We start from the raw sequence: 55,393 nt of genomic DNA on the forward strand, positions 1-55,393 counted from the left end.
GCCTACGTGTTACTCACCCGTCCGCCGCTAAGCTTACCCCGAAGGATAAGCTCCGCTCGACTTGCATGTATTAGGCACGCCGCCAGCGTTCGTCCTGAGCCAGGATCAAACTCTCCAAATTGGTATTTAGAAAGAGCGATTTCTCATTTTGAAACATCTGACGAGAATAAAATATTCTCTATTTTTGGATCTCACTTGCGTGAAATCCCACTCACTCGTTGTTCAGTTTTCAAAGATCAATGTCTCGTTTTTCTTCATCGTTGCTTGTCAGCAGCGACCTTTATAATATATCACAGCACTTAAGTATTTGGCAAGCTTTTTTTTTGAAAAAATGTTTTTTTCATTTTTCCTTGCCTTCGGCTACTCTTCAACAAATTGAAAAGGAGCGCAAGATATAATGTATCACAGCGGCTCCCTTTTAGTCAACCTATTTAATTAAAATCAGTTTTCTAATGTTTAGACTGGGAATAACGTCCTCCCCAAGCATACTTGGATAGCTCCTTCTGCGGGGCAAAACGCGCATACATCCGGAATACAGTTTTATATCGATTGGCTATGGCATGTCTGATATTTTGGTCCAAGCGTTGATCACTTAAATCAAGGAGCATTTCATCAAGCTCTTTACGCAGAACATAATCCAGCTCCTTGCACTCTTTTTCATTGAACAACATTCCCAACATATGCTTGGCCTCCTTCATCAAATTAAATACAACAAATCCTGAGATGCTGCTACTTGTGCTAAAGAAGATAGTCCGCGGGTTGGGGAAAGCTGCGTTAGATATCCACTTACACTAGATTAACCGGAGCATCGCATCTATAACCATAATTATTAAAAATCTCCTGTATGGCCATCTTCCAAGCCCGAGCATATAGCTTTACCTTTCTATCCCTGCAATGAAAGGCTTTAATGTTATGCTCAATTCTCTGAATTTTTATGATAATAAGGAAAATGTAATTGTGCTTTCAATGATTGCGGCTATAAACAGCAGAATAACAATCCATATGGATGCCCTTAGAGTTTGGCGCATAAAGGCTGGCCACGCACCGCTCCTCTGTTCTCTCGCGGTAGCTGAACTAAACAAATCGGAGATTACGTTCCAGCCAAACTGCAAGCCAAACGCGCAGGCGATAATGATTGCCGGGATTTCAATAATCCCATGCGGCAGTAGTCCCTTAACAATAAGATCAAACAAATCTAATCCCTGCATGGCCGACAAATGGATCAGATATCCGATCACCCCACCATTAATCAATAAAAATAGTGCAGGCAATATTCCGAATACAGCGCCTAAGAAGATAATAAGCACGCTTTTAATGCTGTTGTTCAGAAAAATAAATTGAAAAAAACTCCATTGGGGATGAGAAGACTCCTTGAGGCTGCCGCTGATTTTACTTAAACCCTCCAACTGTCCGGATAGAAGCCTTTGCAGACTGCCAGTACCCATCCAACCTATAATCCCTCCCGCCACAAATAATAAGAGCGCGAGTAATACTGCTTTGCGAATTGCGGATACATCTCTGGTGAAAGCGGGGAAAGACAGCATAATTACCTCCTGAAGATATGTTGGACAGATATAAGGTCATAAGCGCTCTGTACGAGCATACATTTAGAACAAACAAGCATTTCGCATGGGAGAGGAGCGCTAACAATATGAATTCATTTTATGTATTCAGCGGCAAAAAGATAAAACGATTCATCTATATCTTTGCCGCTGCGCTTCTTGCTGCCGGTGTCGTTTATGTCGAGAGAGGCAATATTACCGTTTTTTCGGAAACAGCCCCTTCCGCCATTTACAGCGTACCGACAGAGAAGAAGCTCATCGCTTTAACGTTTGACATCAGCTGGGGAGAGAAACGGCCTGAACCTATTCTGAAGGTGCTAGAAGATAAAAAGGTAGATAAAGCTACCTTTTTCCTCTCTTCTCCCTGGAGCAAAACGCATCCGGAAATTGTTACAAGCATTAAAGATGCCGGTTACGAAATCGGCAGCCATGGCCACAAACACGTAAATTACAGCACTTTAAGCAATGAAGAAATAAAAAACCAGATTACTACTGCCCATACCGTACTGACTGAGTTGACCGGCAAAGAGCCCAATTTGATACGGATGCCGAATGGTGATTTTGACAAAAGGGTACTTCAGGTTGCAAGCGACCTGGGATATAAGGTGATACAGTGGGATACAGACTCGCTCGATTGGAAAAACATTGGTGTGGATAATATCGTGAAACGTGTGACCAGCAAGGCACACCCTGGTGATATTGTGCTTTTACATGCCAGTGATTCCTGCAAGCAGACCCATGAAGCCCTTCCGCAGATTATTGATAACCTCCGTAGTCAAGGCTATGAATTTGTAACTGTATCTGAACTAATCAGCCAAAGCAGTGCTGAGGGTAAGGAAGTCCGTGATTCCGCCATGCTCAATGAGGGTTTGGAAGATGCTGCCGGCATGTAATACCCTTTCGTTGTCCTTCTGCTGCCCAGTTGAATCCCCCTAGTGTCGTGGAGAGATTAGTTCTGAAATATCAGGTGTCGGAGTATCCAGCTTTGGATAGCTCAGATCCAGACTCTCCAGAGTCTTGACAACAATGGCTAAAGCCAAATAATTACGGTACCAACGGTGATTGGCCGGAATCCAGTACCATGGTGCACTATCATTACTTGTCTCCTTAAAGGCATCTTCATATGCTTCCTGATAATCATCCCAGTACTCCCGCTCCTGCAGATCACTCGCATCAAACTTCCAATGTTTGGCCGGGTCCTGCAGCCGTTCCTGGATCTTTTCCAGCTGTTTATCCTTGGAGATGTGCAAAAAAAGTTTGATTATCGTTGTGCCCTCTTCCGCCAGCATGGCCTCAAATTCGCGAATGTAGCGGAAACGGCGTTTCATTTCTTCTTTTTTGAGATTACCGTGGACCCGGGGTACCAGAACATCCTCATAATGAGAACGGTTGAATGCGGCGATGTAACCTTTGGGCGGTGTCTTCATGTGTACTCTCCACAGGAAATCGTGAGCCTCTTCTTCCAAGGAAGGTTTTTTGAAGCTGGTGACCATAAATCCTTGTGGATTAATGCCGGAGAAAATATGTTTGACCGTTCCATCTTTCCCGCTGGAGTCCATTCCTTGAAGAATGACTAGCAGTGAATGCTTTTTCTGGGCGAAAAGAATATCCTGCAGTTCGGCGAGACGCTCCTTGAGCTTTGCCATTTTCACCTCTGCCTCTTCCTTTGATTTAAAGTCCCCGCTCTCTTCGGGATCGAGTTTTTTCAGGACAGATTCATTTGTGTCTTTTATCATATAGCGCTTGATGTTCATATATTCCCTCCTAGTCGTTTCAATCGATTTTTTGTTATGTACGCTGTTCTTAAAGATTAACCTGCTGCTTCTGTTTTTAATCTTATCAAGTAGAAACAGCTACGCCATGCTATTCAGGCTGGTATCCTTTTTTTACAAAACCCCGACTTCTCATAACCGAGGAGCGGGGTTGTTTACTGCATATTTTATCATTGTTTTGGCTTAAGGATCCGGTGGAGCATCAAGATTTGGAATGCATTACAGGCAATGAGCGGGACCACAATAAAAACAGTGGCACTGTCTACTCCTATGCGGAGTACTCCAATGATCTCCACTATGGTAATGGCTGTCAAAAAGAAAAATGTCGGAATCCAGGCTGATCTGTTCGTGTTCCGTACTTTAAAGTAGGCTACGATAATTGCGGTAAGCAGAATCCCGATGCCCAAAAGCAAATCAGAGACTACATTTCTGCCTCCGCCTACAAAAGTACGCAAAAAAATCAGTTCGAGTAGGGCAAGCAGAGACAAAATGATCTGGATATATTGCCAGACCTTTCGCGGGAACACCCCGATTCCCATGTAATTCAGAATCAGATATGCAAAAAAACCCAGTTGAGCGTAAACGCTCACAAGCATACCGTAGCCAAGTAGTATCAGCGGATAGATTAATGAATCGGCTGTGCTTTTGAAATCAATTCCACCGTTAGCAACTTGCAGCAAAAGTCCGGCAATGACAGCCCCTCCCGCCCCGATCAGTAGCGTGGTCCAGAATAAAAAAAACCATTTCCTTATACTCAGCCTTTTCACCTCCCACATGTCAGATTTATTTTACCAAGCTTACCGGCAAAAAACCATTCCGAGCCAACATAAAAGCTTACCTCTGCGGCATACTACATGCAGGAATCCCATAAAGGAGGGCAGCGCCAATGAAGTGGAGGACTTTGTGGACTGGGAGCTTGTTGCTCAGCATGGTTATCACCCTAACGGCTTGTGGCAGCGAACAGAGCAGTTCCTCTTCCGGACAGGTCAGTTACAAGGAAATGAAGACAATGGTTGTAGATATATTGAAAAGCGAAGAGGGAAAGAAAGCAGTGCAGGAGGCATTGTCTGCTCCAAGCTCTGGCTCTGAGGGAAGCAGCTCCAGCGGCCTGAGTATGAAGATGATGCCAATGCAAACCAACGAGCAAATCAGAGTTGCGGTAAAGGATACCATCACAGCACCGGAGTATCAGAAGGAAATTGAAAAAATCATGACAGATCCACAGTTCGCAGGAGATTTCGCAAAAGCAATTAATTCACAAAACAAAGAGCTCCACCTTCAGTTGATTAAAGATCCAACATACCAGAAGTCAGTTGCTGAAATCATGAAATCACCTGAAATGATGAAGATGTTCCTTGATCTTACCAAAACCTCTGATTACCGCAAACAATCCATGACCATCATGCAGGAAGCCATGCAAAATCCATTGTTCCGAATGGAGGTACTCGATCTCCTTAAGACTGTAGTTCAAGACGAATTGCAGCCTAAGGTTGAAAAGAAGGATTCGGGTAAAGAGAAGGGAAGCAGTGGAGACAAAGGCAGTGATGATTCAGGATCCTGATTCAAAAAAAGAGGCCTTCCTATTACTGGAACCGGCCTCTTTTTGGTATTTACACACTATTCGTATTTGGCAATCAGCTTGTCAGCCATCTCAGCGAATAGCTGTGCGGTTGCTGTCCCTGCCTTATACACAGAAGGCGAGAAGTCCGGCTCAGAAATATGATTATCCGGTGCGCCCAGAGGAATCTGGGCAAGCAGTTCCGTATGAAGGGTTTCAGCCAATCTCGCTCCGCCTCCGCGGCCAAAGATATAATCTTTCCTCCCGCAGGAAGAACACTCATAATAAGCCATGTTCTCGATGACTCCAAGAACCTCATGGTCTGTTTGCAGGGCCATAGATCCCGCTCTTGCGGCTACAAATGCCGCTGTTGCATGCGGGGTAGTAACAATGATCTCCTTGCTGTGCGGCAGCATCTGATGGACATCAAGTGCTACGTCACCCGTTCCAGGCGGCAGATCGAGCAGCATATAATCAAGCTCTCCCCAGCCGACATCGCTGAAGAACTGGCGCAGCATTTTACCAAGCATTGGTCCCCTCCAGATAACAGGACTATTCTCACGGATAAAAAAGCCCATAGACATGACTTTTACTCCGAAACGTTCGACAGGAATAATAGTTCCTTCTTCTACAATCGGGCCTTCTTCAATCCCCATCATATCAGGAATGCTGAAACCATAGATGTCAGCGTCAATCAGTCCGACCTTCTTGCCTTTTCTGGCCAATGCCACAGCCAAATTAACGGTGACTGTCGATTTGCCTACCCCACCCTTGCCGCTGGCAATCGCGATGAAGTTCACACCTGAGTGCTCATTGATCAGCTCATGCCCCTCAAGACCCGCTGCGTGTCCTTTTAACGGCTCACCTTGCTTTGGTTGGGCTTGGCCCTCCGAGCTCTCTCCGCGAAGAATAGCGCGCTCATAATCAGTGGCATCACGCAAACGGATATGAACATTGCCCGCACCTCCCTCATCCAATAAAACACGAACACTCTGTTCAAGCTCCATACGGCTTTTCTCATCGGTATCGAGACAGACGAGTGATAGTGAGATTCGGTCCTCTTTGACCATGATATCGCGAATCAGCTGTAAATCGATAAGGCTTTTTCCGGATTCCGGGTCAGTGAGCGGTTGCAATAATTCCTGAATTTGTTCCCTGGTCAGCATGGAAAGCACCTCAATTTCCTCTCCGGACGGGTAAGGTACCGGTATTTTTGATTTATTATACCATTACCCTTCCGCAAAAGCGTAGTAACTACTCAAGAGTGTTCAGAAGCGTATCTTAGAATCCCCCGGTAGATGCTGGTAGCAACCTTTCGCTGGTAAACATCATCCCCAAGTAAAGCTGATTCCTGTGGATGGGAGAGAAAGCCTACCTCAACAAGTGCAGCAGGCATTTTTAATGCTTTCAGCAAATACACGGTATTCACAGTCTTCGCCACCCGGTCCGTGTTCTCAAGTGTCGTTCTGAGCTCATCCTGTACAAATCCCGCCAAAGCTTTATTCCCTTCGTTGTTCGGGTAATAGAAGGTCTGCGCTCCGCTCCAGCGGCCTGAAGGTACACTATTCATATGCACACTTATAAACAAGTCTGCCCCCTTCTCCTCAATACTTCTTACACGCTGCTTCAGGTCTTCTGTCTTGCGTTTAGAGTAGCCTTTGGTATCTTGTTGGGCTAAGTCATAATCACCTTCCCGGGTCATGATCACTATCGCTCCTGCCTGCTGTAAATAATCCCGCAGATATAAAGAAACAGAAAGATTGATGTCCTTTTCAATCAAGCCCTCCCGGCTGACTGCCCCCCCATCAGGACCTCCATGCCCTGCATCAATAGCAATTACTTTTCCTGACAACGGCAGGCTCCAGTAATTCAGTGTTCTGGCAGTTGGCATATCATAAGCAATAATACCGATCATTATTACCAGCAAAACAGCACCTACCATGCTTTTTTTGATGCTGCTCCATGAGATCCAGACCGAGACTTTCGCTTGCTTTCGGCCAGACATAACAAAGACCCCCTCGTCCCGATAGATTCTACTCATCTATATGGGACAAGAGGGCCAAATAGTACTGGCTATTAGGATTGGGCAGTGACTTCTGTGGACATTCCCTCAATAAGAATTTCTGCTACCTCTGGACGCGTAAATTCCGGAGGCGGGCACTTCCCATCTCTTAGCAATGCGCGCACTTTCGTCCCTGACAGTGTCAAATGCTGGTCACTTGGATGTGGGCAGGTCTTACTCGAAGCCATGTTACCGCATTTCACACAGAAGAAACTGTGTTCAAAGAACAATGGAGTAATTCCCAGCTCATCTGCCGTGAAATTCGAAAAAATTTCTTGGGCTTCATAAGTGCCGTAATAATCACCTACACCTGCATGATCCCGGCCGACTATAAAGTGGGTACAACCGTAATTTTTACGAACCATCGCATGAAAAATCGCTTCCCGCGGTCCGGCATAACGCATTGCAGCAGGGAATACACCCAAAAAAGTGCGGTCTTCCGGGTAATAGTTCTCCAGCAGTGCAAGATAACTTTTCATACGAACATTGGCCGGCACATCATCAGACTTCGTTTCACCTACCAGAGGGTTAAGAAACAGCGCATCCACAACCTCCATTGCACACTTCTGAATGTACTCATGTGCACGGTGTACCGGGTTACGCGTTTGAAAACCTACAACAGTTCTCCAACCCTTGTCCGCAAAAATTTGACGTGTCTCAGCTGGATCAAAGTAAAATTCTCCGAACTTCTCCGGTTGAGGACGGTTTAGAACTGTAATGGGTCCACCAACATAAGTTGTCGGCCTAGCCAACAGCTTGCTCACACCTGGGTGTGCAGGATCCGTTGTTTTGAACACATTCTGCGCTTCAAGCTGCTGATCGACACTATAAATACTTTCAATATCAAGTAATCCATAAATAACTCCGTCTTCCTCACCAATCAGCGAGACTCTGTCACCTACCGCAAGACCTGAAACCACTTTATCTTCCACAGACAAAGTAACAGGTATACTCCATACCGTGCCATTTGCAAGACGCATGCTTTTGACCACAGAGTGGTAATCTTCTTCATTCAGAAAGCCTGTGAGCGGAGAAAATGCACCTACCCCGATCAGATCCAGATCTGACAAAGTCCAAGTGTTTAAGGTAATCGATTTGTGACCGGAAGCCTGCTGAAGCAGTTCTTCTCTCTGTGTCCCTTCAGCTACACGCTGGATCAGTGTTCCTCCATGAGGAAGTATTGAAGTCATCTATGCTCTCTCTCCTTCTGTGCAATTCGAATTACGTTCTTATTTATGCAATCCGCATTCAGTCTTGTCCGATCCGGACCATCTTCCCGCACGTGGATCTTCACCCGGCATAACTGCCCGCGTGCATTGCTCACAGCCGATACTCGGAAAATTACGGTCATGTAAAGGGTTATACACTACATCATTCTCACGGATATAGTTCCATACATCCTCTGTGGTCCAGTTGGCGATCGGATTAAATTTAACAAGGCCAAACTTGTTATCGTATTCGACCTTTTTAGCATTAGCTCGAGTTGGAGCCTGATCACGGCGTATTCCTGTTATCCAGGCATCATACTGCGAAAGAATCCGGGTTAGAGGCTCTACCTTGCGGATCGCGCAGCATTGATTGGGGTCTGTATTCCATAAAGCCTCACCGTATTGTTCCGCTTGTTCCTCGGTGGTAATCTGCGGCGACACACGGACAAATTCCATGCCATATTTATCTGCCATTATATCTCTTGTCTCATACGTTTCCTTAAAGTGATAATCCGTATCCAGATAAAAAACGTCTGTTGAGGGACTAACTTTCTGAATCATATCGACTAGTACAACATCTTCAGCACCAAAGCTGCAGGCAAAGGTTATATTAGGAAAAGTATCTACGGCCCAGCGTATAATATCCTCAGGTGCTGCATTCTCCAGCTCCTCAGCCTTCACTCTGATTAAATCTTCCTTCTCCATTAAGTTCATTATTACACTCCTCCATCCTGGTATCTCAATAAATACTTAATATCCGTTAATTCCAACTAATCTTATATGGAATAGTATAAGGCATTCAGGGCCGAAGTCAATGGTTTTATCCATTTTGGGTGAAAGTTTTGAATGCATTTAAAAACCCGCTGCCTCTCAATATTTTTCGCACAAAAAAAGCGGCCCTACCGAATTCGGCAGAGCCAAGAGAGGCATGAAATATTACATACTAACTCGGGATATCTATAGTGTAACGGGGAAATGTCATTGGAGTATTTTGGATGAGGGGGAATTGAATTAAAAGAAGAAAAAAGCCCCTGACCCAAAGGGCCAGAGGCTTGAATTCTTTGTAATATTAACGTTTCGAGAACTGTGGAGCACGACGAGCGGCTTTGAGGCCGTATTTCTTACGTTCCTTCATACGTGGGTCACGAGTCAGGAAGCCGGCTTTCTTCAAAGCTCCACGATACTCAGGGTCAACTTTGAGCAATGCACGGGAAATCCCGTGACGAATTGCGCCAGCTTGACCGGAAATGCCGCCACCATGTGCAAGAACGATTACATCGTAGTTACCCAGAGTTTCAGTCAGGTTCAAAGGTTGTCTTACGATCATCTTCAGTGTTTCCACACCGAAATATTCGTCCATCTCGCGTTTGTTAATGACAATGCGTCCTTCACCCGGTACAAGGCGAACACGTGCTACCGAATGTTTACGACGACCTGTCCCATAGTATTGTACTTGTGCCATGAAACTGTCCTCCTCTATTCTTATCCGCGAAGTTCGTAAACTTCAGGTTTTTGTGCTGCATGTGGATGTTCAGCGCCAGCATATACTTTGAGTCTCAGTTTCATGTGATCCCCTTGACGAGTCTTAGGAATCATGCCGTGAACTGCGAATTCAATCATACGCTCAGGTCTGGTCTTGATCAGGTCTTCTGCAACAGTAACCTTCAGACCGCCTGGGTGCATCGAGTGACGGTAGTATTTCTTGTTTTGCATTTTCTTGCCGGTCAGGTGAATCTTCTCAGCGTTGATAACAATTACGAAATCTCCAGTATCAACATGTGGAGTGAATTGTGGTTTGTGTTTGCCACGGATCAGAGCAGCGGCTTCGCTTGCCAAACGACCAAGTGTTTTGCCTTCGGCATCAATGATGTGCCAATTGCGTTCAACTTCGTTCGGCTTCGCCATATAGGTGGTACGCATGAATGTTTCCTCCTTGTTCTCGTACGAAAATCATCTGTTTCGTATATCTTGTTTCTCATTGGATTACAATTATGTGAGTTAAGAAAAACTTGTTTGTTGGCATTCTCTTGATCGGGGCTGTGGGATAGCCATCAAGAAAACACAACTTTTATATTACAGCATAAACATAACTAGCGCAAGTGATTTCTTATATTCAACGCATAATATTTTATAAATATAAATGCACTGAACATCTAGCTACCCGCTTCGTCATATTCCACACTCCACAGTGCTAATCCCTTAGCTACAGCCGTAGGCCCCGCTTCTGCACGGTCGCAGGCAGAAAGAATATCGGCAACCGCCTCTGCACGAATCTTTCCTTCCCCTACATGAATCAGCGTTCCCATAATAATGCGAACCATATGCTGTAGAAAGCCACTGCCCGTAATATAGGTGTGAATTACTCCCTGGTCTGCAGATCCGTCCCGGCACATACTGAGGTCAAGCTCCATATGCGCCTCAAAAATCGTCCGGACATGTGAACTCTTCGTAGATTTCCTTGATGCAAACGACGTAAAATCATGGGTACCTACAATTTGAGTTAGACCTTGCTGCATTGCAAAGATATCAAGCTTTACCGGATGATGATGCTGCCATCGCCGCTGGAAAGGATCCGGGAACCGGTTGCCGTTAATTGTATACCGATAGGTCTTGCGCTTAGCTCCTCTGCGGGAGTGAAACTCCAGCGGTACCTCCTGTGCCTCAGTGACTACAATATCCTGGGGCAGCCGAGCATTCAGGGCCAAGCACCAACGCTCTAACGGGATCTTGGAAGAGGTAAGAAAGTTAAACGGCTGGCCATATGCATGAACACCTGCATCAGTCCGTCCTGAGCCCGTTATTTTGAGTTTCTCGCCGGTCAGATGCAGTATGGCATGTTCAATATGGTCCTGTATCGTATTGCCCTGAGGCTGGGTCTGAAAGCCATCATAGCGGGTACCGTCATAATTGACCTTCATCAATAGATTGCGCATTTCCGTTCTTCCTTTCAGCGGTTCCAAACTACATCACCATTCGTTTTCAAAAAAAAAGAGCCCCGGCGGGAGCTCCTTCTACTCTATACAAGGTGATTCCCGCGGATATTGTACGGCAGGGCTTAAATGCCCCTGCTGCACAATAACGTTAAATACTTCTCTGCCCATACTACATAAGAGCATGTGCGATAAGGGGTACATCCGGAAATCATAACTTGTGATCCTACGCGCGGTCTACCAGTTCAAGATAAACCATAGGCGCAGCATCGCCACGACGAGGTCCCAGCTTCAGGATACGAGTGTATCCGCCTGGACGCTCTGTGTAACGAGGAGCAATGTCAGAGAACAATTTTTGGATTGCATCCTGTTCACCGTCTACAGTCTCACGGCGGACAAATGCTGCTACTTGACGACGAGCATGAAGATCGCCCTTTTTCGCCTTAGTGATCAGCTTTTCAGCGATAGAACGAACTTCTTTCGCTTTAGCTTCTGTTGTTTGGATACGCTCATAAAGAAACAGATCCGTTACCATGTCCCGGAACAATGCTTTACGCGCACTGGAATCACGGCCCAACTTTTGGTATGCCATTTGTTTTCCCTCCTTTACTCAAGCAATCTGCCAGCTATTCTTCTGTACGGAGTCCCAAACCAAGTTCCTCAAGCTTCTCTTGAACTTCCTCCAAAGATTTGCGGCCCAGGTTACGAACCTTCATCATATCTTCTTCAGTTTTCGTAGTCAGCTCTTGCACGGTATTAATACCGGCACGTTTGAGGCAGTTGTAAGAACGCACAGAAAGATCAAGCTCTTCGATTGTCATCTCAAGCACTTTTTCTTTTTTGTCTTCTTCTTTTTCCACCATAATTTCGGCGTCTTTCGCCTCGTCCGTAAGACCTACGAACAAAACGAGGTGCTCGTTCAAAATTTTGGCTCCCAGGCTAACAGCTTCTTCCGGTCTGATACTGCCATCCGTCCAAATTTCCATCGTCAATTTGTCGTAGTTGGTCACTTGACCTACACGAGTGTTGTCGATGCCATAATTCACACGAGAGATAGGCGTATAGATGGAATCCACCGGGATAACTCCGATGGGCTGATCGTCGCGCTTGTTACGGTCCGCTTGGACGTAACCGCGGCCACGGCCTGCAAAAATTCGCATGTGAAGTCTCGCGCCAGGTCCCAGCGTTGCAATATGAAGATCCGGGTTCAGGATCTCAACATCGCTGTCCGCACGGATATCACCTGCGGTAACGATGCCTTCACCTTCAGCATCAATCTCGAACACTTTCTCTTCGTCTGAATGGATTTTCAGGGAAAGAGCTTTAAGGTTCAGAATGATTTCCGTCACATCTTCCATTACGCCAGGAACGGTCGAGAACTCATGCAGAACGCCGTCAATTTGGACCGAAGTCACTGCGGCTCCCGGAAGGGAGGAAAGCAAGATCCGGCGAAGCGAGTTCCCCAGAGTCGTGCCATATCCACGTTCCAGCGGTTCAACTACGAATTTCCCATAGGTTCCTTCATCATTGGCTTCTACGGTCTCAATCTTCGGCTTTTCGATTTCTATCACGAGTGTACCCCTCCTTCAAACGTCGCTCCTATATGAAACTGTCACCCCATCAGGTGTATCATGTAGTATGCCTAAACACCTATTATTAGCAGATGCGTCAGAATTATACCACAATCACAATTCTGATTTCACTATACGCGGCGACGCTTCGGCGGACGGCATCCATTGTGAGGAACCGGAGTTACGTCTTTAATGAGGTTTACTTCAAGGCCAGCGGCCTGAAGGGAACGGATGGCTGCTTCGCGGCCCGCGCCCGGTCCTTTAACCATAACTTCAACGGACTTCATGCCGTGTTCCATAGCTGCTTTTGCAGCAGTTTCGGCTGCCATTTGCGCTGCAAATGGAGTCGATTTACGGGAACCTTTAAATCCTTGACCGCCGGAGCTTGCCCAGGAAATTGCATTTCCGTGAGGGTCCGTGATCGTAACGATAGTGTTGTTGAACGTGGAACGGATGTGTGCCACGCCAGACTCGATATTTTTCCGGTCGCGACGTTTAGTACGTACGACTTTTTTCGGTTTAGCCATTGTCTCTTATCACCTCTTCTTATTTCTTTTTGTTTGCTACCGTACGACGCGGGCCTTTCCGGGTACGGGCATTCGTTTTAGTACGTTGACCGCGAACAGGCAATCCACGACGGTGGCGAACACCGCGGTAACAGCCGATCTCAGTAAGACGTTTAATATTCAAGGAAATTTCACGACGAAGGTCACCTTCAACCTTAACCTCTTTGTCGATCGTTTCACGCAGTTTGCTGACTTCATCTTCCGTCAAATCACGGACACGTGTGTTAACGTCAATGCCTGTTTCATTAAGAATTTTCTGGGAAGTCGTTTTACCGATTCCGAAAATATAAGTCAAGGCGATCTCAACGCGTTTATCACGTGGCAAATCCACTCCAGCTATACGAGCCATTTTACGCTACACCCCCTTCTTAACCTTGTTTTTGTTTGTGTTTCGGATTTTCGCAAATTACCATAACAGTCCCTTTGCGGCGGATGACTTTGCATTTTTCGCAAATGGGCTTTACAGAAGGTCTTACCTTCATGTTAATTACCTCCTCAAAGTTTTGCGAAGCAAAACTTTTGTTGTAGTTCCCATCTATTTACGGTAAGTTATACGTCCTTTTGATAAATCATAAGGCGATAACTGCACGACCACTTTGTCTCCGGTTAGGATACGGATAAAGTGCATCCGCAATTTCCCGGACACATGGGCAAGTATTTGATGACCGTTCTCAAGCTCAACCTTAAATGTTGCATTCGGCAACGGTTCAATGACCGTACCTTCCACCTCAATGACATCTTCCTTAGCCACAGTTAGTCTCCTTTCTCATAAGCACTTATTCCAGCTGGTGTAGCATACTTCAAGACTGCATAACGCAGCTTTCCGTTCGTTACCCGGCCGGTTTCTTCCAAACTGTTCACAATCTCACTGCTGATGAAGGGTATGAGCTCCAAATGCTGAATATTCTTCTTCTTTGGTGCATCAAACTTACGTTTGCCTCCATCGGCAATATATACAAATCTGCTATCAACAACTGCGATAACAACGGCAGCCTCTCCGGCATCTTTGCCTTTGAGAATTCTCACGATTTGACCAATCTGCGGGCTGCTCCCAGTATTCACGTGAAGATCACCTACGCATTCAGTTTTGTGAAAATTTCCATGCCGTCCGGTGTAACTGCTACTGTATGCTCAAAGTGAGCACAAAGTGAACCATCTACCGTAACGACCGTCCAGTTATCTTCCAGCGTTCTGACATATCTGTCCCCTGCGTTAACCATCGGCTCAATCGCGAGCACCATACCCGGTTTCAGACGTGGTCCGCGGTCCGCTATGCCATAATTCGGAATTTGCGGTTCTTCATGCAGTTCTGCCCCAATGCCATGGCCAACATACTCACGTACGACGGAGAAGCCGGCGTCCTCGATGTATTGTTGAATTGCATGGGAGATTGTAAACAAGCGCACATCCGGTTTGACTAACGCCAGTCCCGCGTACAAGGAGCCTTCCGTTACGTCCAGCAGACGCTGAGCCTGTTCGGAAATGCTGCCCACCCCGTAAGTCCAGGCGGAATCACCGTGATAACCGCGGTACTCTGCACCAATGTCCAGCGTAACAATATCGCCTTCGACCAGTTTTCGCTTACCCGGAAATCCATGCACCAATTGTTCGTTGACTGAAGCGCAAATGCTGGCAGGAAAACCGTTGTAACCTTTGAAAGACGGCACAGCACCTTGACTGCGAATGTATTGATCGGCGATTCTGTCGAGTTCTCCAGTCGTAATACCAGGCTGAATGGCCTCAGCGATCAGACGGTGACTCTCGGCAACAATTCGACCAGCTTCCCTCATGAAGGCAAGTTCCTGTTCGGATTTACAAATGATCATTACATTAACCTCGCAGCAAAGATACGATTTCGGAAGAAACGACATTGATTTCGTTTTCCCCGTTTACCTGACGCAAAAGACCTTTATTATCATAAAACGCAAGCAGTGGCGCTGTCTTATTGTCATACTCATCCAGACGCTTGCCTACACTTTCTTCATTGTCATCCGGACGTTGATACAATGCACCGCCATCAATGTCGCAAATGCCTTCTTGCTTCGGCGGGTTGAAAATCAAATGGTAGGATGTTCCGCAAACAGTACAGATTCGGCGTCCGGTAAGACGCGCCATCAGCAGTCCACGGTCCACATTCAAGTTGATTACATGATCCAACGATCGATTCAAGCGGCTCAAGATATCTTCCAGCGCTTCCGCTTGCGAAAGGGTTCTTGGAAAGCCATCCAATAAGAAACCTTTTTCGCAATCGGACTGCTGCAGCCGTTCTTCAACAATTCCAATGGTCACATCATCAGGTACAAGCAAACCTTGATCGATATAAGATTTGGCCTTAAGTCCAACCGGAGTGCCTTGCTTGATAGCCAAGCGGAAAGCATCACCTGTCGAAATATGAGGAATATCCAACTCTTTTACAACTACAGCAGCCTGTGTCCCCTTGCCTGCCCCAGGAGGGCCCATGAATAAAATGTTCACGATTTCTCTTCTCCCCCCAAAAGTTCGCCACCAAGCAAGAAACAGCACAATAGGTGCCGGGAAGTCTGTGAGTCTATGCTTCGCCGGAACCTATCGACTATTTATTGATGAAGCCTTTGTAATGGCGTTTGATCAATTGGCTCTCGATCTGCTTCATCGTGTCCAGAGCTACACCAATTACGATCAGCAGTGAGGTACCACCAATCTTGACTGAACGGGGTAGACCAGACAAGTTACCAAAGAACACCGGAAGGACAGAGATCAAAGCCAGGAAAATCGCCCCTGACATAGTCAGACGTGACATTACCCGGGTCAAATATTTCTCAGTCGCTTTACCTGGACGAATACCTGGGATATAGCCACCATTTTTCTTCATATTGTCAGCCATTTGCTGCGGATTCATCTGAACAAACGTATAGAAGAACGTAAATCCGATGATCATGACCACGTAAAGTAGCATGCCTAGCGGCTTATCATAATAAAGATTTGCAGTAACCCATTTAGCCCATTCATGACTTGCCCAGAAGCTCGATATTACAATTGGAAATTGAAGCAGTGATACGGCGAAGATAACCGGAATTACACCTGCCGCATTGATTTTAAGCGGAATGTGTGTATTCTGTCCACCGTACATTTTGTTACCGACCACTCGTTTAGCATATTGTACAGGAATTTTCCGGATACCTTGTTGTACAAAGATAACCCCTGTAATAATCGCTACAATCACGATCAGAACAATAACGACTTTAAGAATATTCAGGAACACCTGATCCGGCTGAATAAAGCTTGATTGTGCCGTAGTGGTAATATATCCCGGGATGGCGGCGACGATGCCCGCAAAAATCAGGATCGAAATCCCGTTTCCTATTCCCTTTTCTGTAATCTGCTCACCTAGCCACATCAGGAATGATGTACCAGCCGTCAATATGATCGCGATAAGCAGGTAATCCGCAAAGGTTGCATTTGGAATCATCTCAGTGCCATATATCCGGTTAAACCCGATTGATGTAGCAAAAGCTTGAATCAAACCGAGTACTACGGTGCCGTAACGGGTAATTTGCGCCAGTTGCTTTTTCCCGTGCTCCCCTTGTTTAGCCCATTCGGCGAACTTGGGAATTACATCCATCGAGAGCAATTGCACAATGATAGATGCAGTAATGTACGGGTAAATACTGATCGCAAAGATAGAGAAGTTTTTGAGCGCTCCGCCCGAGAAGGTGTTTAAAAGACCCATCAAAGCGTCCCCGCTCTGATTTGTTGATTCCAGTACATCTTTGTTCACACCGGGAACCGGTACAAACGAACCGATGCGGTATATGATCAGAACGAACAGGGTAAACAGGATCTTTTTGCGCAAATCTTCAACATGCCATATATTCTTAAGCGTCTTGAACATTAGATCACCTCGGTTTTACCGCCGGCAGCCTCGATTTTCTCTACCGCAGATTGAGAGAACTTATTTGCTTGTACAGTCAATTTAACGGCTAGTTCGCCATTACCGAGAATCTTAATGCCGCTTTTGGAATTCTTGACAACACCAGTTTCAATAAGCAACTGTGGAGTCACTTCGGTTCCTTCAGCAAAGCTGTTCAGATCTTCCAGGTTCACAATCGCATACTCTTTACGGGTAGGATTAATGAAACCACGTTTAGGCAGACGACGATAGAGTGGGTTTTGTCCACCTTCGAAGCCCGGACGAACACCGCCGCCGGAACGGGAGTTTTGCCCTTTATGACCGCGGCCGGAAGTTTTACCGTTCCCACTACTAGGACCACGACCAACGCGGTTGCGTTCTTTGCGTGAACCAGGAGCTGGAGCAAGTTCATGTAACTTCATCGTTTGCACCTCCTTATATTTGTTAATTTATGAGAGGCGTTTAGCCTTCAATTTCAGTAACGGATAACAAGTGGCTCACTTTATTGATCATTCCGCGAATCGCAGGAGTGTCATTATGGACCACGGACGAGTTGGTTTTACGCAGGCCGAGCGTCTTAACAGTAACACGTTGTGTTTCTGGACGTCCGATTACGCTGCGTACGAGGGTGATTTGCAATTTTGCCATTGACGTTCCCCTCCTTAACCGCGCAATTCTTCGACAGATTTGCCGCGAAGTTTCGCGACCTCTTCAATGCGCTTCAGACGGGAAAGTCCCTCCAAAGTTGCATTGACCATGTTCATGGAATTCGAAGAACCCAAAGATTTTGTCAAGATGTCGCCAACGCCTGCCAATTCCAATACCGCACGAACAGGACCACCGGCAATAACGCCAGTACCTTCTGATGCTGGTTTCAGCAGCACACGTCCTGCGCCGAAATGTCCAGTAACCAGATGGGGAATCGAAGTTCCTACGATTGGAATGTGAATCAGGTTTTTCTTGGCGTCTTCAATGCCTTTACGGATGGCATCCGGAACTTCGCCGGCTTTACCGATACCAGCACCGACGTAGCCGTTGCCGTCGCCCACAACAACAAGTGCGCTAAAGCTGAAACGGCGTCCGCCTTTTACAACTTTTGCAACACGGTTAATGTGTACAACTCTTTCTGTCAGTTCTAAACTGTTCGGATCTACACGCAAGTCGTTAACCTCCTTTTAGAAATATTCTAGAATTCAAGACCAGCTTCGCGAGCTGCGTTAGCCAAAGCTTGAATCCGTCCATGGTACAAGTATCCTCCGCGGTCAAATACAACCACAGCATATCCTTTTTCTTTGGCACGCTCAGCGATCAATTGACCAACTTTGCTCGCAGCTTCAACGCTGCCGCCATTTCCGATGTTAGCGCTCAGATCTTTATCGAGTGTCGAGGCAGATACGATAGTAACGCCTGACACGTCATCGATCAGTTGAGCGTAGATGTGTTTCGACGAACGGAACACATTCAAACGTGGACGCTCAGCAGTCCCCTGAATTTTCTTACGAACACGCAGGTGTCTTTTGAGACGAGCCTTGTTTTTATCCTCTTTTGTAATCATGACTTCCCTTTCACTCCCTTCAGTTTGCCGTAAACAGCTTCACTTTAAGATGCACGGGGTATCTTACAATTAAGATCAAACCGGTTATTTCTTTTTACCGGCTTTACCTTCCTTGCGGATGATACGCTCGCCTTCATATTTGATACCTTTACCTTTGTACGGTTCAGGTTCGCGTACGGAACGGATTTTGGCAGCATAAGCGCCAACGCGTTCTTTATCGATGCCCTTAACGATGATCTTCGTGTTCGCAGGAACTTCGAACTCGATACCCGCTTCCGGTGAGATTTCAACCGGGTGGGAGTAACCAACGTTCAGTACGATTTTATCTCCGGATTTGCTTGCACGATATCCGACCCCAACCAGCTCCAGAGATTTCGAGAAACCTTCAGTCACACCACTAACCATGTTGTTGACAACGGAGCGGGTTGTGCCGTGAAGTGAACGATGCAATTTGTTGTCCGACGGGCGAACAACGGTGATTTCGTTATTTTCAACTGTAACCTTCATGTCTTTATGAAGCTCACGAGTCAAAGTGCCTTTAGGACCTTTTACTGTAATAACGGTGTTGTCCAAAGTGACATCTACACCGCTAGGTACTGCGATTGGTTTGCGACCAATACGAGACATGTGTTGCACCTCCTTATCTTGTGACGTTTATTACCAAATGTAGCAGACAACTTCTCCGCCCGATTTAGATTGACGAGCTTCTTTGTCGGTCATAACTCCCTTAGATGTGGAGATAATCGCGATTCCAAGGCCGCCGAGTACACGAGGCACTTCATTGCTCTTCGTGTAAACGCGAAGGCCTGGTTTACTGATTCTTTTTAGACCGGAGATAACGCGCTCCTGGTTCGGGCCGTATTTCAAGAAGATACGGATAATCCCTTGTTTGCTGTCTTCAACGAATTCAGCGTCACGGATGAAACCTTCACGCTTCAGAATGTCCGCAATTTGTTTTTTCATTGTCGAAGCAGGCATTTCTACTGTCTCGTGACGCACAGTGTTGGCGTTACGAATACGAGTAAGCATATCTGCGATAGGATCAGACATAGTCATGTGTGTAAACCTCCTTCCCGTTTATAAACTTCTTACCAACTTGCTTTTTTCACGCCAGGAATCTGGCCTTTATAAGCTAACTCACGGAAACAAATTCTGCAAATTTTGAACTTTTGCAGTACCGAATGTGGACGACCGCAACGCTCGCAACGTGTGTATGCACGTACTTTGAACTTGGGCTCGCGTTGTTGTTTAACTTTCATTGAAGTTTTTGCCACTTAGCCTGACACCTCCTAAACATTTTCGGAGAAATGGATGAAACGTCCTTATTTTGTGAAAGGCATTCCCAGCTGAGTCAGAAGCTCACGGGATTCCTCATCCGTCTTAGCAGTCGTTACAATAACGATGTCCATACCGCGTGCTTTATCTACTTTATCATATTCGATTTCGGGGAAAATCAATTGGTCCTTAAGACCAAGTGTATAGTTACCGCGACCGTCAAATGATTTAGTCGAAACCCCACGGAAGTCACGTACGCGTGGAAGTGTTACGTTAAGCAATTTGTCCAGGAAGTAATACATGCGATCTCCGCGCAGTGTTACTTTAACCCCGATCGGCATGTTTTCGCGCAGTTTGAAACCGGCGATAGATTTCTTTGCTTTGGTGATTACCGGTTTTTGACCAGCGATCAGTTGCATATCGTTAACTGCAGCATCAAGTACTTTGGAGTTTTGAACAGCGTCACCCACACCCATGTTGATGACGATCTTCTCGATCTTAGGCACTTGCATTACAGTCGTATAGTTGAACTTCTGCATCAAAGCAGGTGTAATTTCATTTAGAAAACGTTCTTTCATTCTTGCCGCCATGAAGATTTACCTCCTTTCTTTAGGACTGTATTAGTCGATAATCTCTCCGGATCTTTTAGCTACCCGAACCTTCTTACCGTTATCGAGCACTTTGTAACCAATACGGGTAACTTTACCGCTCTTCGGATCAATGTGCATTACGTTGGACACATGAATCGAAGCTTCTTGCTCAATGATTCCACCTTGTGGATTCAACTGGTTCGGCTTCTGGTGTTTTTTCACCATGTTTACGCCTTCTACCAGAACGCGGTTTTCACGAGGATAAGCAGCGATGACACGGCCTTTTTTACCTTTGTCTTTCCCGCTAATCACAAGTACCACATCATCTTTTTTCACGTGCAGTTTATTGTTATGGGATTCCAGAACTTTTTTCACTCTAGGCATTTATTACACCTCCTATGACACTTTTTGGGACATTTCCTTTAGATTACTTCCGGTGCCAAGGAAACGATCTTCATGTAGTCTTTATCGCGAAGTTCGCGAGCAACTGGTCCGAAGATACGTGTTCCGCGCGGGCTTCTGTCGTCTTTTACAACAACAGCTGCATTTTCGTCGAATGCGATGTAAGATCCATCTTTACGGCGAACGGAACGTTTGGTACGTACAACTACCGCTTTAACAACATCACCCTTTTTGACAACGCCGCCTGGTGTTGCTTGTTTAACGGAACAAACGATCAAATCACCGATTGCTGCTGTACGGCGTCCAGTACCACCCAGTACGCGGATACACATCAGTTCCTTCGCACCAGAGTTATCAGCCACATGCAAACGTGTAAATGGTTGAATCATTATTAATTTCCTCCTTCCGATCAAGCTTCATAGGTCGTCTTAAATGATAACCGCTGCTTCTACCACTTCAACAAGTCTCCAGCGTTTGTCCTTAGACAACGGACGAGTTTCCATGACTTTCACGATATCACCGATTTTTGCAACATTCTCTTCATCATGTGCCTTGAATTTCTTCGTGGACTTGATGCGTTTGTGATACAGATTGTGCTTTTTATAGGTTTCAACAGCAATTACGATGGTTTTATCCATTTTGTCGCTGACTACTTTACCGATCAGCACTTTACGTGCATTACGTTCTTCGCTCATAGTTAGCCTCCTTCCTGATTACGGATTAAGCATCCGCCGTCACTTAACTGATCCCAAGTACTCTTTGATGGATAACGGTTTTAGCACGAGCTATTTCCTTGCGCACGTCACGAATCCGAGTCGGGTTATCCAGTTGGCCAGTTGCCAATTGAAAACGGAGATTGAAGAGTTCCTCTTTGAAACCGGCGATCTTCTGTTCAATCTCGGCAGTGGTTAAGTTGCGAAGTTCATTAGCTTTCATTTGCTTCACCACCCAATTCTTCACGTTTCACAAACTTAGTCTTTACAGGCAGCTTGTGAGCGGCAAGACGCATCGCTTCACGAGCGATTTCTTCCGACACGCCTCCGAGTTCGAACATAATCTTGCCCGGTTTAACTACGGCTACCCATTTCTCAACATTACCTTTACCACTACCCATACGAACCTCGAGAGGCTTCTGAGTAATAGGCTTATCTGGGAAAATCTTAATCCAAACCTGACCACCACGTTTGATATAACGAGTCATTGCAATACGGGCAGCTTCGATCTGACGGTTAGTGATCCAAGATGGTTCCAAAGCTTGCAGGCCATATTCGCCGAAGTTCAGCTCAGTACCGCCTTTTGCCATACCCTTCATGTGACCGCGTTGTTGCTTACGGTGTTTTACGCGTTTTGGTACCAACATGATTAGTTGCCTCCTTCCTGAGCAGCTTGTTTCTTAGCTGGGGGAAGAACTTCTCCACGGTAGATCCATACTTTCACGCCGATACGGCCGTAAGTTGTATGTGCTTCAGCCGTTCCGTAGTCGATATCGGCACGAAGCGTATGAAGTGGAACTGTTCCTTCGCTATAACCTTCTGAACGGGCAATCTCAGCGCCGCCAAGACGTCCGCCTACTTGAGTTTTAATTCCCTTTGCGCCGGAACGCATAGTTCTTTGAATTGCTTGTTTCAGTGCACGACGGAACGATACGCGACGTTCCAATTGTTGTGCAATGCTCTCAGCAACCAGAATTGCATCCAGTTCAGGGTGTTTGATTTCATTGATGTTGATGTGCACTTTTTTGCCACCAGCGATAGCTGTAACTGCACTGCGAAGTACTTCTACTTCTGCTCCGCCTTTACCAATTACCATACCTGGTTTAGCAGTGTGAATTGTAACGTTCACTCGGCTTGCCGCTCTTTCAATCTCGATGCGGGAAACAGAGGAATCCTTCAACTTGCCTTTAAGGTATTCCCGGATTTTGACGTCTTCCATTAAAAGAGTACCGAAATCTTTGCCTGCATACCATTTAGATTCCCAATCGCGAATAATACCGATTCGGAGTCCGACTGGATTTACCTTTTGACCCACGTGTTATCCCTCCTTATTTCTCAGATACCACCAAAGTAATGTGGCTGGTACGTTTATTGATCCGGCTTGCGCGGCCCATGGCGCGCGGACGGAAACGTTTCATAGTAGGACCCTGGTTAACGAAAACTTCGCTAACGAACAAACTGTTCACGTCCATTGAGTAGTTGTGCTCAGCATTGGCGATCGCCGAGTTAAGCAATTTCTCAACTACCGGAGAAGCGGATTTTGGAGTGTGGCGAAGAATTGCAATTGCTTCCCCCACTTGCTTGCCGCGAATCAAGTCAACAACCAGTTTCGCTTTGCGAGCGGAAATCCGCACCGATCTAGCATGTGCTTTTGCTTCCATTGTTTTCCCTCCTCTCAAACGAAGACGTTAATTATCTTCTGGTTTTCTTATCGTCACCCGCGTGGCCTTTGTAAGTACGTGTTGGCGCGAACTCGCCCAACTTGTGACCTACCATATCTTCTGTTACGTATACAGGCACGTGTTTGCGGCCGTCATATACACCAAACGTATGTCCGATAAACTGAGGGAAAATGGTTGAGCGACGGGACCAAGTTTTAACTACAACTTTTTTATCAGCCTCGTTCAAATCCTCAACTTTTTTCAGCAGGTAGCCATCAATAAATGGCCCCTTCTTTAAACTGCGACCCATGTGTGAATCCTCCCTTCATCCGGTTCTTCAAACCGCGAATCGACGCTTCGCGTTAAGCTAACTTATCAGAAGCGTCTTATTTTGTGCGGCGGCGAACGATATATTTATCAGATGCCTTGTTTTTCTTACGCGTTTTGTAGCCGAGGGTTGGTTTGCCCCAAGGAGACATTGGCGATTTACGTCCGATAGGAGCACGGCCTTCACCACCACCGTGTGGGTGATCGTTCGGGTTCATTACAACACCGCGTACTTCTGGACGTTGGCCAAGCCAGCGACTGCGTCCGGCTTTACCGATTTTGATCAATTCGTGATCTTCGTTACCCACGGAACCAATAGTCGCGCGGCATACGCTGAGGATTCTGCGTACTTCACCGGAGTTCAAACGAACGGATACGTATTTTTCTTCCTTACCCAGCAGCTGAGCTTCAGTACCAGCAGCACGAACCAATTGTCCGCCTTTGCCTGGTTTCAACTCAATGTTGTGGATAACTGTACCTACAGGAATATTCTCCAGAGGAAGGCTGTTACCAACTTTGATGTCGGCTGTAGGGCCGGACTCAACTTTATCCCCAACTTTTAGACCTTTAGGAGCGATAATGTAACGTTTCTCTCCATCTGCATAGTGGATCAAAGCAATGTTGGAAGTACGGTTCGGGTCATACTCGATCGTAGCAACGCTACCTGGTATGCCGTCTTTAGTCCGTTTGAAATCGATGATACGATATTTACGTTTGTGTCCGCCGCCATGGTGACGAACCGTAATTTTACCTTGGTTGTTACGTCCCGCTTTTTTGCTCAGCGGCGCAAGCAACGATTTCTCTGGCTGGTTTGTTGTGATTTCTTCAAACGTAGACACGGACATGCCGCGTCTTGCCGGAGAGGTCGGTTTGTACTTTTTGATTGGCACTATAGTTCCCTCCTTACTTCACAGAGTTTTATTCTACCGCTTCAAAGAATTCCAGCGGTTTGCTGTCCGGGCTAAGTTTAACGATGGCTTTTTTCCACTCTGGAGTGTAACCAGAATATTTACCATAACGTTTCAATTTACCAGGTACGCGCATTGTGTTCACACTAACTACTTTCACTTTAAAAATAGCCTCGACAGCTTTTTTGATTTCGGTCTTGTTAGCACGGATATCCACTTCAAAAGCGTATTTCAATTCGCTCATGTATTCGGATGTGCGTTCCGTAATCACCGGACGTTTGATAATATCACGAGGATCTTTCATTACGCGAACACCTCCTCTACCTTCAGAACTGCTTCTTTAGTGATGATCAGTTTGTCGTACGTCAGTACGTCAAGAACATTGATGCCGTCAGCCGCTACGAATTTCACCCCAGGGATGTTACGAGCGGAAAGTGCTACATTGTCGTCATAGCTAGGAGCTACGATCAATGCTTTAGTGCCAACCTTCAGGTTGTTCAGAATAGCTGCGAATTCTTTCGTTTTCGGAGCATTCATTGTCAAACTATCCAATACGATGATGTCATTCTCGAGTACTTTCGAGGACAACGCGGATTTGATGGCCAAACGACGAACCTTCTTAGGCAGTTTCCAGGAATAGCTGCGTGGTGTTGGTCCGAAGACTACGCCGCCGCCTTTCCATTGTGGAGAACGAATGGAGCCTTGACGAGCACGACCTGTACCTTTTTGTTTCCAAGGCTTACGTCCGCCGCCACGCACTTCAGAACGTCCTTTTACTTTGTGTGTACCACGACGAAGGGAAGCTCTTTGCATAAGTGCAGCTTCGTGCAGGACATGCACGTTCGGTTCAATACCGAATACTGAATCACTCAGTTCAACTTCGCCAACTTCGTTACCACTGATATTAAAAAGTGTTACTTTTGGCATTTCATGTTCCTCCTTTCTTAGGTAATTATTTCTTAACGGTTTCTTTAACTTTCACGAAGCTGTTCTTAGGACCTGGGATAGCGCCTTTAACCAGCAATACGTTACGTTCAACATCAACCTTGATGATTTCAAGCTTCTGAACCGTTACGGTCGTGTGACCCATGTGTCCTGGAAGGCGTTTGCCCTTAGGAACGCGGTTAGCTTGAATGGAACCCATGGAACCCGGTCTTCTGTGATAACGCGATCCGTGAGCCATTGGTCCGCGGCTTTGTCCCCAACGTTTGATGTTACCTTGGAAACCTTTACCCTTGCTAGTGCCAGTTACGTCAACAAATTCGCCTTCAGCGAAGATATCAGCCTTCAGCTCTTGTCCAACCTCGAGTGCCCCGAGGTCAACACCGCGAATTTCACGAACGTAGCGCTTAGGTGTTGCATTTGCCTTTTTGGCGTGACCTTGTTCAGGCTTGTTGGAGCGACTTTCTTTCTTATCAGAAAAGCCCAACTGCACTGCTTCATATCCGTCGATATTCAGGTCTTTCTTTTGCAGTACTACACAAGGGCCAGCTTCGATAACCGATACAGCAATCACGTTACCTTCTGGAGTAAACACTTGAGTCATACCGAGTTTTTTTCCTAAGATACCTTTCAATGTTGACACCTCTTTTCTTTTCCTAGTTGCTTAATAGTAGAATTACAATTTGATTTCGATATCTACACCGGACGGTAGATCCAAGCGCATCAAGGCATCCACAGTTTGTGGTGTAGGATTCACAATATCGATCAAACGTTTGTGAGTCCGTTGTTCAAACTGTTCACGGGAATCCTTGTACTTGTGTACCGCACGGAGAATAGTAATGATTTGCTTCTCAGTTGGCAGCGGGATCGGCCCGGATACACCAGCACCCGAACGTTTTGCTGTTTCAACGATTTTCTCTGCGGATTGATCAAGAATTCTGTGGTCGTATGCTTTCAAGCGAATACGAATTTTTTGCTTTGCCATTTTAGTCCCTCCTTCTATCGCCCAATTTATTATCGGACATACTCCGTGAAAATTTTCTGACGTCGACCTCATGGCAAAGGGGCCGGGTGTGTCAGTAACCTCTCACATCATCGCAACGTCTCAGAACAACATTTATTATTATATATAATAGACGATAACATTGCAAGTGAAAATCAGAAATAGCTCATATTTTTTTCAAACACTCTTTTCTTACTATAATAAATATCTAACCTCCTGGACTCCTTCTCATTAATTAACTTTATCTGATCTGGAAAGCTACTCAAGTATACATGTCCTTCATGTCATTCCCTGAGACTCTGGAGCGTACGCAACAGTACAATGGACAGGTTAATGTCCACATCATCACTACACTCCAACAGCCGCTCCACAACCGCATTAGTATCGATGCTCAGAGCTAGGAGCCCAACACTGGATTGGTATTTTAGCAATTTGGGTTCGGTCTGAATAACTTTCATTTATATCCCCCGATCCGTAAAAGTGAATCCATATCAATGATCTCCACTCTTCTGTTTCGTAAGGTAATTATATTAACGCCTATTAATTTTCGCAGTTTTCTGCTTAATGTTTCCGCAGTTGTTCCAATCATAGCTGCGATTTCTTTTTTTGCTGAGGGTAAATGTATGACTTGACTCTGGACTGTGTTGACTTCCCCCGATTTATTTCCATGTGCAAGCTTTACTAGAAGTCTCGCAAGCCTTTTCTCTACCTCAAACATATGCATCACTCCTGCCGTCTCTTCCGCCTGCTGTAACTGCTCACTCATTGACATAAGAAAACTGAATGCCAGCGAAGCGTTCTGTTCTAACAGGGGCAGAAAATCCTTGCGCCGCATCCGACATATACTCCCACTCTCAACAATTTCTGCAGTGAAATTATTCTGTTTATGATGCAGTAAAGCAAACTGTCCGAAATAATCTCCCGGGAAAAGATATCGCACTACATGCTGTTTTCCTTCTGCATTACATTGAGTTAATTTGATCAGGCCGCTTTTAACCACGAACAATGCATCTGATTCCTCACCTTCTCTGAATACCTGGTACCCCTTATTGTAGTAATTGGATTCGATTATGGATTGAATTACAGATAATTCTCCATCTGAAAGAGCTTGAAATACTGGCACTCCCCGGACACAGGAAAGCGATTCACAAATATCACATTTCATTGTTCACACATCCTATTCCTTCACTTTCTCTCAACATATCAAGAATGCTAAGGGAACCGAGTGACCACCCGCACAAATTTCAAAAAACTTGATTCAGATCAAGGAATATTCTCTTCTCTTCCTTCAGAATAAGAGTATAGAGAGAGAACAATAAGAAGGAGATGAAATGAATGAAGCTTCAATACACCTTCGATGATATGAAAAAGGTGGATCGATCACAGCTGGGGAATATGGTTCCCCTGGAGCTGTTTCGAACGATTCGTCTCATTGGCTTAAATCAAGGCTTACCGCTCGGCGGTAAAGGAACCACACTAACTATAGGAAGGAAGATTGGCGAGAGCCTGCCTGCTACCTCTATAGAGGAACTGATTCTGCTATTCGAAGATCTTAAGATTGGAATCCCCCGAATAGTTCATTCAGATGAACACAAAATAAACATTGCAGTCGAGGATTGCTTTTGCAAAGGTCTGCCCACCCTTGCGGAGGAGAAAATGATTTGCGATTTGGAAGGAGCTATTCTGGAGGGAGCTCTCTCTAAAATACTAGGAAGAAAAATTTCAGTAAAAGAGATCAAATGTAATGCAACTGGCCATGAGCACTGTGAATATAAGGTTAAACTGTAGTAAAACAAATCAAATAATTGAAAGCAGGGAATACCATGGAGAAAAAAATCATAGCAGATGCAATTCAATATCAGGAAGAACGTTTTACAAAGAGAATTCTTTTTCAAAAAGGGGATAGCTTAGTCTTCGTGCTTAATTTCATGCCAGGTCAGCAGTTACCTGTCCATAAGCACCCGGGATCTGAAGTATATATCCTAGCAATAAAAGGAGAAGGGACCATTCAAGTGAATGACGTTGACAATCCTTTTGCTGAAGGAGAGATTCTGCATATTGCAGGTGATGAATCATTTGCCTATAAAAACAATAGTGACCAGCCCGCAAGTCTGCACGTAGTATTAAGTAAAACTCCTAGTTCAATGTACTCTAAGGAGATATAACAGATCGTTCCGGCTCTACTTTCAATCAATTTGGGGGTAGAGTTTTTTTGCGCAAAAAACAGGGACTCTTCGTTAGAAGAATCCCTGCTCTTGTAGTTCAGTTCTATCCTTACGGATAGAGCTGAATTATTTTTGGATGGAAGCTACGGAACCGGCACCAACTGTACGTCCGCCTTCGCGAATGGAGAATTTAGTACCTTCTTCAATAGCGATTGGGGAGATCAGGGAAACAGTTACAGTGATGTTGTCACCAGGCATAACCATTTCAGTACCTTCTGGCAGGTTGATGATACCAGTTACGTCAGTTGTACGGAAGTAGAACTGTGGACGGTAACCAGTAAAGAATGGTTTGTGACGTCCGCCTTCTTCTTTTGTCAGAACGTAGATCTGAGCAGTGAACTCAGTGTGTGGGTTAACGGAGTTCGGCTTAGCCAATACTTGGCCACGCTCGATCATGTTACGGTCTACACCACGCAGCAATGCGCCGATGTTGTCGCCCGCTTGAGCGGAATCGAGCAATTTACGGAACATTTCAACGCCTGTAACAACGGATTTTTTCTTTTCTTCGTGAATACCAACGATTTCGATTTCTTCTCCGACTTTAACTGTTCCGCGTTCTACGCGACCAGTTGCCACAGTACCGCGGCCAGTGATGGAGAATACATCTTCGACAGGCATCAAGAAAGGCTTGTCAGTCTGACGTTCTGGAAGCGGGATGTACGTGTCGATCGTTTCGAACATTTCAACGATCTTCTGTGCATATTCGCCTTCAGGGTTCTGCAGAGCTTCACGAGCAGATCCACGGATGATTGGAGTATCATCACCTGGGAAGTCGTATTCGCTCAGCAAGTCGCGAACTTCCATTTCAACCAGTTCAAGCAACTCTTCGTCTTCAACCATGTCGCATTTGTTCAAGAACACGACGATGTAAGGAACACCTACTTGACGGGACAACAGGATGTGTTCACGAGTCTGTGGCATAGGGCCGTCAGCTGCGGATACAACCAGGATTGCTCCGTCCATTTGCGCTGCGCCAGTGATCATGTTTTTAACATAGTCGGCGTGTCCAGGGCAGTCTACGTGTGCGTAGTGACGGTTAGGAGTTTCATATTCAACGTGAGCTGTGGAAATAGTGATACCACGTTCGCGTTCTTCAGGAGCTTTGTCGATTTGGTCGAATGCTACAGCAGCGCCACCGTATTTTTTGGACAATACAGTAGTGATTGCAGCAGTCAGAGTCGTTTTACCATGGTCGACGTGACCAATGGTACCGATGTTAACGTGTGGTTTGTTACGTTCAAACTTTGCCTTTGCCATTTGAACAGTTCCTCCTTAATGTGGGGTTCCTTATATTTGAGCCGCCCGCTAACATGTAATTCTAGATGACTGAGTGTTGGTATCCGGACGGCAAGTTAAAAATGGAGATTATTCTCCGCCTTTGTTCTTGGATACGATTTCTTCTGCAATGGATTTAGGAACTTCTTCATAGTGAGAAAGCTCCATTGAGAATACACCGCGTCCTTGAGTACCAGAACGGAGAGTCGTGGAATATCCGAACATTTCGGAAAGAGGTACCTTTGCACGGATAATTTGCGCTCCACCACGGGAATCCATACCTTCGATTCTACCGCGACGGGAGTTCAGCATACCCATAACATCGCCCATGTATTCCTCAGGGACAGTTACTTCCACTTTCATGATTGGCTCAAGCAGTACAGGTTTGCACTTTTCTTTAGCCGCTTTGAGTGCCATCGAGCCAGCAATTTTAAATGCCATTTCGTTGGAGTCAACATCATGATAAGAACCATCTACGATGGTTGCCTTAACGTCTACAAGCGGGAAGCCTGCAAGAACGCCGTTTTTCATTTGTTCTTCAATACCGGCAAGTGCAGGAGCGATGTATTCTCTAGGTACAGAACCACCGACAACTTTACTTTCGAATTTGCTGCCTGTACCTGGCTCGAGGGGTTCAAACTCAACCCATACGTGACCGTACTGACCGCGACCGCCGGACTGGCGAACGAATTTACCTTCAACGCGTGCTGGTGCTTTGAATGTTTCGCGGTAAGCAACCTGTGGTTTACCCACGTTGGTTTCTACTTTGAATTCGCGGCGCATACGGTCGATGATAATATCAAGGTGAAGCTCACCCATACCTGCCAGAATGGTTTGGCCTGTTTCTTCATCAGTATGTGCACGAAGAGTTGGATCCTCTTCAGTCAACTTACCGAGAGCAACGCCCAACTTGTCCTGGTCAGCTTTGGTTTTTGGTTCAACTGCGATTTCGATAACCGGATCAGGGAAGTTCATTGACTCCAGAATTACCGGATGTTTCTCATCACAGAGGGTATCGCCTGTACTTGTGTCTTTCAGACCAACAGCTGCCGCGATATCACCGGAATAAACGATGGAAATCTCTTGGCGGCTGTTCGCATGCATTTGCAAGATACGGCCGATACGCTCACGTTTGTTCTTAGTAGCGTTAACTACATAAGAGCCAGATTCCAGTACACCAGAGTATACACGGAAGAACGTGAGTTTACCAACATAAGGGTCTGTCATAATTTTAAATGCCAGCGCTGAGAATGGTTCTTCATCCGAAGAGTGGCGAACTGCTTCAGTTCCGTCATCCAGATGACCTTGAATAGCAGGTACATCCAGAGGAGATGGCAAGTAATCTACAACAGCGTCCATCATCAGCTGAACACCTTTGTTACGGTAGGAGGATCCGACAATTACAGGGAAGATCTTAACGTCACATACGCCTTTGCGCAGTGCAGCTTTGATTTCATCAACTGTGATTTCTTCGCCTTCCAGGTACTTCATAGTCAGATCTTCGTCAAGTTCTGCTACCTTCTCGATTAACTCAAGACGCAGAGTCTCAACTTGTTCCAAATAATCAGCAGGAATTTCTGTGATTTCGATATTTTGACCAAGGTCATCTTTGAAGATGTGAGCTTTTTGCTCAACCAGGTCAATAATACCAACGAAGTCGTTTTCGGCACCAATTGGCAGTTGAATTGCAACTGCGTTGGCTTGCAAACGATCACGCATGCTTTCTACGACGTTAAGGAAGTCCGCGCCAATGATATCCATTTTGTTAACATATGCGATACGGGGAACACCATAACGGTCAGCCTGTCTCCATACAGTTTCAGACTGAGGTTCAACGCCCTCTTTCGCACTGAAAACGCCTACTGCCCCATCCAATACACGAAGGGAACGTTCAACTTCAACAGTGAAGTCAACGTGTCCCGGAGTATCAATGATATTGATGCGGTGACCTTTCCATGCAGCAGTTGTAGCGGCGGAAGTAATAGTGATTCCGCGCTCCTGTTCCTGTTCCATCCAGTCCATTGTTGCAGCACCTTCGTGAACTTCACCGATTTTGTGCGTACGGCCTGTATAGAATAGAATCCGCTCAGTGGTAGTAGTCTTACCAGCATCAATATGTGCCATGATCCCGATATTACGTGTATTTTTCAAGGAGAACTCTCTTGCCATGAAATGGGTCTCCCTTCAAAAAATAAGTTATTTGAACGGCTTTAGATCCTACCAGCGGTAGTGAGCAAACGCTTTGTTCGCTTCAGCCATTTTGTGCGTATCTTCGCGTTTCTTAACTGAAGCGCCTGTGTTGTTGGAAGCATCGATGATCTCAGCCGCCAAACGCTCTTCCATAGTCTTCTCGCCGCGGTTGCGTGAGTAGTTCACGAGCCAACGTAATCCCAGAGCAGTACGTCTCTCAGGTTTAACCTCGATAGGCACTTGGTAGTTAGCACCGCCGACACGACGAGCTTTTACTTCCAATACCGGCATGATATTCTTGATGGCTGCTTCGAAAACTTCCATCGGTTCTTTGCCCGTACGTTCTTGGATCAATTTAAACGAATTGTACAGAATGCTTTGAGCGACACCTCTTTTACCACCCAGCATAATACGGTTGATCAAACGAGTAACCAACTTGCTATTATACAATGGATCTGGCAATACATCTCTCTTAGTAACTGGACCTTTGCGTGGCATGGATATCCCCCTTTCTTAAATGTTTATTATTCAGATATTACAATCTTATTTCTTAGCTTTAGGTCGTTTCGCACCATACTTGGAGCGAGCTTGCATCCGGTTAGCTACGCCTGCAGTATCCAGAGCGCCACGTACGATGTGGTAACGAACTCCTGCAAGGTCCTTAACTTTACCTCCGCGCAGCAATACTACGCTGTGCTCTTGAAGGTTATGTCCGATCCCCGGAATGTAAGCAGTCACCTCAAGACGGTTCGTCAAACGAACACGGGCATACTTACGAAGTGCGGAGTTTGGTTTACGTGGTGTCATTGTGCCTACACGAGTGCATACACCGCGTTTTTGCGGAGCGCTCAAGTTTGTAGCCTCACGCTTCAGGGCGTTAAACCCTTTTTGCAGAGCGGGAGATTTGGACTTTTCGATTTTGGCTTGACGGCCTTTACGAACCAGTTGATTAATAGTTGGCATGTTGTGCCACCCCCTTCCTGAAATGATAATCCATTTACGAACATTAAGTCCACAGACCCAGGCGGTTCATAAAAAGACAAATGAAAAGTCTTTGCTGCCAGAGTGTACCCCCGGTACAAAAACAATTTCCTTGCTATTGTTTTAAGACGGCTGCCATAGCAGCACCAACTTCTATACCGCAGGCTTTGCCCAAGTTCAACATGGTATCCACATAAGTGATCTTCACGCCTTGTTTGTTGCAAAGCATAACAATTCTGGAAGTAAGCCGTTGATCTCCGTCCTCCGCCACATAGACTTCTGCGGCTTGGCCCAACTCTACCGCCTTGACGGTTTGTTTGGTACCGATCTTGACCTGAGCATCCTGCAATCCCATATCATCAGTCATAATATATGATTACCTCCAATGAACAAGAATAACAAGGCCACTCACGCACCTTAGACATATTAGCATTATCATCTGATGATGTCAAGAAATTCGGTAATAAATTTATAAATATTCAAAGTGGAGTAACCGCGTCACGGTCTATTACGACCATGACGCGTAAAACTGCCACTATGATTATTCAACTATTCAGCAGGAACCGTCTCTAGAGCTTCCAGCTTGCTTTCTTCATTCGGATCGCTAAGTTTGACATTGCGGTAACGGTTCATACCTGTACCTGCAGGAATCAGCTTACCAATCAGAACGTTCTCTTTCAGGCCGAGAAGTTTATCCACTTTTCCTTTGATCGCTGCATCTGTCAGGACACGAGTCGTTTCCTGGAAGGATGCCGCAGATAAGAAGGAGTCTGTCTCAAGCGATGCTTTGGTAATACCTAGCAGTACAGGTTTGGCAACTGCCGGCTCTTTACCGGACAGAATTGCTTCCTTATTCGCAGCTTCATACTCATGAATATCTGAGAAAGCACCTGGCAGCAGATTCGTGTCACCGGCTTCGATGATACGGATTTTGCGCAGCATTTGCTTAATCATAACTTCAATGTGCTTATCGTTGATTTCAACGCCCTGGTTACGATATACACGCTGTACTTCTTGCAGAATGTAGTTTTGTACCCCGCGGATCCCTTTGATACGCAGCATTTCTTTCGGGTCGATCGAACCGTCTGTCAGTTCATCCCCAGCTTCGATCTCCTGGCCTTCACTGACACGCAGACGGGAACCATAGGTAATGGAGTAGGTTTTGGATTCAGCTTCACCCTGAACCTCGATTTCACGACGGTCCTTGGTTTCACGGATTTCCTTGATTACACCATCAATCTCACTAATTGTCGCCTGACCTTTAGGGTTACGGGCTTCAAACAGCTCTTGAATACGAGGCAAACCTTGCGTGATGTCATCACCGGCAACACCCCCGGTATGGAACGTACGCATGGTAAGCTGGGTTCCTGGCTCACCGATGGATTGAGCAGCGATAATACCTACAGCTTCACCGATATCCACATGTTTACCTGTTGCCAGATTGCGTCCGTAGCATTTCTTGCAGACCCCGTGACGGGCACGGCAGCTCAATACAGATCGAATCTGCAGCTTGGTTACCCCTGCGTTCACAATTTCCTCAGCCTTGTCGGAGTCAATCAGATCGTTACGGTTAACGATGATTTCCTTCGTCTCTGGATGACGAACAGTTTCAAAGGAGTAACGGCCTTCAATACGGTCATATAAATCTTCGATAACTTCCTTGCCGTCCTGTATACGGCTGACAGTGAAGCCTTTATCCGTACCACAGTCTTCTTCACGTACAATAACGTCCTGTGCAACGTCAACGAGACGACGGGTTAGATAACCGGAGTCCGCTGTACGCAGCGCTGTATCGGCCAGACCTTTACGAGCTCCGTGAGTGGAGATAAAGTACTCGAGGACGGTTAGGCCTTCACGGAAGTTCGCCTTGATTGGCAATTCAAAAATCCGTCCTGAAGGTGTAGCCATCAGACCACGCATACCACCCAGCTGTGTAATCTGCGACTTGTTACCACGTGCCTTGGAGTCAACCATGAGCATGATGGAATTGAATCGGTCCATCGATTTAAGCAGGATGTTCGTAAGATCATCCTTCGTCTTCGACCAGATCTCAATGACGCGGTCATAGCGCTCATCATTGGTGATCAGACCACGACGGTATTGATTAGCAACCACATCAACCTTAGCTTCCGATTCCTTAAGAATGGTAACTTTCTCTTCAGGTACAATAACATCCGATACAGCTACAGTAACACCGGAACGAGTAGAGTACGTGAAGCCGAGTTGCTTGATTTTATCCAAAATCATAGACGTCTTGGTTGTATGGTAAATCTCAAAGCAACGGGCAATAATCAGACCTAAATATTCTTTACCTACTGCACTAGCATCCGGTAGGCTCATGATCATTTCGCGGATATCCGCGCCTTTTTCATAAATGAAATATTTCTCAGGTGTGCCTTGCAGCAGGTTGGTCTTTGTTGCTTCGTTGATGTAAGGGAAACTGCTTGGATAGATTTCGTTGAAAATAATCTTACCGACAGTTGTAATAAGCATTGCATTCTGCTGAGCTTCCGTAAAGCATGTTTTGCCGAGAGCTTTGGCAGGAATGGCTACGCGAGCATGTAAGCCTGCAGTTCCGCGTTGATAAGCTGATACAGCTTCGTTCACGGTACGCAGAATCATACCACTTCCCTTTTCTTCCTTGTTATCCATGGTCAAATAGAATGTACCAAGGACCATATCCTGGGAAGGAGTAACAACCGGTTTACCATCTTTAGGGTTAAGGATGTTACCGGATGCTAGCATCAGGATACGCGCTTCAGCCTGAGCTTCAGCGGACAGAGGAACGTGCACCGCCATTTGGTCACCGTCAAAGTCGGCATTGTAAGCCGTACATACGAGTGGATGCAGACGGATAGCATGGCCTTCAACCAGAATCGGTTCAAATGCTTGAATCCCGAGTCTGTGAAGCGTAGGTGCCCGGTTCAGCAGAACCGGATGCTCCTTGATGACATCTTCAAGCACATCCCAAACTTCTGGGCTAACACGTTCAACCTTGCGTTTTGCACTCTTGATGTTATGGGCTAGGCCCTTGTTAACGAGTTCTTTCATCACGAACGGCTTGAACAATTCGAGCGCCATTTTCTTTGGCAGACCGCACTGGTACATTTTCAGATACGGGCCTACTACGATAACGGAACGTCCGGAATAGTCAACACGTTTACCGAGCAAGTTCTGGCGGAAACGTCCCTGTTTACCTTTCAGCATATGGCTGAGGGATTTGAGCGGACGGTTACCAGGACCTGTTACAGGACGGCCACGACGGCCGTTGTCAATCAAAGCATCCACTGCCTCTTGAAGCATGCGTTTCTCGTTCTGCACGATAATATCAGGCGCACCGAGGTCCAGCAGTCTTTTCAGACGGTTATTACGGTTAATTACACGACGATACAGATCATTAAGGTCAGACGTAGCAAAACGGCCACCATCGAGCTGAACCATTGGACGAAGCTCAGGAGGAATAACCGGAAGTACATCCATGATCATCCAGTCAGGCTTGTTGCCGGAGTTGCGGAAAGCCTCAATCACTTCTAGGCGTTTAATGGCCCGGTTGCGGCGTTGACCTTGAGCTGTGCGTAGCTCTTCTTTGAGGAATTCCAGTTCTTTATCGATATCGATATCCTGAAGGAGCTTTTTAACCGCTTCAGCGCCCATGCCGGCTTGGAATCCGTAACCGTATTTTTCACGATAGCTGCGGTATTCTTTCTCGGACAGAAGTTGTTTCTTCTCCAACGGTGTTTCACCTGGATCCGTTACAACATAAGATGCAAAGTAGATAATCTCTTCAAGCGATCTTGGGGACATATCAAGGGCCAGACCCATACGGCTAGGAATCCCTTTGAAATACCAGATATGAGAAACCGGAGCAGCCAATTCGATGTGCCCCATACGTTCACGACGAACCTTGGCACGTGTAACTTCAACGCCGCAACGGTCGCACACAACGCCTTTATAACGTACGCGTTTGTATTTACCGCAATGGCATTCCCAGTCCTTTTGCGGTCCGAATATGCGCTCGCAGAACAAGCCCTCTTTTTCCGGTTTCAACGTACGATAGTTAATGGTTTCCGGTTTTTTTACTTCTCCGCGGGACCAAGAGCGAATTTTTTCCGGAGAAGCAAGCCCGATTTTCATAAATTCAAAACTGTTAATGTCCAACAAGGAGCAACCCTCCTTAATCTATATCTTGATTTATTACCGCATAGGCCCTCTCTTGACGGTTAGGTCAACAGAGGGCACGGTTCATTTCAATGAAATTAATCTTAACCAGAACTATTCTATACCGACTTCTGCGCCTTCCAAGTTAAGGCTCAGCTTATCGCCTGACGTCTCGTCCTCATCGTCCAGTTCTTTCATCTCAATCTCCTGCTCATCGCCACTGAGGATTTTAACATCCATACCCAGCGACTGCAGTTCCTTGATCAATACTTTGAACGCTTCAGGCACACCAGGTTCAGGCAAATTCTCACCTTTAACAATGGATTCGTAAGTCTTCACACGTCCTACCACGTCATCGGATTTCACTGTCAAGATTTCTTGAAGTGTATATGCAGCGCCATAAGCTTCAAGCGCCCAAACTTCCATTTCCCCGAAACGCTGTCCACCAAACTGGGCTTTACCGCCGAGTGGCTGCTGGGTAACGAGCGAGTAAGGACCTGTGGAGCGGGCATGAATCTTATCATCAACCATGTGCGCCAGTTTGATCATGTGCATGACACCGACAGTTACTTCACGTTCAAAGCGTTCACCTGTACGGCCATCGTATAGCACAGTTTTACCATTGCGCTGCATGCCGGCTTCTTCCATTGTATCGAAGACGTCATACTCACGTGCACCGTCAAATACTGGAGTAGCTACGTGAATACCCAGACGAAGTGCGGCCATACCAATATGAACTTCCAGCACCTGTCCGATGTTCATACGGGAAGGAACGCCCAGCGGGTTCAGTACTACCTGTACTGGCGTACCATCTGGCAGGAAAGGCATATCTTCTTCAGGAAGAATACGGGCAACGACGCCCTTGTTACCGTGACGTCCGGCCATTTTGTCACCCTCAGAGATCTTACGTTTCTGAGCAATATAGACACGAACCAATTGATTCACACCCGGTGGCAGTTCATCACCATTCTCACGGGTGAAGACTTTTACGTCAACGATAATACCATCACTACCATGAGGAACGCGCAGCGAAGTATCACGCACTTCACGTGCCTTCTCACCAAAGATTGCATGGAGCAGGCGCTCTTCAGCAGTCAGTTCAGTTACACCCTTAGGGGTTACTTTACCGACAAGGATGTCACCAGCATTGATTTCCGCACCAATGCGGATAATACCGCGTTCGTCAAGATTGCGAAGCGCTTCTTCACCGACATTTGGAATATCACGGGTAATCTCTTCTGGACCCAGCTTGGTGTCACGAGCCTCAGATTCGTATTCTTCAATATGAATCGAAGTGTATACATCTTCTTTTACCAGCTTTTCACTCAGCAGGATCGCATCCTCGTAGTTGTAACCTTCCCAAGTCATGAACGCAACAACTACGTTGCGGCCCAGGGCCAATTCACCCATTTCTGTGGAAGGTCCGTCTGCAAGAATGTCACCCTTCTTCACAACGTCGCCTCTTTTAGCCAGAGGACGTTGATTTATGCAGGTACCTTGGTTCGAACGCATAAATTTGTGTAATTTATATTTAACGATATCACCTTTAACTTCTTTACCTTCAATCATCTCAACCCGGCGCAGCCAGATTTCGTTGGCAGAAGATCGTTCAATAATACCGTCATATTTGGAGACAATACATACGCCAGAGTCCTTAGCGGATTTATGCTCCATCCCTGTACCGACAAGCGGAGCCTTCGGAATCAGAAGTGGAACGGCTTGACGCTGCATGTTAGATCCCATCAGTGCGCGGTTGGAGTCATCGTTCTCGAGGAACGGAATGAGCGCCGTAGCGACTGATACAACCTGTTTTGGTGATACGTCCATGTAGTCAACGCGGTTACTAGGCATAGTGGTAATGTTGTCTGAATCCTTGTTGTAACGAACGATAACCATGTCTTCCTTAAAGGTTCCATCTTCATCGATCTGTACATTCGCCTGAGCAACTACATAGTTATCTTCTTCATCGGCGGTCAAATAATCGATATGTTCTGTCACCTTACCGGTCTTCGGATCCACCCAACGGTACGGAGCCTCAATAAAGCCGTACTCATTGATGCGGGCAAAGGTGGACAAGGAGTTGATCAAACCGATATTTGGACCTTCCGGTGTTTCGATTGGACACATACGGCCGTAGTGACTGTGATGTACGTCGCGGACTTCAAAGCCAGCGCGCTCACGGGTCAGACCGCCGGGTCCGAGTGCGGATAGACGACGCTTATGCGTAAGTTCAGCAAGTGGGTTCGTCTGGTCCATAAACTGCGACAGCTGGGAACTACCAAAGAACTCTTTAATGGACGCAATAACCGGACGAATATTGATCAGGGCCTGCGGAGTAATTGCATTCGCATCCTGAATCGACATTCTCTCACGCACTACGCGTTCCATACGGGACAACCCGATACGGAATTGGTTCTGAAGCAATTCACCTACGGAACGCAGACGACGGTTACCCAAGTGGTCAATGTCATCTGTATTGCCGATACCATGCAGCAAATTAATAAAGTAGCTGATTGAGGAAATAATATCAGCTTGGGTAATATGTTTAACGGATTTATCGATATTGCCGTTGGCAATCAGCTTGATAACCCGGCCTTCCTCGATCGGCGAGAATACATCGATCGTTTGCAGCGGGATATCTTCGCTATCCAGTACTCCACCGGTAACACGGTAGGTTTTGGCAGCAACTTCTTTCTCAAAATAAGGGATCAGCTCATCAAGAAGTCTGCGGTCAACCATTTGTCCGGATTCCGCCAGAATTTCTCCAGTAGCCTCATCAACCAAAGGCTGTGCAAGCCGCTGATTAAATAACCGGTTCTTAATGTGCAGCTTTTTATTGATCTTGTAACGACCGACATTAGCCAAATCATAGCGCTTCGGATCAAAGAAACGTGCGACCAAAAGGCTCTTTGCGTTATCCAGTGTCGGTGGTTCGCCCGGACGCAGACGCTCGTAGATTTCAATAAGCGCCTTCTCAGTGGAGTCCGTATTGTCTTTATCCAGCGTATTGCGAATATATTCATCATTTCCAAGCAGTTCCAGAATCTCGGCATCACTGCCGAAACCGAGAGCACGCAGAAGGACTGTAACTGGAATTTTACGTGTCCGGTCGATACGAACATACATGATGTCCTTAGCGTCCGTTTCCAATTCGAGCCAAGCTCCGCGGTTTGGAATTACTGTGGCGGTGTAGGTTTTTTTGCCGTTCTTATCTACTTTCGTGCTGAAATAGACGCTTGGAGAGCGAACCAACTGGCTGACAATAACCCGTTCCGCACCATTGATAATAAAAGTGCCGGTCTCCGTCATCAGCGGGAAATCTCCCATGAACACTTCCTGCTCTTTGACCTCACCGGTCTCCTTATTGATGAGCCGCACCTTCACACGCAGAGGAGCCGCATATGTCACGTCCCGCTCTTTAGCGTCGTCAACCGTATACTTCGGTTCGCCTAGGCTGTAATCAATGAACTCAAGCACCAAATTACCCGTGAAATCCTGGATTGGCGAGATGTCCTGGAACATTTCACGCAAACCTTCCTCCAAAAACCAATCATACGATTTCTGTTGGATCTCGATCAGGTTAGGGACCTCGAGTACCTCTTTAATTCTCGCATAGCTCCGCCGAGTGCGTCGACCATACTGAACAAGATGTCCTGCCAACTTTACTCACCCCTCATGTCTACTCACTTAAAAATTGATTGCGAACCCTTGTTTGGACCCGTATAATGGAACCATAACACAAGGACTCAGCCATAAATAAAGAAAAGCCCTTATCGAAATCTTCGAAAAAAGAGCGCATCTTTCCACGGCCAAAATACTCCTTATCCGTAGATTTGCCTAAAACGTAGGTATTATACGTCACCAAGCAACAGTTTATGCGCTATTATCTATTGACCCGGCGACCCTCGCCGTGACAGGAACATAGAGAACTGAATTCGCAAAAACTTGCCGTACGGCATGCGCTTACCGGCGACAATATATTACTTGACATTTCAGCAAACTAAAGACATGGAGCCTATCTTAATACTGACATTTTATAATAATAACACTATCGACAATACATGTCAACAGGCTATATATTTTTATTTTTGTGCTTTAATAATCCGATAGCCTTTGTCTTTCCCTACTTCATCTACATCCTCAAACATGCTCTCAAGTTTGGCTACTGCCGATGGTGCCCCCTGTTTCTTCTGAATCACAACCCACAGCGCTCCACCCTCATTCAAATGCTCATAGGCTTGTTCGAAAATTTGATGTACTACTGTTTTACCGGCACGAATCGGAGGATTTGTCAAAATCACATCGAATTTCTGCCCCTTCACGGCAGAGAGTACATCGCTCTCCAGTAGAGTTACATTGCTGATCCCGTTGTTCCGGGCATTCTCACGGGCCAGCTCAACCGCCCGGCTGTTAATATCAATCATCGTGACATGTCCCTTGGGAGCCAGATAAGCTGCACTAATCCCAATCGGCCCGTACCCACAACCCACATCAAGCACGGAAATTCCATCCGGAATATCCATCGTTTCGATTAGTACACGGCTGCCGTAATCAATATCTCCTTTGGAAAAGACACCGGCGTCGCTGGTAAAGCGGAGGCTTTTTCCTCTTAGAACCGTATCGATGGTGCGTCTGTCATGACGCGCATCCGGCTGCTGCGAGTAATAATGCTGCGACATACAATCCTCCCTTTCGTTCTGCTCTTTCTAGCAAGGCATTACTTATACAGCAACCCCCTTGAACAAGTTCAAGGGGGTTGCTAGAACCGGGAACAGGCATAACACCTATTCCCGTTGCAAAACCACGAAAATTATATTACTTCACTTCTACAGCTGCGCCTACTTCTTCCAATTTTGCTTTGGTAGCTTCGGCTTCTTCTTTGCTTACTTTTTCTTTGATTGCTTTTGGAGCGTTGTCTACGAGGTCTTTAGCTTCTTTCAAGCCCAAGCCTGTGATTTCGCGAACGATTTTGATAACGTTGATCTTGGAAGCGCCAGCGCCTGTCAAGATTACGTCGAATTCGGATTGTTCTTCTTCTACTGCTGCTACTGCGCCGCCAGCTGCTACTGGAGCTGCTGCAGTTACGCCGAATTCTTCTTCGATTGCTTTTACCAGGTCGTTCAGTTCCAATACGCTCATGCCTTTAATTTCTTCCAAGATTGTTTCTTTGCTCATGATTGAACCTCCATTTTATATTTAAATTTATTTGTGGTAATGATTATGATACTAGAATCAAAGGCTTACGCGCTTTGTTCTTCCTTCTCAGCAACAGCCTTAACTGCAAGCGCGAAGTTGCGCATTGGAGCTTGAAGTACGCTAAGCAGCATAGACAGCAAACCTTCACGGGAAGGAAGCTCAGCCAGTGCTTTCAGTTGGTCCGCATCGATGACACGGCCCTCCACAACGCCACCCTTAAGTTTCAGAGCATCGTTCTTTTTAGCGAAATCGTTCAGAATCTTAGCGGCTACTACTGCGTCTGTTTCGCTGAAAGCGACCGCTGTAGGACCAGTCAGAACGGCATCAAGTTCAGTCAGTTCAGCCGCAGCTGTGGCACGACGAACCAATGTGTTCTTCAGGACTTGAAAATCAACCCCAGCTTCACGAAGCTGCTTGCGCAGTTCAGTCACTTGGGCAACGTTCAATCCGCGGTAGTCCGCAACAACAGTAGAAATACTGTTTTGCAGTTTGCCGGTAACAACATCAACCGCGTCCTGTTTAGCTTGGATTACTTTTGCATTTGCCAATTGTATACACCTCCTGAAAAATTATGTTACGGCGATTATTTCCGAAGAAACCACACCGTCCTACGCAGGCATTAGAAAAGCCTCCGCAGATTCACGAAGGCTTGATAAAACGTTAGTGATCCGGCATGTGCCATACACTTCTTGTTTCTATCACAACACCTCGGTAGGGAATTAAGCCTCACGGCACCTACTGTCTACGGTAAGCATATTCAAGTTGAAGAATGATCACCTTAAAGTTCACAACTGTTACAGATTATCAAAGATGACCCAGAGAGTCAACCTTTATTTATCTGAAAGCAGCTGCATTCACACGAGCGCTCGGTCCCATAGTAGACGAAATTGCGATGCCTTTAAGATATACACCTTTGGCAGCAGCTGGTTTCGCACGGTTCAGAGCATCGATCAGGGATTTAAGGTTTTCGTTCAGTTGTTCAGCATTAAAAGACACTTTGCCGATAGGCGCGTGAATTTGGCCTGCTTTATCGAGACGGTATTCGATTTTACCGGCTTTAATTTCTTGAACAGCCTTAGTAACATCGAAAGTAACTGTGCCGGCTTTAGGGTTAGGCATGAGACCTTTACCACCAAGCAAACGACCAAGTTTACCGACTTCACTCATCATATCAGGTGTAGCTACGCAGACGTCGAATTCAAACCAGCCCTGTTGGATCTTGTTGATCATATCCTGATCACCTACAAAATCCGCGCCAGCAGCTTCCGCTTCTTTCGCTTTTTCACCTTTTGCAAATACAAGCACGCGTTGTGTTTTGCCTGTGCCGTGAGGCAGGACAACAACACCACGAACAGCTTGGTCTTGTTTACGCGGGTCTACACCCAGACGAACTGCTGCTTCAACGGTTTCGTCGAATTTGGCAGTTGCCGCCTTTTTCACAAGCTCTACAGCTTCTGAAGGCTCGTAAGTCGCTTCGCTATTGATAAGCTTAGCAGATTCTTGGTATTTCTTACCATGTTTAGCCATGAAAATGTTCCTCCTTTGTGGTATTAGCGGAAATTCCTCCCACATATTACGGTCATGCAAGACCGGTTCATCGAAAACATATTAGTCTTCGATTGTAATCCCCATACTGCGGGCAGTACCTTCAACCATACGCATTGCAGCTTCGATAGATGCAGCGTTCAGGTCGGGCATTTTTGTTTCAGCGATTTCACGAACCGCTGCGCGGCCCAGCTTCGCTACTTTTTTCTTGTTTGGTTCACCGGATCCTTTTTCTACTTTCGCAGCAATGCGAAGCAGAACGGCAGCCGGAGGAGTTTTAGTGATGAAAGTAAAGGAACGGTCTTCAAACACTGTAATTTCAACCGGGATGATCAGGCCAGCCTGGTCAGCTGTACGAGCGTTGAATTCCTTACAGAATGCCATGATGTTGACACCTGCTTGACCTAACGCCGGACCTACTGGAGGCGCTGGATTCGCTTTCCCTGCAGGAATCTGCAGTTTCACCATTTTAATAACTTTTTTAGCCATGAGTGACACCTCCTTGCAAAAATAGTGGTATTCGAACACTAAATAGCGTTCTCCCACAAGAAACCCTTGCGACTGTTATATTTTCTCCACTTGAGTGAAATCCAACTCCAGCGGGGTTTCCCGTCCAAACATGTTGACATGCACTTTGATCTTGCTCTTATCAGCCAAAATTTCTTCCACAGAGCCCACAAAATTCGCAAAGGGACCAACCATAATACGTACGGATTCCTTAATTTCGAAATCAATCTTCGCTTTAGGTTCAACCATGCCCATATGCTTCAGAATTTGTTCAACTTCTTCCGGAAGCAGAGCGGTAGGTTTGGACCCGGAACCTGTCGAACCAACAAATCCGGTAACGCCCGGCGTATTGCGGACTACATACCATGAATCATCAGTTTGAACCATTTCGACCAAAACATAACCAGGGTAAACTTTACGCATGACGGTTTTTTTCTTGCCGTCCTTGTTTACCAGTTCTTCTTCCATAGGAACAAGAACACGGAATATTTTGTCTTCCATGCCCATGGACTCAACGCGTTTTTCCAAATTGGCCTTAACCTTATTCTCATACCCGGAATAGGTATGAACAACATACCATCTTTTTTCCATACCAAGCCACCTGGGACCTCTCTAAATAATCCTTTCGATCACAGCGGAAATACCGATGTCCAGAACCCAGAAGTAAAGAGCGATTACTACAATTGTACCGAGAACGATCAATGTGTAGTTTTTCAATTCCTTACGGCTAGGCCAGCGAACTTTTTTGAGTTCACTCCAGCTCTCAGTGAAAAAGGAAAACAAAGACTTGAAACTACGTTTCACGCCGACTACACCTCCAAAGACTATCTGGTTTCGCGATGAGGAGTTTGCTCGTTACAGAACTTGCAAAATTTCTTCATCTCCAAGCGGTCGGGGTGATTTCGCTTGTTTTTGGTTGTCGCATAGTTTCTTTGTTTGCAACTTGTACAAGCCAAAGTGATAATTACCCGCATGATGTGCACCTCCCGAAGACGTCCCTCTAACTTTGAAATTAGAAGACGCAAATATTGATCCTAAAAAAAGCCGCGAATTTAGGCCTACCTAAAACACTTTAGCATAATGTCAACCTCTGTGTCAACGAAAGTTTTCCCCCATCGCGTTGGGTAATTTCGGGTGCTGAAGCCTTATTGCGTACGTAGTCTCTGGTCTTCCTTTTCACGCCAATCACTGTCCATCCAGTAAGATCAGAATCCATAATTGCCTGAACCCTCTTCAGATCCCTGAGGAGAATCTGCCGTTATTGCCCGCCGATAAAACGAAGGTCTTCATTTTTGGGATTGACTTATTCATTACTACCTATCATTATGGAGCATTTGCACTGTCTATAAACCTGCTGTTGACGACATAGGACAATAATCTCGTGTCATTTCAATAGAACAATCTTAAAACACTAAAAAAAGACTCGATGTCCGAGCCTTTCCTGTACATTGTATCATCAATTGTCACGCACTTCCAGATATCTTTCCAATTTACGTTTCACTCGCTGCAAGGCATTGTCAATCGACTTCACATGACGCTTCAAATCCTCAGCAATCTCCTGATAGGACCGTCCGTCCAGATAGAGCATTAGAACCTTACGTTCCAGATCACTCAAAATCTCGGCCATCTTATCTTCCAGACCAATGAACTCTTCCTGGTTAATAATCAATTCTTCCGGATCAAGCACCTGTGTTCCACAAATAACATCCATCAGTGTCCGGTCTGAATCCTCATCGTAGATTGGCTTGTCCAATGAGACATAGGAATTGAGCGGAATATGCTTCTGGCGGGTAGCTGTCTTAATTGCGGTAATAATCTGACGAGTGATGCAGAGCTCAGCAAACGCCTTGAATGAAGAAAGCTTGTCGCCCTTGAAGTCACGAATTGCCTTATATAGGCCTATCATGCCTTCCTGTACGATATCTTCACGGTCTGCCCCAATCAGAAAATATGAACGGGCCTTGGCACGGACAAAATTGCGGTACTTGTTAATTAAATGCTCCAATGCGCCACTGTCGCCACCACGGAAGATCTCGACAATTTCTTCATCGCTTATGAAATCATACTCGGACAGCATTATTTCCTTGAGGTCGACACTCACCAAGAATCCCCCCGGCTGCAACGCAAGACACATCGTTACTTCGCGAAATATAGGACCAGTATATATTATGTTACCTTACACCGTCAACCGCAGATTGTCCAAAATCAATCTTCAATAACATATTATGGGATTTTTCACGAAAACGCTTCAATTTCCGCCACTCTACTGACGGCGCCAGTCCTCCAGCCGTTTGCGAACTTCAGGCGGCAGTTTTTCTTCCAGTGAATGCCTGTTGGAACTGATGCTCCCTGGCTCGATGGCCTTCTTGACCTGCTTCTGGTTTTCTTCGATCTCCAGCCGCAGCTCCCGGGCTGAAATCCGGAGCGCTCCTTGCGCGAAGATGACATGCTGCTCGACAAAATCACTGGTCGCCACATAAATCTGCCGTCTGCGGTGATTGAACTCACCGACCAGCCGCTCAATGCATTCATCCGCCGTTTCTTTTTCCTTGGTAAAAAACACCTGCACTTTCCCCTGCACAAAGGATCTGCCCAGTCCCGGTACCCGGTACGCATCAAAAACGGCTATGACACGCAGCCCGGAAAACGCCTGATAATCAGCCAGCATATCCAGCAGCCGGTCGCGCGCTCCCTGCATTCCTGTAAGTGACAATGCGGCAAGATCAGGCCAGCCGCCAATCATATTGTAGCCATCCACAAGAAGAATATCGCGCCAGTCGGCCATAACTATCCTTGCTGATGCCGACGGCGCAGCACCTCGTACATAATAACACCTGCGGCAACTGAAGCATTTAGTGAATTGATCTTCCCGGCCATCGGCAGCTTCAGCAGCACATCGCATTTCTCCCGGATCAGGCGGCCCATTCCTTTATTCTCATTTCCAATTACCACGGCTACCGGACCTGTAAATATATCAGAGGCATACAGATTCTGATCCGTATCCACATCGGTTCCAACTACCCAGACCCCAAGCTCCTTGAGGCGGTCAATGGTCTGTCCGAGGTTGGTTACGCGTGCAACTGGTACATATTCAACAGCTCCTGCAGAAGTTTTGGACACCGTCGCCGTGATTTGTGCAGACCGCCGTTTCGGTACAATAACTCCGTGCACACCAGTGCAGTCGGCTGTTCTTAGGATGGAGCCCAGATTATGCGGATCCTCAATTTCGTCAAGCAGAATCAGAAACGGCGGCTCTCCTTTAGCCTCTGCCGCTGCCAAAATATCTGCAACCTCTGCATAGGCAAAGGGTGCCGCTTGTGCTACTACCCCTTGGTGCTGTACTCCAGGTGCAAGCTGGTCCAGCTTTCTTTTATCCACATGCTGGATCACAATTCCCGCTTTACGCGCTTCAGCAATAATGGGTGCTGTTAAGTGCTTTTGTGCTGTTTCGGCAATCCATATTTTATTGAGTGTACGACCGGCGCGAAGCGCTTCAAGCACTGAATGCTTGCCCGCCAATATTTCCTCTTCTGTTCTTAATTCTTCCATGTTCATGCCTCCTGTTCTAATATCTATACCCTTATAGCCTTACTTAGGCCGGTTCATCATATACTGTATACTGCTGTCAACGAGTTCTTGGATTCGGGCTTGCTGGCCTGTGTAATACAAATGACCGATTAGGCACTCAAAGGCGGTAGCATGCCGATATTCCAGCACATCTGCATTTTTGGGAATGGTTCCGGATTTGGCATTCCGTCCTTGCCTGGCAACATCCTTCTCTTCATCCGTAAGCATCGGCTCCAGATAAGTTAGGATTGTGCTCTGCGCTTTGGCAGAGACCAACCCGGTCGCTGTACGGTGCAAATGATTCGGACGCAGATTCGGCAGTGAGATCAAATACTGGCGAACCGCCACTTCATAGATAGCATCACCTGCATACGCCAGAACCAAAGGAGAGAGGAGTCGGGCCGGCTTGGAGGGCTCATAGGGAAACCAGGCACTCTCCAGATTAAATGGCCCGCTCATTTCCGCCGCCACCGCATTCCTTGCGGAGTATCCTCTAGCAGGATGCCCATTGCATTCAGCTCATCACGGATCTCATCGGAGCGTCCCCAGTTCTTGTTCTTGCGTGCTTCGGCACGTTCAGCGATCAGTCTTTCTACTTCTTCTCCAGCAACCTCTTCCTCAATCTCCGGTGTCAGGCGCAGCACAGCATTCATTTCGGCAAAAGCTTGCAGCAGCGCCGCGAAGTCCACAGACAGCGCTTCTGAATTCGCAAGCGTATTGTTCGCAAGACTTACCCAGTCAAACATAGCAGTGATGGCATCAGGAGTGTTAAAGTCATCCTGCATCTTGGCATGGAAATTGCCTACAATGGCAGTCAACCGTTCAGTGATCTGCTCGCTTGCCTGCCCTTTGGCCCCTTCTGGATCAAGCTCAAGCCGGTGCTTCACATTGCTCTCCGCAAGTGCGATACGCTCAGTGCTTTTTTCTGCGGACAGCATGGATTCTTCAGTGAAATTCAGCGGATTACGGTAATGGGTGGAAAGCATAAAATAACGGATCGTCCCTGCTTTGAAACGCTGGCGGATATCCTTCACCAGCAGACCGTTGCCGAGCGATTTCGACATCTTTTCATCGCCGATGTTAATGAACCCGTTGTGCATCCAGTAGTTAGAGAGCGGCTTGCCACTCAACGCCTCTGTCTGAGCGCATTCGCACTCATGGTGCGGGAACTGCAGATCCTGTCCGCCGCCATGAATATCAATCGTGTCGCCAAGAAACTCACGGGCCATGGCCGAGCACTCGATATGCCAACCTGGACGTCCGTCTCCCCAAGGGCTGCTCCAGTGGATTTCTCCTGGCTTGGCTGCTTTCCAGAGGACAAAGTCCTCAGGTTTTTCTTTGCGTGAGTCCACTTCCACCCGGATGCCGAAGTGAAGTTCCTCCAGATTCTGGCGGGACAGCTTGCCGTAATTAGAAAATTTGGCTGTACGGTAATAGACGTCACCACCATTTTCATAGGCGTAGCCCTTTTCTTCCAGCTCCTTAATGAACTCAATAATCAACTCCATGCTCTGCGTAACCCGGGGATTCATCGTCGCTGGCTTTACACTAAGCCCTGCAAGATCCTCCCAATAAGCATTGATAAAGATTTCTGCAACCTCAGCTACTGTAGTGTTCATCTCCTCGGCCTTGCGAATCAGCTTGTCGTCGACATCCGTGAAGTTGGTCACATAATTAACTTCATACCCTATCTGTTCCAGATAGTTCCGGACCGTATCAAAAACAATTACAGGTCTGGCATTTCCAATATGCATATAGCCGTAGACGGTTGGACCGCATACGTACATCTTCACCCTGCCTGATTCCTGCGGGACAAATTGTTCCTTGCTGCGCGTCATTGTGTTGTAGATTTGCAATGCCATGTTTGTTCCCAATCCTTTCTGTTTGAACCCGGATTCTACCGAATTCCGGTATGCTTAAATTTCATAATCACCAATATACTGCTGGCTTTCCAGGCGGCGCTGTTCTTGTTTCTGTTTGTCCTCTGTACCTAGCTTTTCTCTGATCTCTTCGATCTCTTTCTGTAAAAAACGCAGAGAATCGATCAGTGGATCCGGCATTTGGGTGTGATCAAGCCTGTCAGATACCCGTTCGCCATTTCGTTTGACCACCCGCCCAGGATTACCCACAACTGTACTGTTGCTTGGCACTTCACGGAGAACAACCGAATTGGAGCCGATATTGCAATTATCGCCGATCCGGAACGATCCCAGTACTTTCGCGCCGGAGCCAATCACAACATTGTTGCCAACGGTCGGATGACGTTTTCCTTTTTCTTTACCCGTTCCCCCGAGAGTAACTCCCTGATAAATAATCACATCATCCCCGATTTCGCAGGTTTCCCCGATGACAATACCCATTCCATGGTCAATAAACAGGCGGTTCCCGATCGTTGCCCCTGGATGAATTTCAACACCGGTCATAAATCTGCTGATCTGGGAAACGACGCGTGCAAGTGTAAACCAGCGCCGTTTATATAAAGAGTGGGCTATCCGGTGTGCCCAAATGGCATGAAGTCCGGCGTAGGTGAAGACAACCTCAAACCAGCTGCGGGCTGCGGGATCGTTGTCGAATACTGCCCGAATGTCCGACTTGATATACTTAAACATCACGGTTCCCCTCTTCTTTGACTTCCCCGCCTCCTGTTTACAGGTACGCATAAGGAAGGTATTATCTACAACCCACGTTCTCTCTCTATTCATAAATTTCAACAAAAAACGCCCCTGCAGCATAAAGCTGCAGAGACGTTTAACCGTGGTCCCACTCTGCTTGGACTTCGCATGATTCACCGGATTCACATTTCAAAACCAGTAAGTGCTATTGTCCCTCTTGGCGTCTGTAACGGCAACGTTCCGGCGCGGTCTAACATCCCATTGCAGGAACGCTCAACCGAGCAGCTCACAGGCGCATATTCAGCGGCAGACAAATGAATAACTCCCAGCCTGCAAAGGGAAATCCCTTAGCGGTTATTCTCTCTGGTAATTGTCCTTGTACGCATACTTTTCCTGATCCCAGCTATTATCATATACTTCTATCTTAGCTAAAAGACAACGGACTGACAAGGGGTTCATCATCCGGCTACTCCTTCTTAAGCCCCTTTGATCTGAGATCTCAGACGTTCGATGACCCGGCTACGGCCTAGCAGAACTATCGTTACATTCAAATCACGTCCATGTGTTTGTCCGGTTAAAGCGACACGGATCGGCATGAACAGCGCTTTGCCTTTATGTCCCGTCTCTTTCTGTACTTCTTTAATCAGGACGGCCATGTTACTGGCAGTAAAATCGTCTGTAGCTTCCACCTTATTCAAGAAAGCGGACAGGACTTCAGGAACCTGGCTTTCAGCCAGAATCTGAGCAGCTTCTGTTTCAAGCTCCACATGACTGCGAAAAAAAAGCTCCGACAGCTCCACGATATTCGAGGCAGAAATCATCTGCTCCTGATACAGAGCAACCAGACTTTCAGCCCAGGCCTGCTGTTCTTCACTAAGCGTTTCCGGCAATCTTCCGGCTTTTTGCAGATGTGGAATAGCCAGCGCAGCAACACGTTTTGGATCGGCGTGCTTGATGTAGTGGTTATTCAAATGCGATAGCTTGTTGGTATCGAATACAGCTGGACTCTTGGACAGACGGTTTGCCGTAAAGATGGAGATCAGCTCTTCTTTGCTGAAGATCTCCTCTTCGCCCTCCGGTGACCAGCCCAGCAGTGCGATAAAGTTGAACAGTGCCTCTGGCAAATAGCCCAGCTGATCGTACTGCTCAATGAACTGAATAATGGATTCGTTACGTTTACTAAGCTTCTTGTGGTCATCACCAACAATCAGGGTCATGTGTCCAAACAGCGGCGTTTCCCAGCCCAAGGCCTCATAAATCATCAATTGACGCGGTGTATTCGAGATATGGTCTTCCCCGCGCAATACATGAGTGATTTCCATCAGATGATCATCCACAGCCACAGCGAAGTTATAGGTTGGTATTCCATCCTTCTTCACAATGACAAAGTCGCCCATATCCTTAGTATTAAAAGAAATACTCCCCTTAACGATATCATCAAAGGTATAAGTGCGGTCTTCAGGCACACGGAAGCGGACACTTGCTATACGTCCTTCTGCTTCATAGGCCTGGCGCTGCTCTTCAGTCAAATTCCGGTGCTTCCCGGAATAACGCGGAGTCTCGCCTCTGGCGGTCTGCTCTTCACGTTCCGCTTCAAGCTCTTCTTCTGTGCAGTAGCAGCGGTATGCAAGACCACGGTCCAGCAGGTCCTGCCAGTATATGCGGTACAGATCTAAACGTTCTGTCTGGCGATATGGCCCGTATTCACCGCCGATATCAACACTCTCATCCCAGTCCATTCCCAGCCATTTCAGATATTTGAGCTGGCTTTCTTCCCCTTCAGCAATATTACGCTTTACGTCCGTATCTTCGATCCGGATAATGAATTTGCCGCCCAGATTACGGGCGAACAAATAATTGAATAACGCCGTTCTGGCATTTCCGATATGTAAATGTCCCGTAGGGCTTGGTGCGTAACGCACCCGGACTTGACCCGTCATGTCATTCCCTCCGCTTCATAATGGTTAAATTAGGCTGCAAACAGCCATCTCAAGATGATATCACATCTTTGAGCAGACAGACAATAGATTGTGCAGCTATCCCTTCTCCACGTCCGGTAAAGCCAAGCTGTTCGGTAGTGGTTGCTTTGACATTCACCTTCGATGTCTCGGCTCCCAGTGCCTTAGCGATAACCTCATTCATTTGCGGGATATAAGGGGCCATCTTAGGCTTTTGGGCAATAATCGTAGAATCAATATTCCCAAGCTTATAACCACGTTCACGGGCAAGCGCCCATACATGCTCCAGCAGCTTCAGACTGTCCGCATCCTTAAAGGCCGGGTCCGTATCGGGAAAATGTCTGCCGATATCGCCAAGTCCCAAGGCCCCCAGAATAGCGTCGCTCACTGCATGCAGCAGTACATCGGCGTCAGAGTGCCCAAGCAGTCCTTTTTCATAAGGAATAGTGACACCGCCAATAATGCACGGCCTGCCTTCCACCAGCTGGTGTACATCAAAACCTTGTCCTACAGCAATCATGTTTGTACCTCTCCCCTGTTTCTTTGTGTGAATTCAGCGAAATCCAGATCTTCCGGTGTGGTAATCTTAATGTTTGTGTAACTTCCCTCCACGACGGCAACCGGAATACCGCTGCGCTCCGCGAGACTCGAATCATCGGTGCCGAGAAATCCGTCCCGCTCTGCCGACTCATACGCCATAATCAGTTCGGACAAACGAAAAGTCTGCGGGGTCTGAATCGCCCACAGACTTCGCCGATCGGGTGTGGACAGCACTTTGCCATCCCCGTCCACCTGCTTGATCGTATCTTTTACCGGTACAGCAAGCACTGAGGCACCAATATCTTTGGCATGCTCGTAACAGGCTGTAATCTCTTCCTCCTGCACAAATGGACGGACACCGTCATGAACCATTACCCAGGTGGTCAACAGTTTTCTCAGACCCAGATGAACCGAATGCTGGCGTTCAGAGCCTCCTGTCACTACAGATGACACTTTGTCGAGCTTGTAGGCCTTTATCCACTCCCGGCAGCGATCCACATCCTCTTGGCCCGTAACCAGTACGATTTCAGAGATGAGCGGATGCCGCTGAAATACCTCCAGGGTATGAACGATAATCGGTTTTCCCTGCAGCAGCAAATATTGCTTGCTCTCCGCAGTCCCCATTCTTGTTCCTCTGCCCGCCGCGACAATCACGGCGCCTACACTGTTTGACATTCTGCCCTTCTCCTGTCCTTCACGTATACCCCCATCATAACGTGTTTGGCGGCCATTTCCAACCCATTGGAGAAGCTTTCACCGCTCTGAAACCGTTTATTGCGCTTTTTCCATCAGCTTCGGCTTGGCAAAAATCATGCGTCCTGCCGAAGTCTGCAGCACACTGGTTACCAGAACCTCCATCGTTGTTCCGATGTATTCACGGCCGCCCTCGACCACAATCATAGTTCCGTCATCAAGATAGGCAACTCCTTGTCCATGCTCCTTGCCATCTTTAATAACCTGGACAATGATTTCTTCACCAGGCAGGACCACCGGCTTCACCGCATTGGCCAGATCATTGATATTGAGAACTGACACGCCTTGCAGTTCGCACACCTTGTTAAGGTTAAAGTCATTGGTGACTACCTTGCCCCGCAGCACTTTAGCCAGTTTGACCAGTTTACTGTCTACTTCAGAGATTTCTTCAAAATCACCTTCGTAGATCAGCACCTTCACATCCAGCTCTTTTTGGATTTTATTGAGGATATCCAATCCGCGACGTCCGCGGTTACGTTTCAGCAGATCCGATGAATCGGCGATATGCTGAAGCTCCTCCAGAACAAATTCCGGGATTACGATGGTTCCCTCAATGAAACCTGTCTTGCAGATATCGGCGATCCGTCCGTCTATAATGACGCTTGTATCCAGAATCTTATGCTCTTCCAAGCCGCGGCCTTCCGGTTCTGGAGCTTGTCCCCAGCGCCCGGTTGTCCATAAAGAAGCCAGCTCTTCTTTCTTTTCCAGCCCAATCCGGAGCCCCATATACCCAAACGTAAGCGTAGCAGCCACCTGCAGCAGCTCTCCTGCCTTTCCAAGCCATACCATAGCAGGATATAGCAGGAGGGACAAGAGAAGGCCTCCCGTAAGCCCAGCAGCGCCTGCAGCCAATTCATTCATGGGGATGCGCGAACAATACAATACCGCCTCCCGCAGTTTAGAACCTCCCCATTCCGCGCATAAAGTCCCCGCAAACAAAAAAATAATGGCTCCCAGCACCGCAAACAAAATGCTTCCCTGCACAGGTAAGCTATCACCCAGTTTTCCCATTCCTTCCGGGAATCCTCTTTCTGCCGCATGGTATAGCGTATAACCTGACCAGGCTCCGCAAATCGCGGCAAGCATCAAAATCAATTTTTTCCACATTACCTCAGGCACCTCCTTGTATTCATCCTAAAATGATCTATACATCACCAGTATGTTCCAATTTTTAGGACGGTAATCCGGGGGACCGTTATTTTTTCTGACACAGAACATTATCATTACTGCAAAGACAACCGGAAACTTCTAATACTGGTTGAAAACAGGGGAAGGACTGACATATAATGAACTCAATTACGAACCCAGGGGTGAATGGATAATGAGCGCACCAAGTTTACAGGCCTTCCAGGATCAAGTCTCCGAACTGCTGCTCCGTCACCGTAGTCTTCT

74 protein-coding genes, 1 rRNA gene and 1 other annotated feature (1 of these 76 cut by a window edge) are annotated in these 55,393 nt (G+C 46.6%); of the genes, 5 read left to right on the forward strand and 70 right to left on the reverse strand.

Annotated features, from left to right (window positions below):
• The 3 genes from A3849_RS21545 to A3849_RS21555 all read right to left on the reverse strand — a co-directional run.
• A 16S ribosomal RNA gene (locus A3849_RS21545) occupies positions 1-121 on the reverse strand; the annotation flags it as partial.
• A gap of 328 nt (positions 122-449) precedes the next feature.
• The gene (locus A3849_RS21550; protein ID WP_025706563.1) at positions 450-680 is read right to left on the reverse strand and encodes a hypothetical protein; all 231 of its coding nucleotides are present in this window, start codon (positions 678-680) and stop codon (positions 450-452) included.
• Positions 681-932: 252 nt separating this feature from the next.
• Positions 933-1,541 (reverse strand): stage II sporulation protein M, encoded by a 609-nt coding sequence (locus A3849_RS21555; protein WP_372237786.1) that lies wholly within the window; start codon positions 1,539-1,541, stop codon positions 933-935.
• 110 nt (positions 1,542-1,651) lie between these two features.
• Here A3849_RS21555 and pdaB point away from each other — a divergent pair, with 110 nt between their 5' ends.
• On the forward strand, positions 1,652-2,455 hold the full coding sequence (gene pdaB, locus A3849_RS21560; protein WP_074113277.1) for a polysaccharide deacetylase family sporulation protein PdaB: 804 nt from the start codon (positions 1,652-1,654) through the stop codon (positions 2,453-2,455).
• Positions 2,456-2,494: 39 nt separating this feature from the next.
• Here pdaB and A3849_RS21565 read toward each other — a convergent pair whose 3' ends face one another.
• The gene (locus tag A3849_RS21565) at positions 2,495-3,316 is read right to left on the reverse strand and encodes a PPK2 family polyphosphate kinase (RefSeq protein WP_074113278.1); all 822 of its coding nucleotides are present in this window, start codon (positions 3,314-3,316) and stop codon (positions 2,495-2,497) included.
• A 188-nt stretch (positions 3,317-3,504) separates the two neighbouring features.
• The gene (locus A3849_RS21570; protein ID WP_256700858.1) at positions 3,505-4,110 is read right to left on the reverse strand and encodes a KinB-signaling pathway activation protein; all 606 of its coding nucleotides are present in this window, start codon (positions 4,108-4,110) and stop codon (positions 3,505-3,507) included.
• Positions 4,111-4,220: 110 nt separating this feature from the next.
• On the opposite strand from A3849_RS21570, the gene gerD reads away from it, so the two are divergent.
• On the forward strand, positions 4,221-4,895 hold the full coding sequence (gene gerD / locus A3849_RS21575) for a spore germination lipoprotein GerD (RefSeq protein WP_074113279.1): 675 nt from the start codon (positions 4,221-4,223) through the stop codon (positions 4,893-4,895).
• Between the two features lie 56 nt (positions 4,896-4,951).
• Here gerD and A3849_RS21580 read toward each other — a convergent pair whose 3' ends face one another.
• From A3849_RS21580 to A3849_RS21770, 40 genes are all read right to left on the reverse strand, one after another.
• Positions 4,952-6,058 carry an Mrp/NBP35 family ATP-binding protein gene (locus tag A3849_RS21580; RefSeq protein WP_074113315.1) on the reverse strand — a complete coding sequence of 369 codons (1,107 nt, stop codon included), beginning with the start codon at positions 6,056-6,058 and terminating at the stop codon, positions 4,952-4,954.
• Between the two features lie 92 nt (positions 6,059-6,150).
• A complete protein-coding gene (cwlD, locus tag A3849_RS21585; RefSeq protein WP_074113280.1) occupies positions 6,151-6,897 on the reverse strand; it encodes an N-acetylmuramoyl-L-alanine amidase CwlD in 747 nt (248 codons plus the stop codon).
• A 71-nt stretch (positions 6,898-6,968) separates the two neighbouring features.
• A complete protein-coding gene (gene sat, locus A3849_RS21590; RefSeq protein ID WP_074113281.1) occupies positions 6,969-8,144 on the reverse strand; it encodes a sulfate adenylyltransferase in 1,176 nt (391 codons plus the stop codon).
• A gap of 39 nt (positions 8,145-8,183) precedes the next feature.
• Complete coding sequence (locus tag A3849_RS21595; protein ID WP_074113282.1) at positions 8,184-8,876, reverse strand: phosphoadenylyl-sulfate reductase; 693 nt, start codon at positions 8,874-8,876, stop codon at positions 8,184-8,186.
• 355 nt (positions 8,877-9,231) lie between these two features.
• The gene (gene rpsI / locus A3849_RS21600; protein ID WP_042140127.1) at positions 9,232-9,624 is read right to left on the reverse strand and encodes a 30S ribosomal protein S9; all 393 of its coding nucleotides are present in this window, start codon (positions 9,622-9,624) and stop codon (positions 9,232-9,234) included.
• Positions 9,625-9,644: 20 nt separating this feature from the next.
• Positions 9,645-10,082, reverse strand: a complete 438-nt coding sequence (gene rplM, locus A3849_RS21605; RefSeq protein WP_074086537.1) for a 50S ribosomal protein L13 — start codon at positions 10,080-10,082, stop codon at positions 9,645-9,647.
• A 233-nt stretch (positions 10,083-10,315) separates the two neighbouring features.
• Positions 10,316-11,095, reverse strand: a complete 780-nt coding sequence (truA, locus tag A3849_RS21610; protein WP_074113283.1) for a tRNA pseudouridine(38-40) synthase TruA — start codon at positions 11,093-11,095, stop codon at positions 10,316-10,318.
• 223 nt (positions 11,096-11,318) lie between these two features.
• Positions 11,319-11,684, reverse strand: a complete 366-nt coding sequence (rplQ, locus tag A3849_RS21615) for a 50S ribosomal protein L17 (RefSeq protein ID WP_019908254.1) — start codon at positions 11,682-11,684, stop codon at positions 11,319-11,321.
• Between the two features lie 34 nt (positions 11,685-11,718).
• Positions 11,719-12,663, reverse strand: a complete 945-nt coding sequence (locus A3849_RS21620) for a DNA-directed RNA polymerase subunit alpha (protein WP_025706576.1) — start codon at positions 12,661-12,663, stop codon at positions 11,719-11,721.
• 131 nt (positions 12,664-12,794) lie between these two features.
• Entirely contained in the window at positions 12,795-13,190 is a 396-nt protein-coding gene (rpsK, locus tag A3849_RS21625; protein ID WP_020427052.1) for a 30S ribosomal protein S11, read from the reverse strand.
• 19 nt (positions 13,191-13,209) lie between these two features.
• The gene (gene rpsM / locus A3849_RS21630; protein ID WP_036721817.1) at positions 13,210-13,578 is read right to left on the reverse strand and encodes a 30S ribosomal protein S13; all 369 of its coding nucleotides are present in this window, start codon (positions 13,576-13,578) and stop codon (positions 13,210-13,212) included.
• A 19-nt stretch (positions 13,579-13,597) separates the two neighbouring features.
• Positions 13,598-13,711: a 50S ribosomal protein L36 gene (gene rpmJ / locus A3849_RS21635; RefSeq protein ID WP_003322638.1), complete on the reverse strand. Its 114-nt coding sequence runs from the start codon at positions 13,709-13,711 to the stop codon at positions 13,598-13,600.
• A gap of 53 nt (positions 13,712-13,764) precedes the next feature.
• Complete coding sequence (gene infA / locus A3849_RS21640; protein ID WP_018753971.1) at positions 13,765-13,980, reverse strand: translation initiation factor IF-1; 216 nt, start codon at positions 13,978-13,980, stop codon at positions 13,765-13,767.
• A 2-nt stretch (positions 13,981-13,982) separates the two neighbouring features.
• Positions 13,983-14,291 carry a KOW domain-containing RNA-binding protein gene (locus A3849_RS21645; RefSeq protein WP_074113284.1) on the reverse strand — a complete coding sequence of 103 codons (309 nt, stop codon included), beginning with the start codon at positions 14,289-14,291 and terminating at the stop codon, positions 13,983-13,985.
• Positions 14,292-14,302: 11 nt separating this feature from the next.
• Complete coding sequence (gene map, locus A3849_RS21650; protein ID WP_074113285.1) at positions 14,303-15,055, reverse strand: type I methionyl aminopeptidase; 753 nt, start codon at positions 15,053-15,055, stop codon at positions 14,303-14,305.
• Between the two features lie 4 nt (positions 15,056-15,059).
• Positions 15,060-15,704, reverse strand: coding sequence for an adenylate kinase (locus A3849_RS21655; protein WP_074086533.1), 645 nt, complete (start codon positions 15,702-15,704; stop codon positions 15,060-15,062).
• A gap of 97 nt (positions 15,705-15,801) precedes the next feature.
• A complete protein-coding gene (secY, locus tag A3849_RS21660) occupies positions 15,802-17,100 on the reverse strand; it encodes a preprotein translocase subunit SecY (RefSeq protein ID WP_074113286.1) in 1,299 nt (432 codons plus the stop codon).
• The gene (rplO, locus tag A3849_RS21665; protein WP_020427058.1) at positions 17,100-17,540 is read right to left on the reverse strand and encodes a 50S ribosomal protein L15; all 441 of its coding nucleotides are present in this window, start codon (positions 17,538-17,540) and stop codon (positions 17,100-17,102) included. The genes secY and rplO overlap by 1 nt, the downstream gene beginning before the upstream one ends.
• 40 nt (positions 17,541-17,580) lie before the next feature.
• The gene (gene rpmD / locus A3849_RS21670; RefSeq protein ID WP_019908243.1) at positions 17,581-17,766 is read right to left on the reverse strand and encodes a 50S ribosomal protein L30; all 186 of its coding nucleotides are present in this window, start codon (positions 17,764-17,766) and stop codon (positions 17,581-17,583) included.
• Between the two features lie 14 nt (positions 17,767-17,780).
• Positions 17,781-18,278: a 30S ribosomal protein S5 gene (gene rpsE / locus A3849_RS21675; protein ID WP_036652980.1), complete on the reverse strand. Its 498-nt coding sequence runs from the start codon at positions 18,276-18,278 to the stop codon at positions 17,781-17,783.
• 26 nt (positions 18,279-18,304) lie between these two features.
• On the reverse strand, positions 18,305-18,673 hold the full coding sequence (rplR, locus tag A3849_RS21680) for a 50S ribosomal protein L18 (RefSeq protein WP_074086531.1): 369 nt from the start codon (positions 18,671-18,673) through the stop codon (positions 18,305-18,307).
• An 84-nt stretch (positions 18,674-18,757) separates the two neighbouring features.
• Positions 18,758-19,300 (reverse strand): 50S ribosomal protein L6, encoded by a 543-nt coding sequence (gene rplF / locus A3849_RS21685; protein WP_074113287.1) that lies wholly within the window; start codon positions 19,298-19,300, stop codon positions 18,758-18,760.
• A gap of 30 nt (positions 19,301-19,330) precedes the next feature.
• On the reverse strand, positions 19,331-19,729 hold the full coding sequence (gene rpsH / locus A3849_RS21690) for a 30S ribosomal protein S8 (RefSeq protein ID WP_019908239.1): 399 nt from the start codon (positions 19,727-19,729) through the stop codon (positions 19,331-19,333).
• A 32-nt stretch (positions 19,730-19,761) separates the two neighbouring features.
• Complete coding sequence (locus tag A3849_RS21695; RefSeq protein ID WP_036589425.1) at positions 19,762-19,947, reverse strand: type Z 30S ribosomal protein S14; 186 nt, start codon at positions 19,945-19,947, stop codon at positions 19,762-19,764.
• 48 nt (positions 19,948-19,995) lie between these two features.
• Entirely contained in the window at positions 19,996-20,538 is a 543-nt protein-coding gene (gene rplE / locus A3849_RS21700) for a 50S ribosomal protein L5 (RefSeq protein ID WP_074086530.1), read from the reverse strand.
• Positions 20,539-20,568: 30 nt separating this feature from the next.
• Positions 20,569-20,922 carry a 50S ribosomal protein L24 gene (rplX, locus tag A3849_RS21705; RefSeq protein ID WP_019908235.1) on the reverse strand — a complete coding sequence of 118 codons (354 nt, stop codon included), beginning with the start codon at positions 20,920-20,922 and terminating at the stop codon, positions 20,569-20,571.
• Between the two features lie 38 nt (positions 20,923-20,960).
• Positions 20,961-21,329, reverse strand: coding sequence for a 50S ribosomal protein L14 (gene rplN / locus A3849_RS21710; RefSeq protein WP_019908234.1), 369 nt, complete (start codon positions 21,327-21,329; stop codon positions 20,961-20,963).
• Positions 21,330-21,368: 39 nt separating this feature from the next.
• Positions 21,369-21,635, reverse strand: coding sequence for a 30S ribosomal protein S17 (gene rpsQ, locus A3849_RS21715; RefSeq protein WP_020427063.1), 267 nt, complete (start codon positions 21,633-21,635; stop codon positions 21,369-21,371).
• Positions 21,636-21,678: 43 nt separating this feature from the next.
• A complete protein-coding gene (gene rpmC, locus A3849_RS21720; RefSeq protein ID WP_019908232.1) occupies positions 21,679-21,876 on the reverse strand; it encodes a 50S ribosomal protein L29 in 198 nt (65 codons plus the stop codon).
• Positions 21,866-22,300, reverse strand: a complete 435-nt coding sequence (gene rplP / locus A3849_RS21725; RefSeq protein ID WP_039298647.1) for a 50S ribosomal protein L16 — start codon at positions 22,298-22,300, stop codon at positions 21,866-21,868. The genes rpmC and rplP overlap by 11 nt, the downstream gene beginning before the upstream one ends.
• A 2-nt stretch (positions 22,301-22,302) precedes the next feature.
• Positions 22,303-22,968 (reverse strand): 30S ribosomal protein S3, encoded by a 666-nt coding sequence (rpsC, locus tag A3849_RS21730; protein WP_074086529.1) that lies wholly within the window; start codon positions 22,966-22,968, stop codon positions 22,303-22,305.
• 13 nt (positions 22,969-22,981) lie between these two features.
• Positions 22,982-23,314 (reverse strand): 50S ribosomal protein L22, encoded by a 333-nt coding sequence (gene rplV / locus A3849_RS21735; RefSeq protein WP_019908228.1) that lies wholly within the window; start codon positions 23,312-23,314, stop codon positions 22,982-22,984.
• A 31-nt stretch (positions 23,315-23,345) separates the two neighbouring features.
• Positions 23,346-23,624, reverse strand: a complete 279-nt coding sequence (gene rpsS / locus A3849_RS21740; RefSeq protein WP_039298640.1) for a 30S ribosomal protein S19 — start codon at positions 23,622-23,624, stop codon at positions 23,346-23,348.
• 76 nt (positions 23,625-23,700) lie between these two features.
• A complete protein-coding gene (rplB, locus tag A3849_RS21745) occupies positions 23,701-24,531 on the reverse strand; it encodes a 50S ribosomal protein L2 (RefSeq protein WP_074113288.1) in 831 nt (276 codons plus the stop codon).
• A gap of 28 nt (positions 24,532-24,559) precedes the next feature.
• On the reverse strand, positions 24,560-24,853 hold the full coding sequence (rplW, locus tag A3849_RS21750; protein WP_019908225.1) for a 50S ribosomal protein L23: 294 nt from the start codon (positions 24,851-24,853) through the stop codon (positions 24,560-24,562).
• Entirely contained in the window at positions 24,853-25,476 is a 624-nt protein-coding gene (gene rplD, locus A3849_RS21755; RefSeq protein WP_042217906.1) for a 50S ribosomal protein L4, read from the reverse strand. Before rplD ends, rplW begins: the two co-directional genes overlap by 1 nt.
• Positions 25,477-25,501: 25 nt before the next feature.
• Complete coding sequence (gene rplC / locus A3849_RS21760; RefSeq protein ID WP_074113289.1) at positions 25,502-26,125, reverse strand: 50S ribosomal protein L3; 624 nt, start codon at positions 26,123-26,125, stop codon at positions 25,502-25,504.
• A 42-nt stretch (positions 26,126-26,167) separates the two neighbouring features.
• Positions 26,168-26,476, reverse strand: coding sequence for a 30S ribosomal protein S10 (gene rpsJ / locus A3849_RS21765; RefSeq protein ID WP_017692074.1), 309 nt, complete (start codon positions 26,474-26,476; stop codon positions 26,168-26,170).
• 302 nt (positions 26,477-26,778) lie between these two features.
• Positions 26,779-26,952, reverse strand: a complete 174-nt coding sequence (locus tag A3849_RS33055; protein WP_178382773.1) for a hypothetical protein — start codon at positions 26,950-26,952, stop codon at positions 26,779-26,781.
• Complete coding sequence (locus A3849_RS21770; RefSeq protein ID WP_074113290.1) at positions 26,949-27,659, reverse strand: Crp/Fnr family transcriptional regulator; 711 nt, start codon at positions 27,657-27,659, stop codon at positions 26,949-26,951. Before A3849_RS21770 ends, A3849_RS33055 begins: the two co-directional genes overlap by 4 nt.
• 170 nt (positions 27,660-27,829) lie before the next feature.
• Between A3849_RS21770 and A3849_RS21775 the strand changes: the two genes are divergently transcribed.
• A complete protein-coding gene (locus A3849_RS21775) occupies positions 27,830-28,282 on the forward strand; it encodes a V4R domain-containing protein (protein WP_074113291.1) in 453 nt (150 codons plus the stop codon).
• Positions 28,283-28,317: 35 nt separating this feature from the next.
• Complete coding sequence (locus tag A3849_RS21780) at positions 28,318-28,659, forward strand: cupin domain-containing protein (protein ID WP_074113292.1); 342 nt, start codon at positions 28,318-28,320, stop codon at positions 28,657-28,659.
• Between the two features lie 126 nt (positions 28,660-28,785).
• On the opposite strand, the gene tuf is transcribed toward A3849_RS21780, so the two are convergent.
• The 25 genes from tuf to A3849_RS21905 all read right to left on the reverse strand — a co-directional run bounded on the left by tuf (position 28,786) and on the right by A3849_RS21905 (position 55,108).
• Positions 28,786-29,976: an elongation factor Tu gene (gene tuf / locus A3849_RS21785; protein ID WP_039298612.1), complete on the reverse strand. Its 1,191-nt coding sequence runs from the start codon at positions 29,974-29,976 to the stop codon at positions 28,786-28,788.
• A gap of 108 nt (positions 29,977-30,084) precedes the next feature.
• Positions 30,085-32,163: an elongation factor G gene (gene fusA, locus A3849_RS21790; RefSeq protein ID WP_074113293.1), complete on the reverse strand. Its 2,079-nt coding sequence runs from the start codon at positions 32,161-32,163 to the stop codon at positions 30,085-30,087.
• A 48-nt stretch (positions 32,164-32,211) separates the two neighbouring features.
• Positions 32,212-32,682, reverse strand: a complete 471-nt coding sequence (rpsG, locus tag A3849_RS21795; RefSeq protein ID WP_020427074.1) for a 30S ribosomal protein S7 — start codon at positions 32,680-32,682, stop codon at positions 32,212-32,214.
• A gap of 45 nt (positions 32,683-32,727) precedes the next feature.
• The gene (gene rpsL, locus A3849_RS21800) at positions 32,728-33,147 is read right to left on the reverse strand and encodes a 30S ribosomal protein S12 (protein WP_020427075.1); all 420 of its coding nucleotides are present in this window, start codon (positions 33,145-33,147) and stop codon (positions 32,728-32,730) included.
• A gap of 133 nt (positions 33,148-33,280) precedes the next feature.
• Positions 33,281-33,532, reverse strand: a complete 252-nt coding sequence (locus tag A3849_RS21805) for a ribosomal L7Ae/L30e/S12e/Gadd45 family protein (protein ID WP_020427076.1) — start codon at positions 33,530-33,532, stop codon at positions 33,281-33,283.
• Positions 33,533-33,714: 182 nt separating this feature from the next.
• Entirely contained in the window at positions 33,715-37,326 is a 3,612-nt protein-coding gene (gene rpoC / locus A3849_RS21810) for a DNA-directed RNA polymerase subunit beta' (protein ID WP_074113294.1), read from the reverse strand.
• A 111-nt stretch (positions 37,327-37,437) separates the two neighbouring features.
• A complete protein-coding gene (rpoB, locus tag A3849_RS21815; protein WP_074113295.1) occupies positions 37,438-40,983 on the reverse strand; it encodes a DNA-directed RNA polymerase subunit beta in 3,546 nt (1,181 codons plus the stop codon).
• 422 nt (positions 40,984-41,405) lie between these two features.
• Positions 41,406-42,002, reverse strand: a complete 597-nt coding sequence (locus tag A3849_RS21820) for a class I SAM-dependent methyltransferase (RefSeq protein ID WP_074113296.1) — start codon at positions 42,000-42,002, stop codon at positions 41,406-41,408.
• Between the two features lie 136 nt (positions 42,003-42,138).
• On the reverse strand, positions 42,139-42,498 hold the full coding sequence (gene rplL / locus A3849_RS21825; protein ID WP_074113297.1) for a 50S ribosomal protein L7/L12: 360 nt from the start codon (positions 42,496-42,498) through the stop codon (positions 42,139-42,141).
• Positions 42,499-42,563: 65 nt separating this feature from the next.
• Entirely contained in the window at positions 42,564-43,067 is a 504-nt protein-coding gene (gene rplJ / locus A3849_RS21830; protein ID WP_074113298.1) for a 50S ribosomal protein L10, read from the reverse strand.
• A 64-nt stretch (positions 43,068-43,131) separates the two neighbouring features.
• Positions 43,132-43,285: a sequence feature (ribosomal protein L10 leader region), on the reverse strand.
• 68 nt (positions 43,286-43,353) lie between these two features.
• Entirely contained in the window at positions 43,354-44,046 is a 693-nt protein-coding gene (gene rplA / locus A3849_RS21835) for a 50S ribosomal protein L1 (RefSeq protein WP_074086516.1), read from the reverse strand.
• An 81-nt stretch (positions 44,047-44,127) separates the two neighbouring features.
• Positions 44,128-44,553, reverse strand: a complete 426-nt coding sequence (gene rplK, locus A3849_RS21840) for a 50S ribosomal protein L11 (RefSeq protein ID WP_020427083.1) — start codon at positions 44,551-44,553, stop codon at positions 44,128-44,130.
• Positions 44,554-44,628: 75 nt separating this feature from the next.
• Positions 44,629-45,162, reverse strand: coding sequence for a transcription termination/antitermination protein NusG (nusG, locus tag A3849_RS21845; protein WP_020427084.1), 534 nt, complete (start codon positions 45,160-45,162; stop codon positions 44,629-44,631).
• Positions 45,163-45,183: 21 nt separating this feature from the next.
• Positions 45,184-45,375, reverse strand: a complete 192-nt coding sequence (secE, locus tag A3849_RS21850) for a preprotein translocase subunit SecE (RefSeq protein ID WP_019908206.1) — start codon at positions 45,373-45,375, stop codon at positions 45,184-45,186.
• A 20-nt stretch (positions 45,376-45,395) separates the two neighbouring features.
• A complete protein-coding gene (gene rpmG / locus A3849_RS21855) occupies positions 45,396-45,545 on the reverse strand; it encodes a 50S ribosomal protein L33 (RefSeq protein ID WP_074086515.1) in 150 nt (49 codons plus the stop codon).
• 482 nt (positions 45,546-46,027) lie between these two features.
• The gene (gene sigH / locus A3849_RS21860) at positions 46,028-46,672 is read right to left on the reverse strand and encodes an RNA polymerase sporulation sigma factor SigH (RefSeq protein WP_019908203.1); all 645 of its coding nucleotides are present in this window, start codon (positions 46,670-46,672) and stop codon (positions 46,028-46,030) included.
• A 162-nt stretch (positions 46,673-46,834) separates the two neighbouring features.
• Positions 46,835-47,356, reverse strand: coding sequence for an NYN domain-containing protein (locus A3849_RS21865; RefSeq protein WP_074113299.1), 522 nt, complete (start codon positions 47,354-47,356; stop codon positions 46,835-46,837).
• 2 nt (positions 47,357-47,358) lie between these two features.
• The gene (gene rlmB, locus A3849_RS21870; RefSeq protein WP_074086513.1) at positions 47,359-48,120 is read right to left on the reverse strand and encodes a 23S rRNA (guanosine(2251)-2'-O)-methyltransferase RlmB; all 762 of its coding nucleotides are present in this window, start codon (positions 48,118-48,120) and stop codon (positions 47,359-47,361) included.
• 39 nt (positions 48,121-48,159) lie between these two features.
• Positions 48,160-48,597, reverse strand: coding sequence for a Mini-ribonuclease 3 (locus A3849_RS21875; protein ID WP_074113300.1), 438 nt, complete (start codon positions 48,595-48,597; stop codon positions 48,160-48,162).
• The gene (gene cysS / locus A3849_RS21880; RefSeq protein ID WP_074113301.1) at positions 48,594-50,000 is read right to left on the reverse strand and encodes a cysteine--tRNA ligase; all 1,407 of its coding nucleotides are present in this window, start codon (positions 49,998-50,000) and stop codon (positions 48,594-48,596) included. Before cysS ends, A3849_RS21875 begins: the two co-directional genes overlap by 4 nt.
• Before the next feature lie 54 nt (positions 50,001-50,054).
• Positions 50,055-50,747 (reverse strand): serine O-acetyltransferase, encoded by a 693-nt coding sequence (cysE, locus tag A3849_RS21885; RefSeq protein WP_074113302.1) that lies wholly within the window; start codon positions 50,745-50,747, stop codon positions 50,055-50,057.
• A gap of 479 nt (positions 50,748-51,226) precedes the next feature.
• Entirely contained in the window at positions 51,227-52,690 is a 1,464-nt protein-coding gene (gltX, locus tag A3849_RS21890; protein WP_074113303.1) for a glutamate--tRNA ligase, read from the reverse strand.
• 49 nt (positions 52,691-52,739) lie between these two features.
• A complete protein-coding gene (gene ispF / locus A3849_RS21895; RefSeq protein ID WP_074113304.1) occupies positions 52,740-53,228 on the reverse strand; it encodes a 2-C-methyl-D-erythritol 2,4-cyclodiphosphate synthase in 489 nt (162 codons plus the stop codon).
• Positions 53,225-53,923 carry a 2-C-methyl-D-erythritol 4-phosphate cytidylyltransferase gene (gene ispD, locus A3849_RS21900; RefSeq protein ID WP_074113305.1) on the reverse strand — a complete coding sequence of 233 codons (699 nt, stop codon included), beginning with the start codon at positions 53,921-53,923 and terminating at the stop codon, positions 53,225-53,227. The genes ispF and ispD overlap by 4 nt, the downstream gene beginning before the upstream one ends.
• A gap of 96 nt (positions 53,924-54,019) precedes the next feature.
• The gene (locus A3849_RS21905) at positions 54,020-55,108 is read right to left on the reverse strand and encodes a PIN/TRAM domain-containing protein (RefSeq protein WP_074113306.1); all 1,089 of its coding nucleotides are present in this window, start codon (positions 55,106-55,108) and stop codon (positions 54,020-54,022) included.
• 214 nt (positions 55,109-55,322) lie between these two features.
• Here A3849_RS21905 and A3849_RS21910 point away from each other — a divergent pair, with 214 nt between their 5' ends.
• A protein-coding gene (locus tag A3849_RS21910) for a nucleoside triphosphate pyrophosphohydrolase family protein (protein ID WP_074113307.1) crosses the window boundary here: on the forward strand, positions 55,323-55,393 show its beginning. The gene runs 325 nt beyond the window's last position; 71 of the gene's 396 nt are visible here — the first part of the coding sequence; the start codon lies at positions 55,323-55,325; the stop codon falls past the right edge of the window.

Origin of the sequence: Paenibacillus sp. P46E, assembly GCF_001909095.1 — a bacterium.
GTDB lineage: Bacteria > Bacillota > Bacilli > Paenibacillales > Paenibacillaceae > Paenibacillus_AQ > Paenibacillus_AQ helianthi.

Excerpts from the sequence above, each read along its gene's own strand:
- rpsH (WP_019908239.1), bottom strand. The coding sequence starts at position 19,729 with ATGACTATGTCTGATCCTATCGCAGATATGCTTACTCGTATTCGTAAC.
- fusA (WP_074113293.1), bottom strand. The coding sequence starts at position 32,163 with ATGGCAAGAGAGTTCTCCTTGAAAAATACACGTAATATCGGGATCATG.
- A3849_RS21775 (WP_074113291.1), top strand. The coding sequence starts at position 27,830 with ATGAAGCTTCAATACACCTTCGATGATATGAAAAAGGTGGATCGATCA.
- A3849_RS21770 (WP_074113290.1), bottom strand. The coding sequence starts at position 27,659 with ATGAAATGTGATATTTGTGAATCGCTTTCCTGTGTCCGGGGAGTGCCA.
- rplL (WP_074113297.1), bottom strand. The coding sequence starts at position 42,498 with ATGAGCAAAGAAACAATCTTGGAAGAAATTAAAGGCATGAGCGTATTG.
- rpsS (WP_039298640.1), bottom strand. The coding sequence starts at position 23,624 with ATGGGTCGCAGTTTAAAGAAGGGGCCATTTATTGATGGCTACCTGCTG.
- rpsL (WP_020427075.1), bottom strand. The coding sequence starts at position 33,147 with ATGCCAACTATTAATCAACTGGTTCGTAAAGGCCGTCAAGCCAAAATC.
- rpmD (WP_019908243.1), bottom strand. The coding sequence starts at position 17,766 with ATGGCAAAATTGCAAATCACCCTCGTACGCAGCGTAATCGGACGTCCA.
- A3849_RS21875 (WP_074113300.1), bottom strand. The coding sequence starts at position 48,597 with ATGAGCGGGCCATTTAATCTGGAGAGTGCCTGGTTTCCCTATGAGCCC.
- rplX (WP_019908235.1), bottom strand. The coding sequence starts at position 20,922 with ATGCCTAGAGTGAAAAAAGTTCTGGAATCCCATAACAATAAACTGCAC.
- cwlD (WP_074113280.1), bottom strand. The coding sequence starts at position 6,897 with ATGTCTGGCCGAAAGCAAGCGAAAGTCTCGGTCTGGATCTCATGGAGC.
- map (WP_074113285.1), bottom strand. The coding sequence starts at position 15,055 with ATGATCATTTGTAAATCCGAACAGGAACTTGCCTTCATGAGGGAAGCT.
- rplA (WP_074086516.1), bottom strand. The coding sequence starts at position 44,046 with ATGGCTAAACATGGTAAGAAATACCAAGAATCTGCTAAGCTTATCAAT.
- pdaB (WP_074113277.1), top strand. The coding sequence starts at position 1,652 with ATGAATTCATTTTATGTATTCAGCGGCAAAAAGATAAAACGATTCATC.
- rplP (WP_039298647.1), bottom strand. The coding sequence starts at position 22,300 with ATGTTGGTACCAAAACGCGTAAAACACCGTAAGCAACAACGCGGTCAC.
- rplN (WP_019908234.1), bottom strand. The coding sequence starts at position 21,329 with ATGATTCAACCATTTACACGTTTGCATGTGGCTGATAACTCTGGTGCG.
- rplR (WP_074086531.1), bottom strand. The coding sequence starts at position 18,673 with ATGATTACAAAAGAGGATAAAAACAAGGCTCGTCTCAAAAGACACCTG.
- tuf (WP_039298612.1), bottom strand. The coding sequence starts at position 29,976 with ATGGCAAAGGCAAAGTTTGAACGTAACAAACCACACGTTAACATCGGT.
- rpsI (WP_042140127.1), bottom strand. The coding sequence starts at position 9,624 with ATGGCACAAGTACAATACTATGGGACAGGTCGTCGTAAACATTCGGTA.
- A3849_RS21805 (WP_020427076.1), bottom strand. The coding sequence starts at position 33,532 with ATGACTGATGATATGGGATTGCAGGATGCTCAGGTCAAGATCGGTACC.
- rlmB (WP_074086513.1), bottom strand. The coding sequence starts at position 48,120 with ATGGAAGAATTAAGAACAGAAGAGGAAATATTGGCGGGCAAGCATTCA.
- rpsK (WP_020427052.1), bottom strand. The coding sequence starts at position 13,190 with ATGGCTAAACCGAAAAAAGTCGTACGTACTAAACGTCGCGACCGGAAA.
- ispF (WP_074113304.1), bottom strand. The coding sequence starts at position 53,228 with ATGATTGCTGTAGGACAAGGTTTTGATGTACACCAGCTGGTGGAAGGC.
- rplW (WP_019908225.1), bottom strand. The coding sequence starts at position 24,853 with ATGAAAGATCCTCGTGATATTATCAAACGTCCGGTGATTACGGAACGC.
- secY (WP_074113286.1), bottom strand. The coding sequence starts at position 17,100 with ATGTTCAAGACGCTTAAGAATATATGGCATGTTGAAGATTTGCGCAAA.
- A3849_RS21570 (WP_256700858.1), bottom strand. The coding sequence starts at position 4,110 with ATGTGGGAGGTGAAAAGGCTGAGTATAAGGAAATGGTTTTTTTTATTC.
- truA (WP_074113283.1), bottom strand. The coding sequence starts at position 11,095 with ATGCGCAATCTATTGATGAAGGTCAATTATGACGGTACCCGCTATGAT.
- rplF (WP_074113287.1), bottom strand. The coding sequence starts at position 19,300 with ATGTCTCGTATTGGTCGCAAACCAATCGCAGTACCTAGCGGTGTAGAT.
- A3849_RS21820 (WP_074113296.1), bottom strand. The coding sequence starts at position 42,002 with ATGTCGCAGCATTATTACTCGCAGCAGCCGGATGCGCGTCATGACAGA.
- rplD (WP_042217906.1), bottom strand. The coding sequence starts at position 25,476 with ATGCCAAAAGTAACACTTTTTAATATCAGTGGTAACGAAGTTGGCGAA.
- rplQ (WP_019908254.1), bottom strand. The coding sequence starts at position 11,684 with ATGGCATACCAAAAGTTGGGCCGTGATTCCAGTGCGCGTAAAGCATTG.
- cysE (WP_074113302.1), bottom strand. The coding sequence starts at position 50,747 with ATGTTTAAGTATATCAAGTCGGACATTCGGGCAGTATTCGACAACGAT.
- A3849_RS21550 (WP_025706563.1), bottom strand. The coding sequence starts at position 680 with ATGTTGGGAATGTTGTTCAATGAAAAAGAGTGCAAGGAGCTGGATTAT.
- A3849_RS21565 (WP_074113278.1), bottom strand. The coding sequence starts at position 3,316 with ATGAACATCAAGCGCTATATGATAAAAGACACAAATGAATCTGTCCTG.
- A3849_RS21780 (WP_074113292.1), top strand. The coding sequence starts at position 28,318 with ATGGAGAAAAAAATCATAGCAGATGCAATTCAATATCAGGAAGAACGT.
- rplE (WP_074086530.1), bottom strand. The coding sequence starts at position 20,538 with ATGGCGGCAAGAATGAAAGAACGTTTTCTAAATGAAATTACACCTGCT.
- rplV (WP_019908228.1), bottom strand. The coding sequence starts at position 23,314 with ATGGAAGCAAAAGCACATGCTAGATCGGTGCGGATTTCCGCTCGCAAA.
- A3849_RS33055 (WP_178382773.1), bottom strand. The coding sequence starts at position 26,952 with ATGAAAGTTATTCAGACCGAACCCAAATTGCTAAAATACCAATCCAGT.
- rpmG (WP_074086515.1), bottom strand. The coding sequence starts at position 45,545 with ATGCGGGTAATTATCACTTTGGCTTGTACAAGTTGCAAACAAAGAAAC.
- rpsQ (WP_020427063.1), bottom strand. The coding sequence starts at position 21,635 with ATGAGCGAAGAACGTAATGCACGTAAAGTGCTGATCGGTAAAGTAGTC.
- rplK (WP_020427083.1), bottom strand. The coding sequence starts at position 44,553 with ATGGCTAAAAAAGTTATTAAAATGGTGAAACTGCAGATTCCTGCAGGG.
- sat (WP_074113281.1), bottom strand. The coding sequence starts at position 8,144 with ATGACTTCAATACTTCCTCATGGAGGAACACTGATCCAGCGTGTAGCT.
- gerD (WP_074113279.1), top strand. The coding sequence starts at position 4,221 with ATGAAGTGGAGGACTTTGTGGACTGGGAGCTTGTTGCTCAGCATGGTT.
- rpmC (WP_019908232.1), bottom strand. The coding sequence starts at position 21,876 with ATGAAAGCTAATGAACTTCGCAACTTAACCACTGCCGAGATTGAACAG.
- rplM (WP_074086537.1), bottom strand. The coding sequence starts at position 10,082 with ATGCGTACCACCTATATGGCGAAGCCGAACGAAGTTGAACGCAATTGG.
- A3849_RS21595 (WP_074113282.1), bottom strand. The coding sequence starts at position 8,876 with ATGAACTTAATGGAGAAGGAAGATTTAATCAGAGTGAAGGCTGAGGAG.
- gltX (WP_074113303.1), bottom strand. The coding sequence starts at position 52,690 with ATGACGGGTCAAGTCCGGGTGCGTTACGCACCAAGCCCTACGGGACAT.
- rpsM (WP_036721817.1), bottom strand. The coding sequence starts at position 13,578 with ATGGCTCGTATAGCTGGAGTGGATTTGCCACGTGATAAACGCGTTGAG.
- ispD (WP_074113305.1), bottom strand. The coding sequence starts at position 53,923 with ATGTCAAACAGTGTAGGCGCCGTGATTGTCGCGGCGGGCAGAGGAACA.
- rpmJ (WP_003322638.1), bottom strand. The coding sequence starts at position 13,711 with ATGAAGGTAAGACCTTCTGTAAAGCCCATTTGCGAAAAATGCAAAGTC.
- rpsJ (WP_017692074.1), bottom strand. The coding sequence starts at position 26,476 with ATGGCAAAGCAAAAAATTCGTATTCGCTTGAAAGCATACGACCACAGA.
- nusG (WP_020427084.1), bottom strand. The coding sequence starts at position 45,162 with ATGGAAAAAAGATGGTATGTTGTTCATACCTATTCCGGGTATGAGAAT.
- A3849_RS21580 (WP_074113315.1), bottom strand. The coding sequence starts at position 6,058 with ATGCTGACCAGGGAACAAATTCAGGAATTATTGCAACCGCTCACTGAC.
- rplO (WP_020427058.1), bottom strand. The coding sequence starts at position 17,540 with ATGAAGTTACATGAACTTGCTCCAGCTCCTGGTTCACGCAAAGAACGC.
- cysS (WP_074113301.1), bottom strand. The coding sequence starts at position 50,000 with ATGGCATTGCAAATCTACAACACAATGACGCGCAGCAAGGAACAATTT.
- A3849_RS21905 (WP_074113306.1), bottom strand. The coding sequence starts at position 55,108 with ATGTGGAAAAAATTGATTTTGATGCTTGCCGCGATTTGCGGAGCCTGG.
- rpsG (WP_020427074.1), bottom strand. The coding sequence starts at position 32,682 with ATGCCACGCAAAGGTCCAGTTACTAAGAGAGATGTATTGCCAGATCCA.
- A3849_RS21865 (WP_074113299.1), bottom strand. The coding sequence starts at position 47,356 with ATGGCCGACTGGCGCGATATTCTTCTTGTGGATGGCTACAATATGATT.